Here is a 55639-nt window from a genome sequence, read left to right on the forward strand (position 1 = left end):
TCGGGGGTTGTCAGAAGAATATGCGGGGGATCGGCGCGTTGGCGGCGCTTGCGGCTTGCGGGTGTGTCGCCGGTGCGGTCCTCGACCCTGATAGGCAGGTCCATTTCGGTGATTGGCGTGGTCAGGTTGCGCCGGATATCGGCAGCCAACGCCTTGAGCGGCGAGATATAGAGCGTATGCAGCCCGTCATGCCCGCCTTGTGCAAGATCGACCAGCGTCGGCAGAAACCCCGCCAGCGTCTTGCCCCCGCCGGTCGGTGCGATGAGCAATGTGGCAGGGTCGTTCGCACGCTCGAGCATGGCGCGCTGGTGCGGGTGGATCGACCACCCGCGCAAGGCAAACCATCGGTTGAAGACATCGGGCACGGAGCGCATGCCCCAGAGGTAGGGGAAAGGCTACGCCCCGGCCAGAGATTACTTCACGATCTTTTCATCCTTCACGAACATATTGGCCCAGGCCCTGTCGATCAGTTCAGGGCTCATCTGATAGGGGATGCCCTCGAACTCGCAGATCGAGATCATCTGATCGATCAGGAAGACCGGCTGGTAATTCGCATAGACGTTGTCGATGGTGGGATATTTCGTCTTCAGCAGATGTACCAAAGCGGCTTCATCCAGCGGCATCTGGCGTTTCTTGGCCACCATGGCAAAGATCTTGAGGAAATTCTCCTGATTGGGGCCGTCGATCTTGATCTTGAAGAAGATCCGGCGCAGGGCGGCCTGGTCGAAGATCTCGTTGGGATGGAAGTTGGTCGAGAAGATGACCAGCGTGTCGAAAGGCACCTCGAATTTTTCGCCTGACTGCAGGGCGAGGATGTCCTTGGATTCCTCGAGCGGAACGATCCAGCGGTTGACGAGGGCCTGCGGCGGCTCGGTCTGTCGGCCAAGGTCGTCGACGATGAAGATGCCGCCGGTCGATTTCAATTGCAACGGGGCCTGATAGGTTCGCGCCGTCGGATTGTAGACCAGATCCAGCATGTTCAAACTCAACTCGCCGCCGGTAATGACGGTCGGTCGCTCGCATCTCACATATCGCGTATCGAAGGTCCGCTTGCGGCGCAGACTGCTGGGATCATCGGTTTCGCTTTCGGCCTTGGAATGCACGATCGGGTCATAGACGGTGATGACCTGACCGGAATATTCAATGGCGCGCGGCACATAGATCCTGTCGCCCATGGCATCGCGTATGCCGTTTGAAATACTCGATTTCCCGTTCCCCGGAGGACCATACATCAGGATTGATCGGCCGGCGGATACCGCAGGGCCCAGATGATCCAGCAGGCTGTCAGGCAAGACCAGATGCCCCATCGCATTGGTCAATTCCTGCCGTGTGATCTGAATGTTGCGGATGGATTGGCGGGCAACCTGAGCGCGGTAAACCTCGAGCGGGACCGGCATGGCGCCGTAATATTCGGATTGCGAGAGCGCATCGAGCGCCCGGGATTTGCCTGAGTCCGTCAGCTGATATCCCATTTCGCTGCCGGAATTGGCGTTGAGCGTTCCGGTCGCCTCGACCAGCTTCTGTTCGCGCGCGACGTCGATCAATTCCTGTGTCACGGTGCGGGGCAGGCAGATCGCCTCGGCCAGTTCGCTGGCGGTATCGATATTCTTGCGGAACATGGTCTTAATCAGGATATCGCGCATCATCACGAGGGGCAGTTTCATTTCCTGAAGTCCGCTCGGTGGCGGCGGTGGCTGGACACCTTGGGTGGTTTGCATGTTCATACGGATTTGCCCGACTACAGGAGTTGCATGTCATCAGTCCCTCTGCGTATCAGAAGGCCCGCGCCGCAAAGGTGCCAGAGAAATATGAGCAGATTAAGGAGAGTGTCGGGCAGGCACGGGGCATCGGGATGCCCTACTGCCCCAACGCGATCCCCATCCCGAGATAGATCACCAATGAGCTGCCAAGCGCGAAACCCATGGGAAACTTGCCTTCCCTTGACCAACTGATCCAGTCGGGCGCCAGTTGCCGCAAGGTGCTTTTCATGACCAAACGGTGCGTGACGAAACAGGCCAGAAGGTTGGCCGAGAAGATCACGAACAAGGGCACGACATCGCCCGGATCGATGAAAGGTGCAGCCGCAGCGAGGAACTTGGAATCGCCCGCCCCCATTATGCCGGCTGCATTGAGCAGTATCCCGATCAGCAGCACGATCACCAGATTGACCAGCCGCCATGGGTAATCCTGCAAGGGCAATACGAACAGACCGACCACAAGAAACACGCATGTCAACGCGATGACGGAAGCATTCGGAATGCGCATGCTGCTCAGGTCCGTCCAGATCACCCAAACGCAAATCGGCAGGACAAAAGGCAGAAACCAGGCGGCCTGCATCGCGGTGATCTGGAGCGGCATCGGCAGGTCCCGAACTAGTTTGTCACGTTACCTTCAAGCGCACGCAGACTGCGGACAGCGGCTTCGAAATGTTGAGGGTGGGTGTCTACCGCATCTCGCAGCAGGCCCTTGCCGATTTCCGTATCGCCCTGTTTCACCGCCGACAGGCCCAACGTGTACAGAAGCTGCGCACGTTCTTCCTGCGTCGTCGGAATGACCGGAAGCGCGTATTTCTTTTGCGCCCCGCGTGCCAGCACAAGGTTGTTCTTGGCGGTGAAAAGCGAGCTGTCCTGTCGGATGGCATCGGAGAACAGGCGCTCGGCTGCGGCGAAGTCGCCGCGGGTCAACTTGGAATAGCCCCAGTTGTTCATGACCCCTGCCGGCCGCGTCGTCAGCCCGATTGCCGTTTCATAGAAACTGTCGGCCTTGCTCCATTCCTGCTGGCTGTCGGCGATCATGGCTTCCAGCCGGTAGCGTTTGAAGGTCTCGAAGGTCGGAGGGATCCCGTCCAGAACGGCATCCGCGCGGTCCCAGTCGTTGTTGCGGATCAGGGCGTCCGCAAAATCGACGCGGTCATCATTGCTCGCCTCCGCGTGTTCAACCACTTTTTTCCACGCCGACACCGCCTCGGTGCTGCGCTGCGCCCGGACCAATGATTGTGCAAGGCCACGCTGCAGGTCGATGCGGTCGGGTTTTTCTGCCGTTGCCCGCTGGAAATATGACACCGCCTCATTCGGGTCCGCCACGTTCAGCATCACGTCATTGAGGTTGCTTTCGTCAATGACGTTCACGCCTTGAAAGGCGCGATCTACGTCCTGATCCTGCGGGTCTTCGCAGCCCGCCAGCATTACGGTGCTTGCCAGGCACAGTGAAAGAATAATCGGGTGGCGCATTTTTCTGCGTCCTTTTACTGCCTTCGCCTCATCCCGGTATGCGGCGGATCAGGTAATCTCCTGTACCGCGCCGAACCAGTTTATAATCTTGTTCTTGTGCTTCATCATAATAGGAATTTTCGGATTTTGCGAGTGCTAAGCGCAAATTGTCCCGAATTGAGTCCGTAGCGCCATTGTCCAGCGCAAAGGCCCGCCGGAAGACCTGCGCCGCTTCACTGGTTTCGCCTTTTTCCATGAGGACGACGCCGAGATTGTTCCATATCTCCGGTGATGTTTCGTCCTTCTCGAGCGCGTCTCTCAGCAGACGTTCCGCGGTGCCAAGACGGCCAAGCCCCAGATTGGCACTACCGAGACCAGACAACACATCCGCTGTCATGCCATGCTCCAGAGCGGCACGCGAATAGGCGTCGATCGCCAGTTCATACTCTCCCGCGTCCATCAGCCTGTGGCCGACGATCATGCCATCCACAGCGTCTCCGGTCGACGCCAAGCCCGGCGCAAATGGATTGCCGTCAGTGGATGCATCGTCGCTGCACGCAGCCAAGGTCATAACGAATGTCAGAACGGCCCCCGCCCGGATCATGCAGCCTCGCCTTTATTGGCCGGCCATCGTGAAAAGCTCCAAGATGCCGATGACCGATGGACCGACCAGAATGATAAGCAATGGCGGCACTGTAAGCATCATCGTTGCCAATGTCATCTTTGTCGGAAGCTTGTTGGCTTTTTCTTCCGCGCGCATGACGCGTTTATCACGCATTTCGCCGGCATAGACCCGCAGTGCATCCGCGATGGATGTGCCGAATGTCTGCGACTGGACAAGCACGGTGACGAAGCTCGAAATATCCTGCACGCCGCATCGCTCGGCCATTTCGTTCAGCACCGAGGGCTTGTCCCGGCCTGCTTTGATCTGGTTGGCGACGATCTGGTATTCTTCGGCCAGTGCAGGGTACGACGCGGCGATTTCGTTGGACACCCTGACGATCGATTGATCGAGAGACTGGCCCGCCTCGACGCATGTCAGCATCATGTCCAGACTGTCCGGGAACCCGTTGGTGATGTCTTCCTGGCGCTGTTGCTGACGCTTGGTCACCCAGTATTTGGGCAGCATGTATCCTATGGCACCCGGGCCGAGAATATACAGGATGGTCTGCTGCGCCGAGGTTTCACCGCCGGATTTGAAGATCAGGAAATAAAGAACGCCAAGCGTCAGGAAACCAAGCGCCAGGGTCAGTTGCGCGAAGTGGTAATAGCGCACCGCATCCCGGGTGCGGTAGCCGGCCTGCAACAGGGTTAGCCGTACCTGAGACAGGGCTTTTGCATCCTGAGGTTCGAGAAAGCTGGCATATTTGTCCAGTTTTTCGTTCTTGCGGTTGGTCCGAAGCCTGGTGGTGTCCAGACCCGGCGCGCCTGCGCGCTCGCGTTGATCCCTCTTGAGCTTTTCCAGTGGGTCCTTGGAATCCTTGATGAGGATCGGGATCACCAGCAAAACGAGAACGATGCCAAGCGTGCCAACGGCGATCACCGGTCCGAAAGGACCCAAGGCGCCGATGAGCATGTCTTGTATCTGGGTGAAAAACTGCATCGCTTGATCCTTTTCAGACCTTGATGTTCACGAGTGCGCGCATGACGAACAGGTTGGCGACGAGAAACGTGCCAACGATCAGACAGGCAGGGATGAAGTACGGGTGGAGCATGGCCTTGTCGTAGTAGTTCGGGTCGATGATCTGAATCCCGATCAGGGCGAGCACCGGAAAACCCGACAAGAACTTGCCGGACCACTTGGCTTCGGCGGTGATTGCTTTGACCCGCCGGAACAGTCGGAAACGGGCCCGGATCACCTTGGCCAGCCCGTCGAGGATCTCGGCGAGGTTGCCGCCGGATTGCTGCTGGATCGTGACGGCGACGGCCAGAAAGCGCAGATCCTGCATGTCCAGCCGCTCGGCCATATCCTTGAGAGCTTCGCCGATGTCGCGGCCATACGCGGCCTCGTCCGCTATTATCCCGAACTCGGTGGCAAGCGGGTCGGCCATTTCGCTGGCCACGATCGAGATCGCCGAGGTGAAGGGATGCCCCACCCGCAAGCTGCGCACCATCAGTTCGATCGCGTCCGGCAACTGCTCTTCGAGCATCGCCATCCGCTTGTTCGCCTTGATCGTGATCCAGGTAAAAACACCGCCGACACCCATGGCGATGGACACAACCGCCCTGACAGGAACGCTGGTGGCGGTGCCGATCGTCAGACCAAGAAAGGCCAGCACCGAAACCCCGGCCATCAGCATGATCAGTTGCTGCGGTGTAAAGGCGATGGCCGCCTTTTGGGCCTTTTCCGATAGGATTGCATAGATCGGGATGTTGCGTGCCTTGAGATGCTGCTGCATCTCCTTGCGCAATTTCTCCATCACCTGTTCGCGGTTGCCGGTCTTGTCCAGCATTTCGAGCCGGCGATTCACCCGATTGTTGAGGCTGATCGACCGGCCGAACACCGTCAGGTAAATGCCTTCAACGAGGACAAGAACCCCTATGAAAATCAGACCGTAAATAATCGGTTCTGCGCTCAATGTCATGCGAGTTACTCCGCTGCGATGGGTTCATAGATGCTGGACGGCAAATCGTATCCCCACAGACGGAAGCGTTCGGTGAAGTTCGAGCGCACACCCGTGCCGGTGAAGTGACCGATAATCTTGTTTTCCGGTGTGAGGCCAACGCGCTGGTAGCGGAAGATCTCCTGCATCGAGATCACCTCGCCTTCCATGCCGGTGACTTCGGTGATCGAGGTCATCCGCCGCGAGCCATCCTGAAGGCGCGATGCCTGTACGATGAGATGCACCGCCGAAGCGATCTGTGAGCGCACCGCCTTGAGAGGCATCTCGATCCCGGCCATGGCGACCATGTTTTCCAGTCGACTGATGGCGTCGCGCGCGTTGTTCGCGTGAATCGTCGTCATCGACCCGTCATGGCCGGTGTTCATGGCCTGAAGCATGTCGATCACTTCCTCGCCGCGGGTTTCACCGACGATGATACGATCCGGTCGCATACGCAGCGCGTTCTTGAGGCAATCACGGGCGCTGACTTCGCCCTTGCCTTCGACGTTCGGCGGGCGACTTTCCATTCGGCCCACATGGGTCTGCTGCAATTGCAGTTCCGCAGTATCCTCGATCGTGAGGATACGTTCGGAATTGTCGATGAACGAGGACAAGGCATTGAGTGTCGTGGTCTTGCCCGAGCCGGTCCCGCCTGACACGATGATGTTCAGGCGCGTGGCGACAGCGGCTTGCAGATAGGCTGCCATCTCTTCGGAAAAGGCGCCAAAGCTGACAAGGTCGTCGATCCCCAGCTTGTCCTTCTTGAACTTCCGGATCGACACGAGGCTGCCATCCACCGCGACAGGCGGAACCATCGCGTTGAAGCGCGAGCCATCCGCAAGGCGGGCGTCCACATAAGGGTTGGATTCGTCCACGCGGCGACCGACGGCCGAAACGATCTTGTCGATGATCCGCAGCAGATGCTTTTCGTCTTTGAACGTGACATCGCTCATTTCAAGCTTGCCCTCGCGTTCCACGAAAATCTGATGCGGACCGTTGACCAGGATATCGTTGATCGTGTCGTCCTTGAGCAGGGTTTCGAGCGGACCAAGGCCGCGCACCTCGTCATAGAGTTCCTGCGTCAGGGTCGCGCGATCTTCGCGGTTCAGCACGATGCTGCGTTCTTCCAGAACCTCAGCCGCGATCGAGCTGATCTCGGCGCGCAGATCCGTCTCGGTCGCTGTGTCGAGCGCGGAAAGATTGAGATTGTCCAGAAGTGCGCGGTGCAGGTCGAGCTTGATTTCGCCCAGACGTTCCTTGCGCTTGCGTTCCTTGTCGGCGGGTTGTGGCAATGCGGCCGATTGCGGTGTCGGGCGGCGCAACACGGCCTTTGCCGGATCCTCGACGGGTGCCGTTCTCGGAAGCGGGGCCTTGGCCTCGACCGGTGCGACTGCGGGCTTTGCCTGATTGGAGGAAGCCTTCTTGTATCTTGAAAACATGGTCGGGTTCCTTCGTGCTTATGCAGCCTCTGCTTCGCGCTTGCTCAATTGGTGCAGCGAGCCGGCCAATTTCGCGATTTCCTTGCGAAGCGGGTTCTTGCCTGCTGAAAGCGCAAGCGGTTGTCCGTGATCTCCGGCCTGAGTGACTGGCCTTCCGCCATCCGGCAACAGGACTTCAATCGAGATTTCAAGGCTTTCGCACAGGCGTTTGACCCGGCTCTTGCCTTGCAGATCGGTGAATTTCGGCGCCCTGTTCAGACAGAACCGCAGTCGCTCGATCGGCAGCTCCTCGGCTCTCAACGCGCGTTTCAGCCGGATGGCGTTCTGCGCCGACCGCATGTCGAGTTCGAGCGTGGTAAAATAGATCTGCGCATTGGTCAGCACGGTCTCTGTCCATTGGACAAGTGTCGAGGGCATGTCCACGACCACGTAATCGAAGCGGCGGCGGGCCTGATCGAGGATGCGCTGCACATCGTCCGGCGTCAGCATGTCGAGCGGCAGGATGTCTGGCGGGGCGGTGAGGACCGACAGCTTTTCCTCGAACTGAGTCAGGGCCTGTCGGAACACATCGTCATCCACCGCCTCTGTGTCGGACCACATCTCGAACACCGTTTCGCGGCGCGGCAAATCGAGATAGGTCGCCACGGTTCCGCTCTGCAGACCGAAATCCAGAATGCAAACGCGAGGTGGATCTTTCTTGTCGACAGTGGCCAGCTCCCAGGCAAGGTTGACCGCAAGCGTCGTCGCACCGGTTCCACCGGCGAGGCCCTGAACGGCAAGCAGTACGCCGTCGGCAGGCGCTTCAAATCCGGGCGCATGTCGTCCGGCAACGGCTGCGGCCGGGCGCTCGGCCATTCGCTTGAGCCGATCGATTGCGGCTTCGAGTTCACCTTCCGGGAGAGGGTAGGGGACGAATTCATCGGCCCCCTTGCGCAGCAACTGATGCAGCGCCGCCGGGCTTACATCTTCGGCGATCAGGATGACCTTGATGCCCTTAGCATTCGCCAGTGCGATGATTTCGCCCAACATGACGAGATCATCCTCATCGGCCTCGTCGATCGCGATGGCAACAAATTCAAGCGCTTTGGCTTCGGGCTGGTTGAAAAAGGCCAGTGCCTCCGAAAATCCGAGATCGCCCCAGTTTTCGCCAAGCGCTGTCTCCATATCTTCGATCAGAAGATCGAAGTTCTGCACATCACGACTGATGGTGCAGGCCCGGATCGGGCTGGATTCTGGCATGTGCGTAGAACTACTCGTCATTTGTCGATCCCATCTTTCAAGTCGCCTCGCGGGCTGCCCCGGGTTTGCCAGGGGTCTGTTATGTGTATTTTCCGGCATCAGCGGTCGATCCCGAACCACGGGAGATACACCTGCCACTGGGAGACAATCATTGAAAATCTAGGCAACATTTGGGCCAAAAAACCGTAATTATGCGATTTGAGATGGCTAAAATAAAACCCGCCAAAAGGGCGGGTTTCAGGTGGTCCGGCAGTTACCGGACAGGGAGATTCACTCAGACCAAGCGGATCATTCGCCGACGATCTGTTCGTCGCCTGCCACCATGGACAGGTCTGTCGGGGGTTTGGCGCTGGCCACGTAGTCACGGTAGATGACAGATGCATAGCGGCCTTCGATGATGTCGGGGTGCGAGGCGACGAAGCCCGTGACTTCGGTCACCGTCCGACGGTTCCGGGGTTCTCGTCCTTCGGTCACGACAACAGGCTGTGTTTCGCCATATGACACCACCGCTTCGAGGCGCGACCGGCTGATGCCGTGGCTGGTGAGATAATTGACCACGGCATTGGCGCGGCGTTGCCCGAGATGCCGGTTGTAGCTTTCCGATCCGACCTTGTCGGTGTGACCATAAACGCGGAACCGGACCTCGGGGAATTGCTTGATCCAGCTTGCCTGCGCATTCAGCGTATTGCGCGCGGCAGCATCTAGATGCGCCGAGTCAAAGGCGAAATTGACGGTGCTGGGCACTTCGCTGGCAAAGCGGTTTGCCAAGTCCGACACGTATCCTTTTTCGCCCGTCATGACGAGAACGTTGTTCATGTTGGCATTGCCGAACGACCCGCTGTCCACGACCGATCCTGCCTCGGAAAAGAAGGAATTCCGATAGTCGCCTTGCCCGGTGCAGGCCGCCAGCGCGACGAGACTTGCAGTTGCGAGAAGATGTTTCATGGGCCCTTACCTTTCGCTCATTCCATCACGTAGCCATATGAGCCGGTGAAATCCTGTCTTGCGACTTCGCCGGCCGTGCCACTGGGAATGTTGCTGTTCAGTACGCGCCCATTGAGGAACAGATCCATTTCGGAGGGCAGTCTCACCCGGTCCGTGGGCAGGGCAAGGGCCTCGCCGCGGGTCGGTGTTACAAGATGCGCGCTTACGATGATGACCAGTTCGGTCTGTGCGCGCGCATAGTCGGCGCTGCGGAAAAGAGCGCCAAGTATCGGCACATCACCAAGCCAAGGCACCTGGGCATTCGTATCCCGGAAATCGTCCTGCAGAAGTCCCGCGATCGCAAAGCTTTCGCCATCACGCAATTGCACTGTGGTGGACGTATCGCGGCGACGGAAGGCGTCGACGTTGAATGCACCGGTATTGATGCCGTTCGTCGGGTCGATCGAGGACACGGCAGCGGCCATTTCAAGATTGATGATGTCGCCATCCACAACCCGCGGAATGAAATTCAATTCAACGCCGAAGGGTTTGAATTCGATCGATGTCGTGTTGTTGTCCTGCGCGACGGGTACGGGATATTCGCCACCTGCGAGGAACTTGGCCTCTTGTCCCGACAGGGCTGTCAGGTTCGGTTCCGCGAGGGTGCGCACGACGCCTTTGGTTTCAAGCGCTTCGAGCAGGATGCCGATTTCGACCGACCCGATGTCAAAGCCGAAGAAGGCGACACCGGCATTGTTGTTTGCGGTGATTCCAACCCGATTGGCTCCGGCTGACGGCAGGTTGCTGCCGGCAAGCGCGGCTCCATTGCCGCTGACCCCCAGAGCGTCGACCGCAAGGGATGTGGACAGCTGCTTGGATACGCTGCGCTGCATTTCTGCGAACCGTACTTTCAGCATGACCTGTTGATTGCCCGCCACGACCATGAGGTTCGACACGCGATCCGGCGCATAGCGCTGCGCCAGAGACAGCGCACGCTCCATGCGCGCCGTGCTTGATACGCTGCCCGACAGGACAATGCCGTCATTGGCGGTGCGCACCTCGATCCGTTCGTTCGGAAGGATTTGCTGAAGCCGTTCCTTGAATTCCGAAACGTCCGTCGACACGTGGATTTCAACGTTGGTGATCAGGCGCCCGCTGTCGTCCAGCAACGTCAGCGTCGTCCGCCCAGGTGCCTTGCCAAGCACGTAAATCGTTCTGTCGGACAAGGTCGAGAAATCCGCGATGGACGGGTTCGCGATGCTCAGTTCCGCGAATGGCACATCGCTTTCGACGACAACGGCCCGGTTCATCGTGACGTTGAGATCGCGCGCCGCACCGTTGCGGACAACCTGTAGGTTTTCTGCCTGAAGCTCGGTAACGAATCCACTGAATACCACTGCCAGCCCCAAAAGGGCGGCTTTGAATAAGCCTGCGTTTTTCATGTGACCTGCCTTTCCGATCACGCCTCATTTGGTCGGGTCTTTGGTCGCCCGGTTTGAGTGTTACTCTGCGGTACTTCTTTCGAATTTTCAAGAATCAACGACTTTTTGTCGAATTTTCCCAAGAATGTGGCGCAAAAACAGCCACCCACCAAAAAGGGCGCCCGTAACCCGGGCGCCCGATGCTGTCTTGACTGTCTGGCCGTCAGTTCGTGCAGGGGATCTGGCTGACGATCACTTCTGCACCGCGGCGTGTCCGGATGGTGCACACCTCCTGGCGTTGCGGTGCCGGGGCCGCTTCGACCCGCGATAGACCCAACAGGCGGTTCTGGTCGACCTCGATCACTTCGGCCACGGATTCCTCGTCCGTGCCGACCAGCGACAGTGACAAGCGGCCGGTTGCCTGGGCCTGTGCCAGGGCGGCGACCTGCTGTGGTCTCGCCGCGACCGTGACGGTGCGGGCAATGATCGCCTGAGTGGTGTTCTCATCCGAGATCTGATCGACGGCGATCAGCTGAACGCCGGTTTCGATGAGTTTCGTGACATCGCCCATCGAATTACCCTCGGTGCGCACGTCGCTGCCGCCGCGCACCTGGCCTGTCCAATAGACATCGACCCGGTCGCCCGGGCGCAGAAAGCCGGACACGCCGCTGGCCACGTCGACCTTGATTGCGAAGGCGCGCATGCCTTGCGCCAACTGGGATGAAATGCCCGCATCCTCGCCCGGTGCGGTGACCTTGACCGCCATGATCGCCTCGTTGACTTCCATGGCGCGGCGCACAGCGCGCGGTTCCTGCTCACCCTTGGGAAACAGTGCGTCCATCGTCATGAACACGCCCTCGGGGAGTGCGTCCTTGGGGAATTTCACCAGCCGCACCGCGTCAGGCTTTAGCTTTTGCCCGTATTTCAGCGGTGTTTTCGCGACCAAAACCTCGACGGTTTCGATCTGAGGCGCGCGTTGTGCCCGTTCCAGCGCAAGCTGGTTCTGATATCCCTGGATATAGCTCTTGGCCATGTAAACGGCGAAGCCCGCCAGACCCAGACCCAGGACAAGCACCAGTCCAAATACCAATCTCATGGTCCGTCCTCTCGATAATTCCTATGTGCCGGAGCGATCCGATCGCCCGCCAATCCAGCGCAGATTGGCGGTTTATTGTGGCGAAATGAGGGAAAGCCGGTGATCGTTTCTGGATCATGCACAACGCTCGGATGTGTTGCGTTCGGGTGTCACAGGCCGTCGACAAAGAAAAGGCCGACGCAATTTTGCATCAGCCCTTTGCTTTTGCCGGGGTCTTGTCGCTTGTGATGCTGATCACTCCAGATTGAGGCTCTGGATTTCCGCGGCATTCATCGTGCTTGCGACCCTGTTGCCTATGGAATTGTTCGCGGCCAGCAAGGTGGTTACGACACCGACGCCAAGGCCCACGACAGCCGCGGTGATGACGACCCAGTCAACCGTTACCGCGCCGTCCTCGTTACAGATGAATGTCTTCAGATACTCGTTCATGGCGCATTCCTTTTTCTTGGTGCGACTGCATCGCCGCGCGGTGTGCCTGCTCGTTCTTGTGTCTGGCGGTGTAGGCAAACAGGATCGTCGCCCACAAAAATCTGGCCGCAAAGCGGTCTTGCGGCCAGATTTTGTGTTATCCGATAGTCGCTCGAGCGAATGTCTTATTCTTCGCCGCCACCGCCGCCCGCGCCGGCGGTGCCGGTCGACTGACCCAGGGTGCCGAGGCTGACCACGTTGGCGCCGCTCAGTTCGGTGCTCACGCTGCCGGCCAGGCCATCGACGCCGCCTTTGACGGTCGCCACACCTGCCACGCCAAGGCCCACAACGGCTGCGGTCAGAACGACCCAGTCAACTGTCACGGCGCCGTCTTCTTCTTTCAGGAATTGCTTGATGAACTTGTTCATTGTTGGTCCCTCCATAGGATCACTGTCTCAGGTTTAACCGTTTGAGCATGTCCGGGCCGCCTCTATCTTTGGCCCATCACTCTTGCGGTATGACGCTATAAAGCCCATCAATTCAGGCAGGAATTTGGCGCGATTAGAACGTTTTTTGAGACCATCGGAGTTTTTTGCTCTTTGGGATTTAACAACATGATTTAGAATGAAAAAATTATCCGTTTTTTGGATTTTCAGCCTAAATTCAAGAGATTTTGCACCTGTGTGTCCGGCGCGCCGTTTCCGGAAATCACACAATTATGGAAAATCACCCAGTCTTTTGCGATACTGCGCGAAACAGAACATTCAGAGCAGATCGAAATCATGAAATGTGTTGGAATCGTCGCCTTGGGCGTTGCCCTTTGGTTGCCGGGGCTGTCCCATGCCGGCGATCCACCGCCATTCCCCGACTTCACCTTCAAGATGGGCAAGCCGCCGTCGCCGGACACATCGAGACGCATCACCGTGCAGATCGAACCTCAGCCCGAAGCGCCAGCCGCCCCCCCCGATCAGACCGCACCCTTGGGTGATGGCGCTGCACCGCCTGTATCTCGATATGGCTGGTTCTGGGAAAAGGTCTCGCCCGAGATCGGCGTGGATGGCGTGGCTCGGCTGCGCGATGCCTTCGTCATGCTGTCGGACGGGCCGGGGGGGATTTCGGTTTCGGGGCCGCGCCTGCAGACGGTGCAGGATATCGCGGCAGCCCAAGGGCCGCATGTTTTGCGCGCCACGATCGGAACACAGGTGTCACCGGCACTGGTTCTGGCGGTCATCGCGGTGGAGTCGGGCGGCAAGCCGACCGCGGAAAGCCCGAAAGGCGCGCAGGGCCTGATGCAGCTGATGCCCGACACGGCCCGGCGCTTCGGTGTGACCGACAGCCTTTCTCAGGCCGAGAACATCCGTGGTGGTGTGGCCTATCTCGATTGGCTTTTGACGGAATTTCAGGGCGACGCGGTGCTGGCTCTTGCTGGCTACAATGCGGGGGAAAACGCCGTCAAGAAACACAACGGCGTTCCCCCTTTCGCCGAAACCCGGGATTACGTGCCCAAAGTCCTGGCCGCATTCGAGGTGGCCAGAGCCCTGTGCAAGACCAGCCCCGAGTTGATCAGCGATGGTTGCGCGCTGGACCTTGCGCTGAACTGATCGCGCAAGGCCAGCGCTGCCAAACTGTCAGACGATGGTCGCTTCGGTGGCGGCGCGCAGCTCGTCCTCGGTGACGCCTGGCGCGCATTCGACGATCTTCAGACCACCCTCGACCACGTCCAGAACGCCGAGATTTGTGATGATGCGGTTGACCACCCCGGTTCCGGTGAGCGGCAGGGTGCATGCTTTCAACACCTTGCTTTCGCCATGCTTGTTGGTGTGGTCCATGACCACAACCACGCGGCCGATGCCCGCAACGAGGTCCATGGCACCGCCCATGCCCTTGACCAGCTTGCCGGGGATCATCCAGTTTGCCAGATCACCGTTTTCGGCCACTTCCATCGCGCCGAGGATCGCCATGGCGATCTTGCCGCCACGGATCATGCCGAAACTGGTGGCGCTGTCAAAATAGGATGTGTGCGGCAATTCGGTGATCGTCTGCTTGCCGGCATTGATCAGGTCGGGGTCGACCTCGTCCTCGGTCGGAAAAGGGCCCATGCCCAGCATCCCGTTCTCGGACTGAAGCGTCACATGCACGCCTTCGGGAATGAAGTTCGGAACAAGCGTCGGAATGCCGATCCCAAGGTTCACATAGGTGCCGTCTTGCAGTTCCTGCGCCGCGCGGGCGGCCATTTCATTGCGGTCCCAAGCCATTGTGGTGCTCCTTTGAAGGTGAGGTGTTCCGGCTTTGCGGCGCAAGGCCCAGCCAGTGTTGCGCATAGGCGCTGAAATGCTCGAAGCCGTAATCGGCGTTCATATGGGTGAAATCCGCCGCGGTCGGCGTTTGCCCCTCGGGTAGGGCTGTCGCGCGCGCGTAAGCGGCCGGACTGCGCCCCGGGGCTGCGACCAGTGAGGCGGGTTGTGCCATCAGCCCGTATTTCAGTCGCGACATATGCCAAATCACGGCATCCAGCCAGAGTGCGGTCAGCCTCTCGGCGTCGGGATGATCCAGCCAGCCGACCTGTTCGCGCGCCCATTGCGGCATGTCCAGCGCGGGAAAAGGAGCGGGCGCCACGACGCAGCGCGGGTCTTCGCGCAGAAAACGCGCCAGCTTGCGGCAATAGCGCTCGACGCGGAAATCCGTGTATTCAGACACCAGCGGCAGCGACACACTGCGTGTGTGCCCCTGTGGGGCAAGACCTAGAACGTCGAAATCCTGTACCAGACGGTCCAGCCCCTCGCGCCCGAAGCCTTGCCCGACCATCAGGATATGGTCCATTTCGCTCAGGTCGATCCGGTCCGGCAGCCCACCTGCCGGACGCTCTTGCGCGCTGAGCACCCCATCGTCATCAAGCGAACAGGACGAAAAGCTGTGGCGCGGCAGCGCGAAAAACGACAGTTCCACCGTGGGAAAAGCCGTCTCGATCGCAGCTTGGGCCTGCAGATAGGCGCCGACATGGGAATTTCCTATGATCGCCACGCGCGTCATTTCCGGAATGCCTCGAGCAGGATCTCTTCGCAGATGGTCTCCTCGTCGCTCGCGATGCTCGAGAGGGGCGGGGAGGCCTCTTGCAGGGGTGCGCCCGCATCATCGCCCAAGGCAAGCCCGAAGGCTTTGAGCACAAGCTGCACGCCTTTCTCGGTGGGCTGGCGGCCATGTTCGTCGAAATACGGCCCGCCCGCGATTGCGGTGGCGATGATCTCATAGGCGGGGAAATAATCGAAATCCCCGTCGTTCATGCATAATTCGCCACAGGCCGCGCGCAGGACGGATTTGGAATAGCACGAGGCTGGTCCGACATGCCCACCGCTGGCCGTTGCGACCAGCGGCACCGGCGAGACCGTCAGCAGAAACCGGGCCTGCAGACCATGCGCGCGCAAGAGGTCGCGCGTTGCACGCAGGTCCTCGATCACCTCGGCATGGGTGAAATTGTGCAGAAACACGCGATCGGGATCATGGCGTCCCGCGATCGTTCCCGGCGCGGTGGGCAGGGCAAGCCCTGTTTCCCGGTCGATCCAGCACTCCGTCAGGCCAAGCGTCAGGACGATGCAGGCGGCCTGCTCGAGAACCTCGCGCAGGGCGCGCATATGCTCGGCGCGGGCCTGTCTGACCTGCTCCGGTGTTTCCAGCCCCTCGGGTTCGACTGCGGGCCGAAGGGCGTCGAAATACCGGTTGTCCCTCTCCCAGATCAGCGTCGGAGGCGGCCCGTCCGACAAGGCATGGTCGGCCAATTGGCGGAACTGGCGCGCAGTGTAGACATTGCCATAGCGCGCGGAAAACAGGTTGTATCCGTATCTTCGGCATAAACGGTTCGGCAGATGGGTCGACATGTCCTCGCCCTGCAGCACAGCCCATCCGCCACGCAGCAGCGCGCGGTGGAGATGCTGTGCAAAGCAGCTTCCGGCGGTCATCAGCGGCGTCGCACGGTCCAACGCCAGCTTGGGTGACCAAAGCTGGGCCAAAGCGGCATCGTCATCGCGCCCGACGCTGGCCCGCCAGAATGCCCGCTCCTCTAGGTTTTGATAGGGCGATGTCATCCCACGGTCCCGGCTCAGGCCGCGCGTGTCGTGCGCTTCTCGATGCGTTTCTCGTGCTTGCCTTCGATCAGGCGGTGAACATAGATGCCGGGCAGGTGGATGTGATCGGGGTCCAGCGTTCCCGGCTCGACGATCTCTTCCACTTCCATCACGCAGATCTTGCCGCACATGGCCGCCGGCGGGTTGAAATTGCGCGAAGTCTTGCGGAAAATCGCATTGCCCGTGGTGTCGGCCTTCCATGCCTTGACGATCGACAGATCCGCAAAGATGCCGCGTTCGAGAATATAGGTCTCGCCGTCGAACTCCTTGTGTTCCTTGCCTTCGGCGATCTGGGTGCCGACGCCGGTCTTGGTGTAGAAGCCCGGAATGCCCGCGCCCCCGGCGCGCATCCGCTCGGCAAGCGTGCCTTGCGGGTTGAATTCCAGCTCCAGCTCACCCGACAGGTATTGCTGCATGAAGGTGTCGTTCTCACCCACATAAGAGCTGAGCATTTTCTTGACCTGACGGGTCTGCAGCAGGATGCCGATGCCGAAATCGTCCACACCCGCATTGTTCGACGCAAAGGTCAGGTTCTTTACGCCGCTGTCCTTGATCGCCTGCAGCAGCAGTTCGGGAATGCCGCTCAGGCCGAAACCACCCGCCGCAATCAGCATGTAGTCACGCAGAATACCATCCAGTGCTTCGGCTGCGCTGCCATAGACCTTGTTCATCAGGACATCCTCCTCGAAAACCCGTGTTGGCCCCGGTATGCGGTCAGGGGCGGGTCAAAGTCAACGACCAGCCCGCCGCATCGAGGCGCTCTAGGGGTTACTACGTAGGGGACCCTATTTCTTGGCGGCGGCCTTCTTGCGGGCGGGCGCTTTCTTGCCCTTGCCGCTTTTGGCGGATTTCTCGGCGATCAGCTGCAGGGCCATGTCGAGGGTGACATCCTGCGGCTCGGTGCCCTTGGGCAGGGTGGCGTTGATCTTTTCCCATTTCACATAGGGGCCATAGCGGCCATCCATGATGTTGATGGCCCCGCCGCTTTCGGGATGTTCGCCCATTTCCTTGATCGGCTTGGCCGCGGTGCGGCCCTGTCCGCGCGAGGCGGCTTTCTTGGCCAGCTCCTCGACGGCGCGGTTCATGCCGATGGTGAACACGTCATCGGGATCCTTGAGATTGGCGTAGAGCTTGCCATGCTTCACGAAGGGTCCGTAGCGGCCGATACCCGCCTCGACCATCTCGCCGTCTTCGGGGTGCGGCCCGATCTCGCGCGGGAGGTTCAGCAGCATCAGCGCCTTTTCCAGGTCCATGTCATCCGGACTCCAGCCTTTGGGCAGGCTGGCGCGCGGCGGTTTCTTGTTTTCCTCGGTGACCTCGCCGCGTTGCACATAGGGGCCGAACCGGCCTGAGCGCAGCGAAATCTCGTCGCCCTGATCCTCGCCCAGAACCCGGTCGCCGCCTTCGGCACCCTCACCGCCGATGGGGCGCGTGAAACGGCATTCGGGATAACGCGAACAGCCGACAAAGCCGCCGGTGCGGGACGTTTTCAGATGCAGGCTGCCTTCGCCACAGAGCGGGCAGCTGCGCGGATCGCTGCCATCCTCGCGCGGCGGATAGAGTTGCGGCGCCAGCGCCTCGTCCAGCACATCCAGCACCTCGGTGATGCGCAATTCCGAAGTTTCCGAGATCGCCGCCGAGAAATCACGCCAGAACCGGTTGAGCACCTGTTTGTAGTCCAGATCCCCGGCGCTGACCTTGTCCAACTCGTCCTCGAGATTGGCGGTAAACTCGTAGCCCACGTATTTGCGGAAGAAATTGAGCAGGAAGATCGTGACAATGCGGCCCTTGTCCTCGGGGATGAGGCGGTTCTTGTCCTTGCGGACATATTCGCGCTCCTGGATCGTGGTCACGATGCTCGCATAAGTCGAGGGGCGGCCGATGCCCAGCTCTTCCATCTTCTTGACCAGCGTCGCTTCGGTATAGCGCGGCGGGGGCTGGGTGAAATGCTGCTCGGGCGTCACGCTGCGCTTTTCAGTCTTGTCGCCTTCGGTGATCTGCGGCAGGCGATTGTCGTCGTCATCGCCGGCCTGATCGTCGCGGCCTTCCTCGTAGATCTTTAGAAAACCATCGAACAGCACGACCTGTCCTGTGGCGCGCAGGCCGACCTGACCATCCCGGCTGCCGATCTCGACGGTGGTGCGTTCCAGACGGGCGCTTTCCATCTGACAGGCCAGCGTGCGTTTCCAGATCAGGTCATAGAGCTTGCGTTGATCGGCGTCGGTGGTCTTGATGGCCGACGCATCGCGCGTCATCTCGGTGGGGCGGATGCATTCGTGCGCTTCTTGCGCGTTCTTGGCCTTGTTCTTGTACATCCGGGGGCTCGAGGGCACGTATTCGGCGCCATAAAGCTCCTTGATGGCGTCACGGGCGGCATGCACCGCCTCGGGCGCCATGTCGATCCCGTCGGTTCGCATATAGGTGATGTAGCCGGCCTCATAAAGGCGCTGTGCGGCGCTCATGGTCTGGCGCGCGCCCATGCCGAACTTGCGGCTGGCTTCCTGCTGGAGGGTCGATGTCATGAAGGGTGGCGAGGGATTGCGCGAGGCGGGCTTGGCCTCGACCGAGGTGACGGTCAGATCGCGCGAGGTGATCGCTTGCACGGCCATTTCGGCCTGGGTCGCGTTCTCGATATCGTAGCGGTCGAGCTTCTTGCCCGCCAGCGAAGTAAGCCGCGCCTCGAAATCCTGACCGCGCGGCGTGGACAGCAGCGCCTTGACCGACCAGTATTCGCGGGCCTTGAAGGCCTCGATCTCCATTTCGCGCTCGACGATCAGGCGCAGGCAGACCGACTGCACGCGCCCCGCCGATCTGGCGCCGGGCAGCTTGCGCCACAGCACCGGGCTGAGGTTGAAGCCCACGAGGTAATCCAGAGCGCGGCGGGCGAGATAGGCCTCGACCAGATCGCCGTCGATCTCGCGCGGGTTCTTCATGGCCTCGGTCACGGCGGTCTTGGTGATCGCGTTGAACACCACCCGGCTGACGGCGGTGGTCTTGCCGATGGCCTTGCGCTTGCGCAGGGCTTCTTCGAGGTGCCAGCTGATCGCCTCGCCTTCGCGGTCGGGGTCGGTCGCGAGGATCAGCGTGTCGTCATCCTTGAGCGCGTCGGCGATGGCTTTGACATGCTTGCGGGAGTCGACGCCGATCTCCCATTTCATGTCGAAATCATGTTCGGGATCGACCGAACCGTCCTTGGGAGGAAGGTCGCGCACGTGACCGTAAGACGCCAGAACCGTGTAGTCGGATCCCAGATACTTGTTGATTGTCTTGGCCTTGGCCGGGGATTCGACGACAACGACTGGCATGAATACTCCTTGCGACTTGAGTCGGAACTTATGGCGGCGGACCATGTGGGCTGGCAAGAGCATTTGTCAATGCGCCCTGTCGGAGCAGGCTGACAGTGCCGGGATCGGACGGATCGAGAGGCCCGGTGCCTTGGCTGATGCGGGATGTGGGGCTGTCAGACCAGTGACAAAAGGCCGCCGGGCTGGCGCCGGATGCGGCCATCAAGCTCGAGATCGGTGAGCGCGGGCGTGACTTGACCCGCAGGCGCGCCGAGGTCGCGGATCAGCTGATCTTCGGCCAGCGGCGAGGGGCCGAGCCGCGACAGGATCCGGCTGTGCAGGGCCGCGATGTCCTGCAGGCTGCGGCGGTCCGGCGGGGGCGGTGCCGGCCGGGTTTCCCCCTGATGTTGCAGGGGTTTGTCGGGGGGCTGGACCGCGGGAAGCGCGTCGATCACGTCGTCGGCCTTGCGCACGAGGGTGGCGCCGTCGCGGATCAGCATGTTGCACCCGGCGGCGCGGGCATCGAAGGGATGGCCCGGCACGGCAAGCACCTCCCGCCCCTGATCCAGAGCGCTGCGCGCGGTGATGAGAGAGCCGGATTTGGCTGCTGCCTCGACCACGATGATGGCTTGGGCTATTCCGCTTATGATCCTGTTTCGCCTTGGAAAATGCCGCGCTTGAGGGATCAGGCCCATGGGTTGTTCGGACAGGCGTAGCCCTGATCTGGTGATGTCGTCGGCCAGTCGGGCATTTTCGGCGGGATAAGGGACATCGACGCCGCCCGCCATGATCGCGACCGTCCCCGTCTCGAGGCTGGCCAGATGCGCGGCGGTGTCGATCCCGCGGGCGAGGCCCGAGGCGATGACATGTCCGCGCGCCCCGAGATCGGCGGCAAGCGCGCGCGCCATACGCAGTCCCAAAGACGAGGCATTGCGCGCCCCCACAAGGGCCAGCATCGGCTCGGGACGGGTCAGGACAGCCGGATGGCCCACCGCCCAAAGGACCGGGGGCGCGTCGGAAATCTGTTGCAGCAAAAGGGGATAGTCGGGATCGCCGAGGCAGATCATCCGGGCGTTTGCGGCACGGGCGGCCTTGAGTTCGGCCAGCACGACGCCTTCAGGGCAGGGGCTGTAATCCGCAACTCCGGCGGCGGCGGCGACGTCGGGCAGGGCGACCAGCGCCGCCTGCGCCGAGCCGTGTTCGGTCAGAAGCCGGTAGAAGGTGGAGGGACCGACCCGTCTGGAGCGCAAGAGGCGAAGCCACGATACCCGATCATCTTCCGTGGTGGGTGGGAGTGGGGGGTGAGTGGAAGAAGGATGGGTATCCTCGGACATCGCGGCCTCGCCAACTTGCCTCACCGTTATCGGCGAGGTTGGTTAACGACGGGTAAATTCAGGAGGGGTGAGTCGCGCATTTTTCCCAAAAATCAGCCAAGACATTGATCTGAAACGTTAATTATTTTCTACACGCCGTTGGCCTGCCTGTCGGTATCGTGTCGGTATGACGTCGGTATCGCGTCGGTGCGGATGTCGGCAGGGGCAGGCAGGTGCCCAATCGTGACCAGAGCGCGCGTTGCGTGGGCCAAGATATGCCGCGAATGACTGGCGAACGACGCCCGCCAAGCGCGCAAGCCCGTTCGAACGGGCTTGCGCCCCTGCGCTGCGGGCGGAGCGAGCGGTCAGCCCGCCGCCGATCCCCCAACCGTCAGTCCGCCGATCATCACCGTGGGTTGGCCCACCCCGACGGGGACCCATTGGCCCGCCTTGCCGCAATTTCCCATGCCGGGATCGAGCGCCATGTCGTTGCCAAGGGCGCGGATATGCTGGAGCGCCGTGGCCCCGTCACCGATCAGCGTGGCCCCCTTGACCGGCGCGCCCACCTTGCCGTTTTTCACGCGATACGCCTCGGTGCAGGAGAACACGAATTTGCCATTGGTGATGTCGACCTGCCCGCCGCCGAAGCCCACGGCATAGATCCCGTCCTTCAGATCGGCCAAGATATCGGCCGGGTCCGCATCGCCGCCCAGCATGTAGGTGTTGGTCATCCGGGGCATCGGCGCATGGGCATAGCTTTCGCGGCGCCCGTTGCCGGTGGGATCGACCCCCATCAGCCGGGCATTCTGGCGGTCCTGCATGAAGCCTACGAGGATGCCATCCTCGATCAGCACGTTGCGGGCGCTGGGCGTGCCTTCGTCATCCACCGTGATCGAGCCGCGCCGGTCGGGCATGGTGCCGTCATCCAGCACCGTCACGCCGGGAGCGGCGATGCGCTGTCCCATGAGACCGGCGAAGGCCGAGCTACCCTTGCGGTTGAAATCGCCCTCGAGCCCGTGGCCGATCGCCTCGTGCAGCAGGATGCCGGGCCAGCCGGGGCCAAGCACCACGTCCATCACGCCCGCCGGGGCAGGCTCGGCACGCAGGTTGACCAATGCCACGCGCAGCGCCTCGCGGGTCTTGGCCTGCCAGTCGGCGGGGTCGATCAACCCATCGAGGCCAAGCCGCCCGCCACCGCCCGCGGTGCCGGATTCGCGGCGGCCATCCTGTTCGACGATCACCGACACGTTGAGCCGCGTCATCGGGCGCGAATCGCTGACCTCGGTGCCGCAGGGGCGCAGGATGACCACCTGCTGATGCGAGGCGGCCAGTGTGGCCGTCACTTGCACCACGCGCGGGTCGAGATCGCGGGCGAAGGCGTCGATCTCGCGCAGGGTCTCGAGCTTCACGGGAAAGCTGGCTCCGGCGATCGGATCGGTATCGGTATATAGATGCCGGTTGGTGCGCGGCGGGGGGGCGGACATCGTCCCGCCACCATCGCCCACCGCAAGCCGCGCGGTGTCCACCGCGCGGGTCAGGGCGGCTTCGGAAATATCCGAGGAATGGGCATATCCCGAGACCTCGCCGCGCACGGCGCGCAGGCCAAAGCCCTGTGCGGCATCGAAAGACGCCGTCTTGACGCGGCCATCATCGAACACCAGCGCCTCGGAGTGGCGCCGCTCGAGGAACAGCTCGCCGTCATCGGCGCCGGCGGTCGCCTCTTGCAGGCGGCGCAGGGCGGTATCGCGGTCCAGAAGCGTGTCGAAGGGGCGAAAGGCAGTGTCGGTCATGCGGATCATCCTGTATGAGGCAGCGGTCATGCGGCGGTTTTATTTGATCTGAATCAAAAAAGCGTCTGTTTGCCGCAACGGTCTTTCTTGTCGTCTGTGGCAGAATATGGTTTCTAGCGTCGACGAAACAACGGGATTCCGCGGTATGCGGTATTTCGACGGGAACAAAACAACTACCGCTTCAACCGATCTAAGGTGCAATATGCGACGATTCATCAGCCTTCTGGCAGCTTTGGCCGCCGTCTCCGCCATGCCCGCGCGCGCGCAGGAAGGGCTTGAAATTATCGGTGCTCCCAAACCGGGTGGCATCGGCTTTCAGCCAGCCGCCACGGAGCTGGCGCGCGATCTGCAGTGGCTGGACGGCATGATCCTGGTGATCATCACGATCATCACGATCTTTGTCTGTGCGCTGCTGGTGATTGTCATGGTGCGCTACAACCGTAAGGCCAACCCGAACCCGGCCACCTTCACGCACAACTCGCCGATTGAAATCGCCTGGACGGTGGTGCCGATCGTGATCCTTGTCTTCATCGGGGCGTTCTCGCTGCCGGTGCTGTTCAAGCAGCAGGAAATTCCCGAGGCGGATATCAATATCAAGGTGACCGGCTACCAGTGGTACTGGGGCTATGAATATACCGATCACGAGTTCGCCTTCGACAGCTTCATGCTGGCGCGCGAAGAGCTCGAGGAATACGGCTACAGCCAGGATGAATACCTGCTGGCCACCAACACCGCCGTGGTCGTGCCCGTGGGCAAGACCGTCGTGATGCAGGTGACCGCCGCTGACGTGATCCACAGCTGGACGATCCCCGCCTTCGGCGTGAAGCAGGATGCCGTGCCGGGCCGTCTGGCGGAACTGTGGTTCAACGCCGAGAAGGAAGGCATCTATTTCGGTCAGTGCAGCGAATTGTGCGGCAAAGACCACGCCTATATGCCGATCACCGTCAAGGTCGTGAGCGAGGAAGCCTATGAGATGTGGCTGAACGGCGCGATCGAGGAATACGCCGGCACGCCGCGCGACCTGAAGGTGGCTTCGGCCCAGTGATCCTTGGTGGCGGGCGCGTGGCCGTGCCCGCCCGCACCTGCGACGGGTGCCCGCCAGCGCACCGCAGACGGAGACTTGAATGACCGACGCGAGCCTCAATACAGCATCGACCCAGACCGGCGAAGCGGGTTTCGGCGACTACTTCGCCCTGCTCAAGCCGCGGGTGATGACGCTTGTGGTGTTCACCGCCCTGGTGGGCCTGCTGGCGGCGCCGGTGTCGGTGCATCCGGTGGTGGGCTTTGCGGCGATCCTGTTCATCGCCGTGGGCGGCGGTGCGTCGGGCGCGCTCAACATGTGGTGGGATGCCGATATCGACGCGGTGATGAAGCGCACCGCGCGCCGGCCGATCCCGTCGGGCAAGGTCACCGGGGACGAGGCCTTTGCCATCGGCATGACGCTGTCGGCGTTTTCGGTGATCTTTCTTGCGCTGGCCACCAATTGGGTGGCGGCGGGGCTGCTGGCCTTCACCATCTTCTTCTACGTCGTGATCTACTCCATGTGGCTCAAGCGGTGGACGCCGCAGAACATCGTGATCGGTGGCGCCGCGGGTGCGTTCCCTCCGATGATCGGCTGGGCCGCCGCGACCGGAACGGTCAGCATCGAATCGGTGCTGATGTTCGCGCTGATCTTCATGTGGACGCCGCCGCATTTCTGGGCGCTGGCGCTGTTCATGCGCTCGGATTACGACGAGGCGGGGGTGCCGATGCTGACCGTGACGCATGGTCGCCGGGCCACCCGCGTGCATATCCTTGTCTACACGATCCTGCTGGCGGCGCTGGCCATCGGCACAGGGTTCACTGCCGTGGGCGGGCCGATCTATCTGGCGGTCGCGGTGGTGCTGAACGTGATGTTCCTGATCGGTGCGGTGCGAATCTGGCGCCGCGACGAGGTGATGGCCGAGGCTGACAATTACGCCGTCGAAAAGAAGGTGTTCCGCCTGTCGCTCTATTACCTCTTCGCGCATTTCGGGGCGATCGCGCTCGAGGCAGGGCTGGCGCCCTTCGGCTTCGGGGGCTGGTGATGAGCTTTCGGCAGGAACACGAACTGCACAAGCGCCGCTTCGGCCGGAACCTTGGCCTTGGGGTCATTCTGGCGGGGCTGGTGGCGTTGGTGTTCGGGCTGACTGTGGTCAAGGTGAGCAATGACGATTTCTCGGTGGAAACGCAGGCGAGTGGAGGACAGAACTGATGGCGTTGAGCGGTAAATCACGGACTGTTTTGCAATTGGTCGGTGTGGTCGTCTTCATGGGCGGTCTGGGCTGGGCGTCAGTGCCGCTTTACGACTGGTTCTGCCGCGTGACCGGCTATGGCGGCTCGACCAATGTATCGGCCACCGGATCGGACGAAATCCTTGACCGGACCATCAAGGTCCGCTTCGACGCCAGCAAGGAGCGCGATTTCCCGTGGGAATTCCGCCCCATGCAGCGCGAGATGGAGGTGCGGATCGGCGAGACGGGTCTGGCCTTTTACGAGGCATACAACCCGACGGACAAGCCGATCGCGGGCCAGTCGAGCTATAACGTGACGCCGTTCGAGGCGGGGCTGTTCTTTACCAAGATCGACTGCTTCTGCTTTCAGGAGCAGGTATTGCAGCCCGGCGAACGCGTCGAGATGCCGGTCACTTTCTTCGTCGACCCCGAGCTGGTCAATGACCGCGACGCCAAGCTGACCCATACCATTACCCTGTCCTATACGTTCTACCAGATCGACATGCCCGAAGAGCATGCGGCGGTTGAAATGGACAGCGAAACCACCAACAAACAGAACTAAGCCTTCACGAGGGATTGCGACCAAGATGGCACACGAAAAGAACCACGATTACCACATTCTGAACCCCTCAATCTGGCCGTTCCTCGGCTCGTTGGCGGGGTTTGTCATGCTGTTCGGCGCCGTGCTGTGGATGTCGCCGCAGGTGTCCAACAACCAGCCTTGGGTCTTCCTGATCGGCTTTGTCGGCGTGCTTTACGTCATGTTCGGCTGGTGGTCGGACACGGTGACCGAGAACCAGGCTGGCGATCACACCCCGGTCGTGCGGATCGGCCTGCGCTATGGCTTCATCATGTTCATCATGTCCGAAGTCATGTTCTTCGCCGCATGGTTCTGGAGCTTCTTCAAACACGCCATGTATCCGATGGGCCCCGAAAGCCCGGCGGTCGACGGTCAGTGGCCCCCTGCGGGCATCGAGACCTTCGATCCCTGGCACCTGCCGCTGATCAACACGCTGATCCTGCTGTGCTCGGGTGCGGCGGCGACATGGGCGCATCACGCGCTGGTCCATGAGAACAACCGCAAGGACATCAAGCAGGGTCTGGCCATCGCCATCGCGCTTGGCTTCATCTTCACCCTGTTCCAGATCTACGAATATACCCATGCGAGCTTCGGCTTCGCGGGGAACATCTATGGCGCCAACTTCTTCATGGCGACCGGGTTCCACGGCGCGCATGTGGTGATCGGCACGATCTTCCTGTTCGTCTGCCTGATGCGGGCGATGCGCGGCCATTTCACCCCCGAAAACCATATCGGGTTCGAGGCGGCTGCGTGGTACTGGCATTTCGTGGACGTGGTGTGGCTGTTCCTGTTCGCCGCGATCTACGTCTGGGGCGCCTGACCTACGAAACGTACAAGGCTTGCGCGGGGGCGGTTGCATTTCCGTCCCCAAGGCGCAAGAAAGCAAAGCGCGCGGGCTATCGCGCGCTTTTCCTTTTGAACGGAGCCAAGGCTTGGCACGACTTCTCTTCATCCTGATCTTCGGCGGAACCGGCATCGCCATTCTGGTCAGTCTGGGCACCTGGCAGATGGAGCGCCTGGCCTGGAAGGAAGGGATTCTTGCCGAGATCGAAACCAAGATTGCCGCCGATCCCGTGGACCTGCCGGCGTCCCCCGATCCCGAGGCAGACAAGTATCTGCCGGTGCGCACCAGTGGCGAGATCGGCGACCGCGCCTTGCGTGTGCTGGTCAGCCAGAAGCAGATCGGCGCGGGCTACAGGGTGATTTCGGCGCTCGACACGGGCGAGCGGCGGCTGTTGGTCGATCGCGGCTTCGTCCGGGTGAGCGAGGATATTCCCGCCCCGCCCGAGGGCGAGGTGACGATCACCGGCAACCTGCATTGGCCCGATGACCGCAACGATTCGACGCCCGAAAACGATGTGGCGGACAACACATGGTTCGCCCGCGATCTGGATCAGATGGCGCGCGAGTTGGGCACCGAACCGCTTTTGGTGGTGGCGCGCGAGACGTCGTTTTCCGACGCTCCGGTGACGCCGCTCCCGGTGGACACGGCAACCATTCCGAACGATCACTTCGAATACGCGATGACATGGTTCTCGCTGGCCGCGATCTGGGCCGCGATGACCGCTTACTTTCTTTGGCGCACGCGCAAGACAGCGAAAGGCGACACGGCATGAAATACATCTCGACCCGGGGCGCCGCCCCTGTTCTGAGCTTCGAAGAGGCGATGCTGACCGGGCTGGCGCGTGATGGTGGGCTGTACCTGCCGCAGAGCATCCCCCACATGAGCTTTGCCGAGATCGCCGCTCTGGATGGTCAGAGCTATGAAGAGGTGGCGTTTCGCGTGATGCGTCCGTTCATCGGCGACGCCTTCACCGATCACGAATTCCGCGAGATCATCGCGCGCGCCTATGCGGGCTTTGGTCATGTGGCGCGCGCGCCGCTCAAGCAGTTGGACAGCGCGCATTTCCTGCTGGAGCTGTTCCACGGCCCGACACTGGCGTTCAAGGATTTCGCCATGCAGCTCATCGGCCAGATGTTCGAGGCCTCGCTCAAGCGCAGCGGGCGGCGGGTGTGCATCGTGGGCGCCACCAGCGGTGACACGGGATCCGCCGCGATCGAGGCGTTCCGGGGTCTGGATGCGGTGGATGTGTTCATACTCTATCCGCATGGGCGCGTGTCCGAGGTGCAGCGCCGCCAGATGACCACGCCCACCGAATCGAATGTGCACGCGCTGGCCATCGACGGGCATTTCGACGATGCGCAGGCGCGCGTGAAGGATATGTTCAACGATTTCGAGTTCCGCGATGCGGTGGGGCTTGCCGGCGTCAACTCGATCAACTGGGCGCGGGTGCTGGCGCAGGTGGTCTATTACTTCACGTCCGCCGTGAGCCTTGGTGCGCCGCATCGCGCCGTCAGTTTCACCGTGCCCACGGGCAATTTCGGCGATGTGTTCGCGGGCTATGTCGCGCGGCGCATGGGCCTGCCGATCGACCGGCTGGTGGTGGCCACCAATCAGAACGACATCCTGCATCGCTGCCTGAGCGGGGGGGCGTATGTGCCCGATGGGGTGATCCCGTCGATCAGCCCGTCGATGGACATTCAGGTGAGTTCCAATTTCGAACGCGCGCTCTTCTATGCCTATGGCGAGGATGGCGCGGCGGTGGCGCAGCTGATGGACGAGCTGAAAGCCGGGGGGTTCCACGTCAGTCAAGGCGCCTTGCAGGCGCTGCGCGAAACGTTCGCCTCGGGGCGCTGCGACGAGGAGGAAACCCGCGCCACGATCCTGCAGACATGGGCCGGCACGGGCGAGCTTTTGTGCCCGCACAGCGCCGTGGGCGTCAAGGTGGCCGAAGAGATGCGCCGGCCGGATGTGCCGATGGTCACGCTGGCCACGGCCCATCCCGCCAAGTTCCCCGCCGCCGTCGAAGAGGCGTCGGGCGTGCATCCCCCCTTGCCCGAGCGCATGTCGGACCTGTATGAGCGATCCGAACGTGTGACCCGGGTCGCCAACGACCTTGCCGCGATCGAAACACTCATCAAGGAACGGACCGCGCATTGACCGTCAATCTGACCACTCTGGACAATGGATTTCGCATCGTCACCGAGGCGATGCCGGGCCTGCAATCGGCGGCCATCGGCATCTGGGTGAATGCCGGCGCGCGCCATGAACGCGCCGAACAGAACGGCATCGCCCATTTCCTTGAGCATATGGCCTTCAAGGGCACCAGGACGCGCAGCGCGCTGGCCATCGCCGAGGCGATCGAGGATGTGGGCGGCTATATCAACGCCTATACCAGCCGCGAGGTCACGGCCTATTACGCGCGCGTGTTGAAGGACGATGTGCCGCTGGCGCTGGACGTGGTGGCCGATATCTTGCGCAACCCGCTGTTCGAGGGCCGCGAGATCGAGGTCGAGCGTGGCGTGATCCTGCAGGAGATCGGTCAGGCGCTGGACACGCCCGACGACATCATCTTCGACTGGCTGCAGGAAAAAGCCTATCCCGATCATCCGCTTGGCCGCACGATCCTTGGCCCCGAAGAGCGTGTGGGCGCGTTTTCGCGCGCCGATCTGACGCGCTTTGTGGATGAGCATTACGGGCCGGGGCAGATGGTGCTGGCCGCCGCCGGTGCGGTGGATCATGACGCGATCGTGCGCGATGCCGAAAAGCTCTTTGGCGACATGACGCCCAAGGCGCCCTATACGCCGGATGCCGCGCGCTTTGCAGGCGGTGAAAGCCGGCGGGTCAAGACGCTGGAGCAGGCGCATTTCGCGCTGGCCTTCGAGGCGCCGGATTATGCCCATCCCGATATCTTCACCGCGCAGATCTATGCCTCGGCGCTTGGCGGGTCGATGTCGTCGCGGCTGTTTCAGGAAATCCGCGAACAGCGCGGGCTGTGCTATACGATCTTCGCGCAGGCCGGCGCCTATTCGGATACCGGGATGCTGACGATCTATGCGGGCACCTCGGCTGCCGAAATGGCCAATCTGGCGGACATCACCGTGGACGAGATGAAGCGCGCCGCAGAGGATTTCACCTCGGAAGAGATCGAGCGTGCGCGCGCGCAGATGAAAGCCGGGCTTCTGATGGGGCTGGAAAGCCCCTCGAACCGGGCCGAGCGTCTGGCGCGCATGTTGCAGATCTGGGGCCGGGTGCCCGATCTGCCCGAGGTGGTCGAGCGCATCGACGCGGTCACGCTGCAGGATGTGCGCCGCCTTGCGCAAACCACGATCTCGGACGCGCCGGTGGCCATGGCGCTTTACGGTCCGGTTGAGGCGGCCCCAAGCCTTGAGGCGCTTCAGGACAGGCGCGCCGCCTGATGTTCCTGCCACGCCGGAAAGTCAGGATCGAGACCGAGCGTCTGACCCTGCGCCAGCCGGTGCTGACCGATTACCGGGACTGGTCCGAGCTGCGCGAACAAAGTGCCGACTTCCTGATCCCGTGGGAGCCGACATGGGCCGAGGATCACCTTGCGCGCAAGGCGTTTTCCAACCGCGTCTACTGGGCGCAGCGGTCCATCTCGCAAGGCACGGCGCTGCCGCTGTTTCTGATTCGGCGCGAAGACAGCACGATGGTGGGCGCGATCACGCTGGACAATATCCGGCGCGGGCCGGCACAGGCGGGCACGCTGGGATACTGGACCGGCGAGGCCCATGCGCGGCAAGGGTATATGCGCGAGGCGATCCTCGGGGTGGTGCATCACGCCTTCGACCGGCTGGACCTAAGCCGGATCGAAGCCGCGTGCCTGCCCGAAAATCAGGCGTCGCGCGGGTTGCTGGAAAAATGCGGCTTCAAATACGAAGGCGTCGCGCAAAGCTATCTGCAGATCAACGGGCGCTGGCGGACCCATGTGCTTTATGCGTCGCTGCGCCGTGACCGGCGGGGCCGCACGGAAATCGGCTGATACGGCAGGCGCGTGGCGCTCATGCAAAGCCGGGGCTGACGCGGGGCGATTCCGTGCTACCTTTCGTTGCGTAAACGGAGGGTGCTTCCATGATCCGACTTTTGTTTGCTCTTGTCCTGTCCCTTGCGGGCGCGACCACCATGACCCATGCGCAGGCGCGCCAGCCCAGCCATTGCATCGCCATCGCGCAAAACACGCCGGGCATCGAATATCTGCACAAGGCCAGTTTCCGCGCGCCGGTGCCCGAATTCTCGGCCCGGCTTCGCTATATCGCCCATGCCTCTTTCCTGATCCAGACCGAGGACGGGCTGTCGGCGGTCACCGATTTCACCGGCTTTGTCGGCAATGTGGATTTCATTCCCGACGTGGTGACGATGAACCACGCCCATTCGACCCATTGGACCCCGAACCCCGATCCGGCGATCCCGCATGTGCTGCCGGGCTGGGGCGAAGAGTTCGGCGCCGGGATCGAGCATTATCTCGATCTGGGCGGTATGGTGGTGCGCAATGTCTCGACCGATATCCGAAGCTGGGATGGCGGGGTCGAGCAGAAGGGCAATTCGATCTTCGTCTTCGAGGTGGCGGGCCTGTGCATCGGTCATCTGGGGCATTTGCATCAGGAACCGAGCGACGAGCAATATGCCGCCCTTGGCCGGATGGATGTGGTGATGGCGCCGGTGGATGGCGGCTTTACCCTGCCGCTCGAGAACATGATCAGCGTGCTCAATCGCATGAAGGCGCGGATCGTGATCCCGATGCATTGGTTCGCCGATGGCTCACTGGGGCGGTTCCTCGCCGGGATGGAGGGTGAGTTCGACATCGTGGAAACCGGCGGCAGCGAGATCACCGTGTCGCTGCGCGATCTGCCGGACCGGCCCACGATCATGGTGCTGCGCCCGTCGTATCTGCGCGAGGACGAGTAGCACGGGTGCGATGGGGGCTGGACCATTCCGACCGGCATGATAGCTAATCGGCATGGCTTTGAACCCCGTCACCCCCGACATCATAGCGCGCCTGAAGGGCGCGCTTCCTGCGTCCGCCTTTCGCGAGGCGGCGCCCCATTACCTTGAAGAGCCGCGTGGCCGTTGGGCCGGGCAGGCGGGGGTGATCGTGGCCCCCGAAACGGTCGAGCAGGTCTCGGCCGTGATTGCCGCCGCCGCCCGCGACCGCGTCCCGCTGCTGCCTTATGGCGGGGGGACCGGGCTGGTCGGCGGGCAGATCAGTGCCGAGGGCACCGCCCCGATCCTTCTGAGCCTTGAGCGGATGCGCGCGATCCGGGGGCTTTATCCCGAAGAGAACCTGATGATCGTCGAGGCGGGCGCGATCCTGTCGGATGTGCATGACGCGGCGCTTGGCGCGGACCGGCTTTACCCGCTCAGTATCGCCTCGAAGGGCAGCGCGCGGATCGGCGGGTTGCTCGCCACCAATGCGGGTGGGGTCAATGTGCTGCGCTACGGCAATGCGCGCGAGCTTTGCGTGGGGCTGGAGGCGGTGTTGCCCGATGGGCAGATCTGGCACGGTCTCAAGCGGTTGCGCAAGGACAACACCGGCTATGACCTGCGGGATCTGCTGATCGGCTCGGAAGGGACGTTGGGCGTCATCACGGCAGCCACGCTGCGGCTGGCGCCGCGCCCTGCGGGCGAGGGGACGGCGCTGATGGTGGTCGACAGCCCCGCCGCGGCACTCGCGCTTTTGTCGATGGCGCGCGATCACATGGGCGAGGGGGTCAGCGCCTTCGAGCTGATGCACCTTGCCGGGCTGGAATTTCTGGCCGAAACGCTGCCCGATATCCGCCAACCCTTTGCCGATCCGCCCGAATGGTTCGTGCTGATCGATGTGGGTCTGGCGCGCGGGCTGGATCCGGCAACGGCGCTTGAGACACTCTTTGCGCAAGCGTTCGAGGCCGGTCTGGTCAGCGACGGGATGATCGCCAGTTCCGAGGCGCAGCGCCACGACTTCTGGGAGGTGCGCGAACAGATCCCCGAGGCGAACCGCCGCATCGGCTCGGTCAGTTCGCACGACATCTCGTTGCCGCTTGGCGCGATCCCCGATTTCATCGCGCGCGCGCCGGATGTCATCGCGCGGATCGGCGCGTTCCGGATCAATTGTTTCGGCCATCTGGGCGATGGGAACCTGCATTACAACGTGTTCCCGATGCCGGGCCGCAGCCGTCACGACCATATGAATGAACGCGCGGCGATCAAGCAGGCGGTGCATGATCTGGTGGACGAGATGGGCGGTTCGGTCAGCGCCGAACACGGGATCGGCCGGCTCAAGGTGGCGGATCTCGAGCGCTATGGCGATCCTGCCAAGCTGTCGGCGATGCGCGCGATCAAGACGGCCCTTGATCCGTTGGGCATCATGAATCCCGGCGCGGTTCTGCGGGCCGAGGCGGTATAATCCCCGGAACAGCCATGGCCCGCCTAATAGGGCCGGGCTTTGCGCCGTTATCTCTCTGACAAGTGCAACTTGGAGGAAGACGACGAATGTTCGATCGGGATTTTGACTTGGACGTGCAGGCCGAGGGTGAGACCGGCGGCGATGCGACGGATCTTTCATCGGTATCCGATATCGCGCGTCGTATCGGTGATCTGGCGGTGTCCATCGCCGCAGTTTCGGGCGATGTGCAGGATGTATCAGAGCTGGCGGTGCGGCAGCGCGACGGCTTTCTGGTCATCAAGGACCGGATGCGCGACATGGCCACGCATGGCTTGCAGGTGCGCGACGCCGCCGCGTCGGCGCTGGAACAGTCCGGGGCCGCCGAGGAACGCATCGGCCTGACCAGTTCGCATCTGGCGCAGATGGTCGTGCAGGTGGCGAATCTGACCGAACAGGTCGCGGTCATCAGCGAGCGGCTGACGCGGGTGGCCGAAACGGTCAAGAGCGTCACCAAGGTGTCGCAGCACGTGGCGGGGATCGCGCGTCACACCAACCTTCTGTCGCTCAATGCGGCGGTCGAGGCGGCGCGCGCCGGGGAATATGGCCGTGGCTTTGCCGTGGTGGCGGGTGAGGTCAAGAACCTCTCCACACAGGCCAGTTCGGCCACCGCCGAGATCACCGGCACGGTCGACAAACTGGCCGAGGAGTTGAATTCCCTGATCGGTCAGGTCACGGATGCGGGCGGCCTTGCCGACAAGATCCGTGACGTGACCGGCGCGGTCGAGGACGACGTTCACGCGCTGCCCGAAACCTTCGCGACCGTCCGTCGGGCACAGGAAGACATCGTTGCGGCCTCCCGGAGCATCGAAGGCTCGATCATGGAGACCCAGCAGCAGGTCGAGACCCTGACCGACACGGTCGAGCAATCCACCATGAGCCTTTCGACGGCGTCGGACAAGCTGCAGGATATCACCAACGATTCCGAAACGATCACCGCGATTTCCGCGCGTCTTGGGGTTCACACCGTGGACACGCCCTATATCAAGGCGGTCAGCAAGGCGGCAGCCGATATCTCGCGCGTGTTCGAAGAGGCGGTGACGCGCGGCGCCATATCGGTGCATGATCTGTTCGACGAGGCGTATACCGTCATTCCCGGCTCGGACCCGCAGCAGCATATGACGCGTTTCGTCCATTTCACCGACCGTATGCTGCCCGAGATACAGGAGCCGATGCTGAATTTCTCGGAGCAGGTCGTGTTCTGTGCCGCGACCGATCGCAACGGCTATATCGCGACCCATAATCTCAAGTTCAGCCGTCCGCAGGAAGCGGGAGCCATCGAGTGGAACGCCAAAAACTCCCGCAACCGGCGCATCTTCAACGACCGTGTCGGCCTGCGTGCGGGGCAAAGCCAGCGGCCCTTCCTCGTGCAGGCCTATCGCCGTGACATGGGCGGCGGCGAATACCGCATGATGAAGGATGTCTCGGCCCCGATCACGGTCAATGGCCGCCACTGGGGCGGGTTGCGGCTGGCCTATCTGGTGGGCTGACACAGGCTATCATGGGGCGCGGGTGACGCGCCCCATGTCGGGGCTATTCGTCCAGCGATCCGTGGATCGCAAATTGCTCGATCCCGGCATCCTGCGCCTCGATCACGCGAAACGTCTCGCGCACGCCCGAGGGGGTCAGTTCCCGCGCCACGGTCAGCAGCGTGTTGGGGGTGTGATCCTCGCACAGCTCGATCATGTGGTCGATCTCGGCCTCGGCCACGGGGCGGGCTGCCTCGGGGCTTGGGGCGCCATAGACATCGACGAAATGCCGCGCCAGCGCATCGGCCAGCGCGTCGCGCTCGGCCGGCTCGATCTGGGTGACGGCGACAAAGGTCACCCGGCCAAAGGTTTCCACCCCAAGCCAGCCGTTTGAAAACGCCTGTCGCGGCTTGCCGGTCAGATCGGCCTCGGACCAGTTCGAAAACTCGAACCCGCCCGCGACGCACCATTCCCCGGTGCGTGCCGGGCTTGCATAGACACGCATGTCGCTTTCGTCGAAATGGATCGCACGGGCCAGTTTCATGAGCTTTTCTCCAGAACGCTGCTCAGCGGGATGAGATGCGTTTTCGTGTCGTCACGCAAGAGCATCCCGAAATTCTCGTCCACCCCCAGAAAGGTGCCGGTCCGCCCGCTGCAGGTGATATCCTCGCCGATCCCATGGGCCAGACCGCGCCAATCGGTATGCAGCGCGCGCGGCCCGTCCTCTTCCCAACGGGTGATCCAGGCCAGCGTGTGCCGCGCCCAGGCTTCCAGCAGCTCGGTCGCATCCACATCGGCGCACCCCTCGTCATAAAGCGCCGTTTCGTCCGGGCGCTCGCCGGGGGCATGGCCGACGCTCAACAGCGGCACCTCCAGCCCCACCACCAGCCAGTCGGGCAGGGCGGTGGCATCGGACGTGCTGGCCATCGCCCGCATCCTGCCGCAAGAGGCGCCGTTTACGCGCAGCCCCCCCGCCCATTCCAGATGCACCGCCACTTCGGGGGGGCCGAGCGCGCCAAGCGCGTTCTGGAAGCCCACACCGCACAGCGGCAGCATGGCCATCGCCTGCTCCAGCGGCACCTCGGGCGCCATGACCAGCGCCGCCGCCAACCGGTTGGCCGCGATGTTGTGCACGATCAGTCCCGCGTCACAGCCAAGCGCCGCCATGGCACAGGCCTTTTCGAACGGGTCGATCCCGGCATCGACCGGGTGGCCCGACATCAGCGGTGGAAAGGCCGGCACGTCGCTCATGCCACCCCCTGATCCACCAGATAGCGGGCGATTTCCCGGAACGCCTGCGCCTGCGGCGCATCGGGTTTCGACACCACGATCGGCGCCCCCCCGTCCGAGGCGGTGCGGATGTCGATATGCAACGGCACTTCCGCCAGAAGCGGCACGCCGATCTTCTCGCATTCCGCTTTGACGCCGCCATGCCCGAAGACATGTTCTTCATGGCCGCACTGGCTGCAGATATGGGTGGACATGTTCTCGATCATGCCCAGCACGGGGACATGCAGCTGATTGAACATGTCGATCCCCTTGCGCGCATCCAGAAGCGCCACGTCCTGCGGGGTCGAGACGACGATCGCCCCGTCCACCACGGCCTTTTGCGCCAGCGTCATCTGCACGTCGCCGGTGCCGGGCGGCAGATCGACCAGCAGCACGTCAAGCGCGCCCCACTGGACCTGCATGAGCATTTGCTGCAGCGCCCCCATCAGCATCGGACCGCGCCAGACCACGGCCTGATCCTCGTTGGTCATCAGACCGATCGACATCATGGTGACGCCGTGATTGCGCATCGGCAGGATGGTCTTGCCATCCGGGCTGGCAGGACGGCCCGACACGCCCAGCATCCTTGGCTGGCTGGGGCCATAGACATCCGCATCCAGCAGACCCACGCGCCGCCCCTCGGCGGCCAGCGCACAGGCCAGATTGGCCGAGACGGTGGATTTGCCCACGCCGCCCTTGCCGCTGGCGATGGCGATGATGTGATTGACGCCGGGCACGTGCTGCGGCCCTTGCGGTTCGGCCTTGCGCTGCGGCTTGAGGTCCGGCGGCGCCTTGGAGGAATGCCCCGTCAGCACCGCCGAGACGCTGGCCGCCCCCGCGAGCGCGTTGACCGCGGCTTCGGCCTCGGCGCGCACCGGCTCGTAGATATCGGCCTTTGCCGGGTCGATCTCCAGAACGAAGCGCACGGTGTCGCCTTCGACGTTCAGCCCACGCATCACGCCTGCCGATACGATATCCGAGCCGCTCACGGGGTCATTGACCGCCTTCAGCGCCTCGAGAACGGTTTCTCTAGTCAGAGCCACGGTCAGCCTTGCCCCTTGATGATGCCGGTCACTTCGTGCTCGATATCCAGCCCGTCGACCGTCAGAACCACGCGCGCCTTGAATTCCTTGCCGTCCAGATCGCCCGCCTTGCGCAGACCGTCCTCGATTGCCTGCTGCGAGGTGACGCCCACCTGCTTGAGGAACTTGCGCATGGACATGTTGAAATCACCGATATCGTCGCTCATTTCCGTCTCCCTCTCTCAAGATTGTTGACGCGGTGGGCCTTGGCTTTCTACCTTGGGTCCATGCGTCGGCTCGTTGTTTCATCCTGGCTTGCCCTGGCAAGCGTGCTTGGCCCCGTCACGGTCGCGGCGGCCGAGGATGTTCGGCTCGCCGTGCCTCCGGCGCTGATGGACTCGGGCCTGCTGGACTATGTGGTGCCGCGGTTCTCGTTGAAAACCGGGGTTCGGATCGACATGGTCGGTGCGCAGGACAGCGCCGATCTGGCGCTGACCAACCAAACAGCGGGAACGCCCGTGTTTCAAGGCCCGAACGCCACCTGGAGCCTGATGCGGCTGGATACCGGCAATGCGGATGCCGCGCGGTTTGCCGACTGGCTCACCGGCGAGATCGGCCGCCGCACGATCACCGCCTTCGAGATCGACGGAACCGCCCCCTTCAGCCTGCCGCAAGAGGTCCGCGTCAAGGCGGTGGCTGTCACCTTTGACGGTGACGCGGCCCTGGGCAAGACGCTGTCTGACGAAATGTGCGGGCGCTGCCATGTGGTGATGGACGAAAAGCGGATGAACGATATCGGCTCCGCCCCCTCGTTCTTCGTGCTGCGCGCCATGCGCGACTGGGACAGCCGCTTCCAGGGCTTTTTCGCGCTCAACCCGCATCCCGCCTTCACCCAGATCAAGGACGTGACCCCGCCCTTTCCGATCGACCGCCCATCGCCCATCGTGCCCGTCGAGATGGATCTCGATCAGCTCGAGGCGATCCTGGCCTATGTCTCGAATATCGAGCCGGCCGATCTGGGCGCGCCGATCGAACATCAGTGATCCCGGCGCTTGCTGAGATAGTCGTCCGTCGTGCGCACCTGCGGGCGGTCGCCCCCGGCAAAGGGGTTGTCCTTGGAATGGAACTGCGCCTTCACCCGGCAATTGTCGCACATCTGGATCATGCGCGCGGCCTGTTCATTGGCGAACATGGCGTGCTTGCCAGCCAGTTTCTCGGTGATCCGCTCGACCGTTGATTTCACCCCGAAAAGCGCACCGCATTCCACGCAGGCAAACGGCTCTTCCTCGTTGAGCACCACCTGCGTCATCGCCGCATCGGCAAGGTTCAGGCGCGGCTCATAGGTGATCGCATCCTCGGGGCAGACATTTGCGCACAGCCCGCATTGCAGACAGGCATCCTCCTGAAAGCGCAACTGCGGCTTGTCGGGATTCTCCAGCAGCGCGCCCGACGGGCACAGCGACACGCAAGACAGGCACAGCGTGCAGGCATCGGTATCCACCAGAACCGCGCCATAGGGCGCATCCTCGGGCAGGGGCAGAACCGCATCGGCCGGGTTCAGCGCCTTCGCTGCCATCCGGGCCACCTGTCGGCGGCTGCCCATCAGCAGCACGGTGTCTTCCACCGGCTGGGGCAGATCGTCCGGCGCATAGAGCGCCTCGCACATCGCATCCGGATCATTCACATCCAGCAGCTCTATTTTCCCTTCGCCCGCAATGGCTTGCGCCAAGGGCACTTCGCTGTCCAGCGCATCGCGCTCGGTCGTGGGGGCCAGCAGGATCGTGACATCCGCAAAGCCCGAGGCCAGCGCCGCCAGCATCTCGGCATGCCCGAACCCCGAGATCACGTCGATCTCCATCGGGATCACATCCGCCGGCAATCCGCGCCCATGCCGCGCCGCAAGCTGGATCATCTGCGTGCCGAACTCCCGGTCGCAGACCAGCAGGCGCGGGGCGATGCCCCCCGCCTTGCGATAGGCCGAGGCCAGCGTCTGAATGCGCCGGAACGTGGTGTCGGGCGAGGGCGCGTCATAGGTGATCGCCCCCGAGGGGCACCGCGCGGCACAGGCCCCGCAACCCGCACAGATCATCGGGTCGATGGTCACATGCTCGCCCGCCGGGATGATCGCACCCGTGGGGCAGATATCAAGGCAATTGCTGCAGCCGACCTTGCCGGCCCGGCTATGGGCGCACAAGAGCGGCTCCATCGCCACGTAAAGCGGCTTTTCGAACGTGCCGATCATCTGCGCTGCGTTCAGCACCGCATCTGCCACCGCCGTGATGCTGCCGGGATCGGCGCGCAGATAGCCTTCGCGCTTTTGCGGGGCTGGAAACAGCGCCGTGCCGCCCGTCAGATCGAGGATCACGTCGCACTCGGTCACCGCGCCATCGCGCGGCTCGGTCCATGTCAGCGGGCCACGGCCTGCCGGGTTGACCTGCCGCAGCGCGTCAATCTGCACCCGGAACTGGCCAAGGGCCCCCTGTGCGCTGCGCAAATTGCCCCGGATCACGTCAAAGTCGCGGCTTTCGGGCGGGTCGGTATCGTCGGTCACCAACACCGTCACGCCAAGGATCGGGGCCAGTTTGCGGCCCGCCTCCAGCGCCACATCCGACGCGCCGATCACAAGGCACAGCCCCTCCGAGACCACATCCAGCGTCTTTTCGGCGGGAACATTCAGCGTCGCATCGGCCATCAGCGCGGCCATTTTGGGTAGTTTGGACCGGGGGTCGTCAGACCATCCGGCCCGGTCGCGCAGGTCGGTGAAAGCGGGGTCCGGCGCCTCCGAATCGGCGGCCAGCTCTTCGAAAATGCGCTGCTCTTGGCGACAGCAAATCACCGCGTCCCCGGCGGCGATTTCCTCGGCGGCGCGGTCCAGCTGCGTTGTGCACAGCCCCGAATGCACCTGCGAGCATGTCAGCCCGGTCGCCTGTTCCAATCCCTCTCGGTCGATCTCTTGGGTGCCGGAACAATTACATAAAATCAATCGCTTAGCCATGTCGCTCGCTTTGACTGCCTCCCCATGCCAGACGCCTTCAGAGCGTTCGGCGAGCCACAGATTACACATGATTCGCAGCCGTGGTAAACATCATTTACCAAAGCGGACCGACCGCGCATCGCGCCGCGAATCAGCCAAGTGATTCCCCAAGATGGTCCAGCCGGGCGCGCTTCGCCGACATGCGTAAGGGCCGCGTGGGGACTTTTTGTCCAATGCGGCAGTTTGCCTCTTTCACCGCTGCCCATTCTGTCCATAGCCCTCCATTGTGGACAATGGAATGCAGATTTCGCTTTGAGTGGTCCGGAAACTGTACCAGTCTATGGGCTACCGAAACTGGGGAGGATCGGTGTGGTTCACAATCCGTCGAGATACGCCAGCATGCCGCTTGGCGTCGTCATCCGGAAAACGCCGGGCGCGACCCGTTGGGCGGCTTGGGCCTGGAAAGCCGTGGCCGTGCTGCCCGGTGCCGGCCCGGCCGATTGGCGTGTCTTGCGCTCGGAAGGGGATGTGACCGAATACCATGCCGCGACACCGACGCTCGAGTTGCACGGCGCCGACACCGATGCCTATGTGCACGGCCTCGCGGCACAAGTGCCTTGCATCTACGTCGTGCTGCGCGCCACCGCGTCGACCCAAGGGGCGCCCTTCGAGGTGCTTCTGGTCACCGCCTCGCCCTATGAGGCGCAGGATTATTGCGACAGCGGCGAAGAGATCGTCGAAAAGGTCGCCATGCCCGAAGGCTTGCTGGCCTGGGTCAGCGAGTTCGTCGATACCCACCATGTCGAAGAGGAATTCAAGAAGCGCCGCCGCGACCGCGTCGATATCGACGTCGTCGAGGATGGTGTGGGCGATCCGCGCATTCACCAGATGCGCGATGTCTTCCGCTCGCCGGCGCTGCAGCGCAAGGGACGGATGCAATGAGCCGGGGTGATTTCTGGTCGCGCCGCAAGGCCAAGGTTCAGGCCGAGCAGGAGGCCGAGGCCCGCGCCGCCCTGGCCGCCGAAGAGGCTGCCCGCGAAGAGGAGCTTGCAGAAAAGCCCGATGCCGAGATCCTCGAGGAACTGGGCCTGCCCGATCCCGACACGCTCGAGCCGGGCGCCGATTTCCGCGCCTTCATGCAAAAGGCCGTGCCCGACCGGATCCGCCGCCGCGCCTTGCGGCGGCTTTGGCTGTCCAACCCGGCGCTGGCCAATCTGGATGGCCTGATCGACTATGGCGAGGATTTCACCGACAGCGCCACCGTGCTCGAAAACCTGCAGACCGCCTATCAGGTGGGCAAGGGCATGATGGCCCATGTCGAGGAACTGGCCCGCCAAGCGGAAGAAAAATCCGCCGCCGAGTCTGACGCCGCCAACATGGCCGATGCGACCGATGCCGCCGAAGAGCCCGCCGACAGCGTCGTGCAAACATGTACCGACACCGCGCAGGCCGACACCGATCAAGACGACGACCCCGATCAACACGGCGAGGCCTATGTCTGGCAAGACAACGACCCCGAGCCTTCCGCCCCGCCGCGCCGCCGGTTGCGGTTTTCCTTCGATGACCGGGCGCCGCCCGGTCAGGGCTTTGACATGACGGGAGCATCACAGTGACGGAGCAAGCAGCAGTGAGCCACGCCATCCTCGAAGAAGACCGGCTGCGCGCCGATCTGTACGACTATCTCGGTGTGCTGCTGGCCGGTCCGCCCAATCAGGGCCTGCTCGACCAGACCGCGCGCCTGTCGGGTGACGACACCGACCTCGGCACCGCCATCGCCGCGCTGTCGCGCATCGCGCGCCACACGCAGGAACCCGCCGTTGAACGCGAGTTCAACGCGCTGTTCATCGGTCTGGGCCGGGGCGAGCTTCTGCCCTATGCCAGCTATTACCTGACCGGGTTCCTGAACGAAAAACCGCTGGCCGCCCTGCGCCGCGACATGGCCGCGCGCGGCATGACCCGCGCGCCCAATGTCTATGAGCCCGAGGACAACATCGCCTCCCTGATGGAGATGATGGCGGGCCTGATTACCGGACGGTTCGGCAAGCCCGCGTCGCTGGCCGATCAAAAGACCTTCTACAACAAGCATATCGGCCCTTGGGCCGGGCACTTTTTCACGGATTTGGAGGCTGCAAAGAACTCGGTTCTCTATGCCTCGGTCGGCGCTGTCGGCCGGGTCTTCATGGAGATCGAGACCCAAGGCTTCCGAATGAGCGCGGAGGGATCCGCATGACCCGGCGGGCAACCGCCACCACCAACGAGAGGAGGACTCTCATGTCGAAGAAAACCGAGGATGGCGCCAGCCGTCGCGATTTTCTCAAACTGGCCGCCTCCGGCGCGCCCGCTGTTGCGGTCGTGACGGCAGTGACCGGTGGGCAGGCCGAAGCGGCCGAGCCCGATCTTGCATCCAGCCGGATTCAGGACACCGCGCATACGCGCGCCTATCTCGACTCTGCCCGGTTCTGAACCGGACAAGGTCACCCATCCATGCCGGCGACAGGTTGCGTGACGCCCGACTGTCCGGTGATCAACCTTAGTACCCAGCAAGCCCCTTGGGGTGCGCCCGGGAGGAGATGAAAACATGCTTAGGAAAAAGACCAACGGGGTTGCGAGACGCCCCCAGCGGACAAGTATCCTGTCTGAGGTCGCCGGGAAATCCGTCGACCGCCGCGCGTTTCTGCGCGGCAGCGGTCTGGCCATCGGTGGCCTTGCCGCGATCGGTGCCATGGGTGGCACCGTCACGAAAGCCAGCGCCGCCACCGCGGCGCAAGGCGCGGTCCAGACCCTGAAATCGGTCTGCACCCATTGCTCGGTCGGCTGCACGGTCATCGCCGAAGTGCAGAACGGCGTCTGGACGGGTCAGGAACCCGGCTGGGACAGCCCGTTCAACCTCGGTGCCCATTGCGCCAAGGGTGCGTCGGTGCGTGAACACGCGCATGGCGAGCGTCGTCTCAAATATCCGATGAAAAAAGAGAACGGCGAGTGGAAGCGCATCAGCTGGGAACAGGCGATCAACGAGATCGGCGACGGCATGATGCAGATCCGCGAAGAAAGCGGCCCCGACAGCGTCTATTGGCTGGGCTCCGCCAAGCACAACAACGAACAGGCCTACCTGTTCCGCAAGTTCGCGGCCTATTGGGGCACGAACAACGTGGATCACCAGGCCCGGATCTGTCACTCGACCACCGTTGCGGGTGTTGCGAACACATGGGGCTACGGCGCCATGACCAACTCCTACAACGACATCCACAATTCTCAGGCGATCTTCATCATCGGCGGCAACCCTGCCGAGGCGCACCCCGTCTCGCTGCTGCACGTGCTGAAGGCCAAGGAACAGAACAACGCGCCCCTCATCGTCTGCGACCCGCGCTTCACGCGCACGGCCGCGCATGCCGATGAATATGTCCGGTTCCGTCCGGGCTCGGACGTGGCCCTGGTCTGGGGCATCCTGTGGCACATCTTCGAGAACGGCTGGGAAGACAAGGAATTCATCCGCACCCGCGTGTGGGGGATGGACCAGATCAAGGAAGAAGTCGCCAAGTGGACCCCCGAAGAGGTCGAGCGCGTCACCGGCGCCCCCGGCAGCCAGCTCGAGCGCGTCGCGCGCACTCTGGCCAACAACCGTCCCGGCACCGTGATCTGGTGCATGGGCGGCACGCAGCACACCAACGGCAACAACAACACCCGCGCCTACTGCATCCTGCAGCTTGCTCTTGGCAACATGGGTGTGTCGGGTGGCGGCACCAACATCTTCCGCGGCCATGACAACGTGCAGGGCGCCACGGACCTTGGTGTTCTGTCGCACACGCTGCCGGGCTATTACGGTCTGGCCGCAGGCTCGTGGGCACATTGGGCTCGCGTCTGGGGCGAAGATCCAGAATGGCTGGCGGCACGCTTCGACAAGATCACCGGCAAGGATGGCAAGGAAAAATCCCTGCAGAACCTGTCGGGTATCCCTGTCAGCCGCTGGATCGACGGCGTCCTCGAGGACACCGCGAACATGGACCAGCCCAACAAGGTCCGTGCGATGGTGCTCTGGGGCCACGCGCCCAACTCGCAGACCCGTATGACCGAGATGAAGACGGCGATGGAAAAGCTCGACATGCTTGTCGTGGTCGATCCGTTCCCGACGGTCTCGGCGGTGCTGCATGACCGGACCGATGGCTGCTACCTGCTGCCGGCCACCACGCAGTTCGAAACCTACGGCTCGGTGACGGCGTCCAACCGCTCGATCCAGTGGCGCGAAAAGGTCATTGATCCGCTGTTCGAATCGAAGACCGACCACGAGATCATCGGCCTCTTCTCCAAGAAGTTCGGCTTCCATGACCGGATGTTCCGCAACATCCAGCTCGAAGCGGATGGCATCACGCCGAATATCGAGGACACAACCCGCGAGTTCAACCGCGGCATGTGGACCGTCGGCTATACCGGCCAGTCGCCCGAGCGTCTCAAGCTGCACATGGCCAACCAGCACACGTTCGACCGGACGACGCTGAAGGCTCTGGGTGGCCCCGCCGATGGCGATTATTACGGGATGCCCTGGCCCTGCTGGGGAACACCGGAAATGCGTCACCCGGGCACGCCGAACCTCTATGACATGTCCAAGTCGGTGGCCGATGGCGGCCTGACCTTCCGCGCCCGTTTCGGCGTGGAGCGGGATGGCGAAAACCTGCTGGCCGAAGGCGTCTACTCGAAGGATTCGGAAATCCAGGACGGATATCCCGAATTCACCATGCAGATGCTGATGGATCTTGGCTGGGACGGTGACCTGACGGCGGATGAACGCGCCGCGATCGAAAAGGTCGCGGGCAGCGCCGACAAGGTGCCCGGCGTCAACTGGAAGACCGACCTTTCGGGCGGTATCCAGCGGGTTGCCATCGCACATGGCTGTGCGCCCTTCGGCAACGCCAAGGCCCGGACCGTGGTCTGGACCTTCCCCGATCCGGTGCCGCTGCACCGCGAGCCGCTCTATACGAACCGGCGCGATCTGGTGGCGGATTACCCGACCTACGAAGACCGGCATGCTTACCGCCTGCCCACCCTCTATGCGTCGATCCAGAAGAACGACTTCTCCAAGGATTACCCGATCATCCTGACATCGGGTCGCCTTGTGGAATACGAGGGCGGTGGCGACGAAACACGGTCGAACCCGTGGCTTGCCGAACTTCAGCAGGACATGTTCATCGAAGTGAACCCCAGGGATGCGAACAACCTTGGTGTGCGCGACGGCGAGCAGGTCTGGGTGGAAGGCCCCGAAGGCGGCAAGGTCAAGGTCATGGCCATGGTCACCGAACGGGTCGGCGAAGGCGTCGCCTTCATGCCCTTCCACTTCGGCGGTCATTTCCAGGGCGAGGACCAGCGGTCGAAATATCCGGACGGGGCAGACCCCTATGTCTTGGGTGAATCGACCAACACGGCCCAGACCTATGGCTATGACTCTGTGACCCAGATGCAGGAGACCAAAGCGACTCTCTGCAAGATCATGCCAGCGTAAGGAGACAAGAGAATGGCAAGAGCAAAATTTCTCTGCGACGCCGAGCGCTGCATCGAATGCAACGCTTGCGTCACCGCCTGTAAGAACGAGCACGAGGTGCCTTGGGGTATCAACCGGCGCCGGGTCGTGACCATCGAGGATGGCAAGCCCGGTGAACGGTCGATCTCGGTCGCCTGTATGCATTGTTCGGATGCACCCTGTATGGCGGTCTGCCCTGTGGACTGCTTCTACCAGACGTCCGACGGGGTGGTTCTGCACTCCAAGGATCTGTGCATCGGGTGTGGGTACTGCTTCTACGCGTGCCCGTTCGGTGCGCCGCAGTTCCCGCAGGCAGGCAACTTCGGAAGCCGTGGCAAGATGGACAAATGTACCTTCTGCGCCGGTGGCCCCGAGGAAAACCACAGCCAGGCCGAGTTCCAGAAATACGGCCGCAACCGGATCGCCGAGGGCAAACTGCCCATCTGCGCCGAGATGTGCTCGACAAAGGCCCTGCTGGCGGGGGATGGCGACGTCGTCGCCAATATCTACCGCGAGCGCGTGGTCGCACGGGGCTTCGGCTCCGGCGCCTGGGGCTGGGGCACCGCCTACGAGCAAAAGGGCGGCTGATCCCTTCGGGACCACGGGATGCGCGAATTCCGCGCATCCCTTTGCCTGACCGCACAGGTCGGGCGGCCCATCCCGGCTGCCCGACCTGACCATGATGGTTTCATTTGATACAGGACAGATCGCATGACCCGGCTTCTGTACACGTTCTTCTTGTCTTTGCTGCTGGCCGCGCCGGTGTCTTCCGTGACCGCGCAACAGGCCACCGAGACACCCCAGATCGACCGCTCCGCCACCGGCGGGGCGCCCACTCTCGAGGATATTCTGGCCCGCCAGCGCGGCGAGGCCGTGGACAACAGCTGGCGCCGCGGCACCGATGACGGCAGCGCCGAAGCCGCCCCGGGGACCGGCCCTCTGGGCACGCTCGGTGGCATGTCCAATTCCGATGTCTGGCGCGATCTGCGCTTCAACGATGCCGATGTGAAAGTCTCCGCAGGCGGCCCCGTCGCCAAGGTGCTGGTGCAGGACAGCGGCATGGCCTGGCTGCAATTCCGCGAAGGCCCGCTGATCACCTATGGCGGTCTGTCACTGGTGGGCACGCTCGGACTTCTGGTGATCTTCTACCTGATCCGCGGCAAGATCCGCATCGACGGCAAGAAATCCGGCCGCACCGTGACCCGCTTCGCCTTCATCGAACGCTTCGCGCATTGGCTGATGGCTGGCTCGTTCATAGTGCTGGGGATCACCGGGCTGATCACGCTGATGGGCCGCAAGTTCATCATTCCCGCGTTCGGCCACGAGGCGTTCTCGACCGTCGCGATCGCGTCGAAATGGATCCACAACAACATTTCCTGGGCCTTCATGCTGGGGCTGGCCATGGCCTTCGTGCTGTGGGTCGTGCACAACATCCCCAACAAGACCGACCTGAAATGGCTGGCCGTGGGCGGCGGGATCTTCACCAAGGGCGTTCACCCGCCCGCGCGCAAGTTCAATGCGGGCCAGAAGATGATCTTCTGGTCGGTCATTATCTTGGGCGCGTCGATTTCGGCCTCGGGTCTGTCGCTGCTCTTCCCGTTCGAGATGCCGATGTTCGCCAAGACCTTCGCGATCCTCAACGATACCGGCCTGCCGCAGATTGTGGGTCTGGGCGTGCTGCCCACCGACCTGCCGCCGCATCAGGAGATGCAGCTGGCCCAGGCCTGGCATGCCATCGTCAGCTTCGTGCTGATGGCGATCATCCTAGCGCATATCTATATCGGCTCGGTCGGCATGGAAGGCGCGTTCGATGCCATGGGCTCGGGCGAGGTCGAAGAGCAATGGGCGCGGGAACACCATGGCCTGTGGCTCGAAGAGCTGCAGCAGAAAGGCCAGGCGCCCGCACCCGGCAAGGCGCCCACTCCCGCGGAATAAGGGATGCGCGCGCTGGTCTCAGGCCTGCTCATGTCTGTGCTGGCGGCCCTCCCGGCCGCCAGTCAGGACTTTACCACGCTCAAGGGCCATGGCGGCCCGATCATGGGTGTGCAGGTCGATCCTGCGACGGGCCGGGTGATCTCGGGCAGCTTCGACAATTCCGTGGGGCTTTGGCAGGGACGCGATCCGCGCTGGCTCGAAGGGCATGACGCCGCCGTGAACACGGTGCTTTTCCTCGCCCCTGACCGGGCGGCATCGGGGGGCGACGATTTCAATGTGATCCTGTGGGACCTTGATGCCGGGACATCAAGCCGTCTGACCGGGCATCAGGGCAAGGTCGCGGGGCTGTCGGTCTCGCCGGATGGCGCCCTTCTGGCCTCGGCCAGTTGGGACGGTTCCATCGGGCTCTGGCCGCTTGTCGCGCCTGACGGTGCGCCGCGCTTCTTGCGCGGCCATGGATCGGGGGTGAATGCCGTGACCTTCGCCTCGGACGGCGCGCGGCTCTTTTCGGCCTCCGCCGATGGTACGATCCGCGTCTGGGATGTGGCCTCGGGCGCGGACCGAGTTCTGACCGATCAGGGCTTCGGCGTGAACCGGCTGGTGCTGGGTCCGAATGATGCCTGGCTGGCTTACGGCGCAGTCGATGGCGTCACGCGGGTGATCGACCCGGTCAGCGGGGAGCAACTCTACGATTTCTCGCTCGAGCGGCGCCCGGTGCTGGCAATGGCGCATCACGCGGCGACCAGCCAAATGGCGGTGGGCGACGGGCACGGCTATATCATGATGATCGACACCGACGCGTGGCGCATCACCCGCGATTTCCGCGCCATGCAGCGCGGCCCGGTCTGGGCGCTGGATTTCTCCGCCGACGGGGCCTCGATCCTCGCGGGCGGGCTTGATGACGTGGTCTATTCCTGGCCCGTTGCCCTGCTGGACGCGTTCGACCCCGCCGGAAGCTCTCAGCGGCAAAGCTTCCTGCGCGATCCCGAAACCATGCCCAATGGCGAGCGGCAGTTCATGCGCAAATGCTCGATCTGCCACGCGCTGACCCCGCCGCCCTCGCGCAAGGCGGGACCGACGCTCCATGATCTTTTCGGCCGCAAGGCCGGGGCGATCGCGGATTACCCCTATTCCGACATCCTCGCCACATCGGACATCATCTGGTCCGATGACACCATCGACGCCCTGTTCGACATGGGCCCCGACCACTACATACCAGGGTCCAGGATGCCGATGCAGGTCATCCGGGCCGAAACAGACCGCCAGGACCTGATCGCCTTCCTGCGAACGGCGACGGCTCCGGATACGGCCCCAGACAAGGAGAACTGACATGAAAGCGATGTATGCGGCCTTTGCGGCCACGGTGGTGATCTCGATCGCCGGTTACTACATTCTCGGCGAGATGGGGTTCTCAAGCGGGCAGATCTTCGCCAGTGACTCTGTCCGGCTCGATGACGCGTCGGAATGACCGTCGCCGGCGTTCAGACAAGCGGCGCCACCCGGCCCGATGACGATTACGGCGAAAACCTCGAGGTGGCGTCGATCCTCGTGATCGATGACGAGCCGGGGATGCGCAACTTCCTGACCAAGGTTCTGACGCCGCGCTGCAAGCGCGTCGAACAGGCGCGCTCGGCCCGCGAGGCGTCGGACCTGCTGGATCAGGCGCATTTCGATCTCATCATCCTCGACAACATCATGCCCGAAACGGCCGGTCTCGACTGGCTCGATGAGCAACGCCGCGTGGGGCTTTTCGCCGATGCGATCCTGATCACCGCCTATGCCGATCTCGACACCGCCATCCGCGCGCTGCGCGCCGGGGTGGCGGATTTCGTGCTCAAACCGTTCCGCGCCAACCAGATCCTCAATGCCGTGGCGCGCGCGCTCGACCGCAAATATCTGCGGCGCGAAAATTACCTTCTCAAGCACGAACTGTCTGAGGGCGGTATCAGCGCGCGGGGGCGTCTTCTGGGTCAGTCCCCCGCTGTGCAGGACGTGCGCGACATGCTGGCCAAGGTGGCGCCGCAGCGCACCACGGTGCTCTTCACCGGCGCCAGCGGCACCGGCAAGGAAGTGGCCGCGCGCACCCTGCACGGCCTGTCGGACCGGGCCGAGGCGCCCTTCGTCGCCGTCAATTGCGCCGCCATCTCGCCTGACAAGATCTCCGAAGAGCTGTTCGGGGTCCTGCAGGACGGCCAGCCGCTCAAGGAAGGGTTGTTCCTGCATGCCGATGGCGGCACGCTCTTTCTGGACGAGGTGGCGCAACTGCCCGCCCAAGCGCAGGCCACGCTGTTGCGCGTGCTCGAAGATCAGCGCATCCGCCCCGCCGGCGCCGAGCGCGAGATCCCGCTCAACCTGCGGTTTTTGTTCGCAACCAATGCCGATCTCGATGCGGCGGTGGCCGAAGGCCGGTTCCGCGCCGATCTCTATCACCGGATCAACGTGTTCCGCATCGAGATGCCGCTGCTGCGCGACCGCACCGAGGATATCGTCGAGCTTGCGGCCTATTTCATGAGCGAGTTTTCCCGCGCGCTCGGCCTGCCGGCGCTGGAGCTGAACGAAGAGGTGTTCCTGAAGCTCAGCCGCTACGACTGGCCCGGCAATGTGCGCGAGCTGCGCAACCTGATCGAACGCTCGGTTATTCTCGGCGCTTTCCCGGCAGAGTTTTCGGGCGAGGGGCGCATCACCGGCCCCGAGGCCATCGAGACGCTGGAGCTGGTCGAGCAGCGCCATATCCTCAACGTGCTCGACGCTTGCGGCGGCAACCGCGCCGAGGCTGCCCGCCGCCTTGGCGTGTCGCGCAAGACCATCGACCGCAAATGCGCGAGCTGGGGGGTCTAGACCCGAGGTCAGGCGCTCCGATGGACGCGCCTGTGGCGCGGCAGGGTTTGCGCGCCATGGGCGCGCGGGTGGGGGCCAGCCCCCGCCGTTGAAATCCTGAAGGGATTTCAACGTGCCCCCGGGATATTTCTGGCCAGAAGAAACCCGGTGCATTAGGCTTTGCGGCGACAGTCCATCTGCAAGGAGCCGACCCGATGTCCGACCGCCCGCAGGCGCAGCCCACGACCCTGGCCGATGATGACAGCCACCGCATCACAAGGTTCGATTTCGAACCGGGCGCCGAGACCGGCTGGCATGTGCATGGCTTCGATTACGTCATCGTGGCACTGAGCGCCTGTGAGATGCATCTCGAGATGCCCGATGGCAGCGTCAATGAGGTGAGCTTGCCGCCCGGTCGGACCTATCACCGGCCCGTCGGCGTGGAGCATAACGTCATCAATGGCGGCACGGCGCCCATGGCCTTTGTCGAGCTGGAGTTCAAGCAGGGGCTTGATCTCGCCGCACTCGACAAAGGTTGATAATTGCGGCTGAGACCTGCGGCTAAAGGGCTGCAGGCTCAGGCGCGAGACAGCACGCTCGAGGGGCGCGCCTTGTACAGTGCCGCGGTCAGCGCTGCCGCCAGACCTGCCTTGATGAGATCGCCGGGGATGAACGGCGCCATCGACAGCGTGGCCTGGGTCACGGTGAGATCGAGCATCGCCACCATCCCGAGGATGCCGGGGATATAGAGCACCAGGATCCCGCCGATCACCGCCGCGCAGATCGCGGCGGGAAAGACCGGCGCGCCGCGCATCCGTTCCATGATCCACCCGGTGACGAAGGCCGCGATCGGAAAGCCGATCAGAAAGCCCACCGTCGGCCCGGCAAAGACGCCCAGACCGCCGCGCCCGCCCGCCAGAAGCGGCAGGCCAAGCGCCACCAGCCCCAGAAACAGCAGCACCGCCAGCGCGCCGCGCCGCGCACCCAGGATCGTGCCGCAGAGCATGATCCCCATGCCCTGCGCGGTGATCGGGATCCCCGAGGCCAGCGTGAATTTCGGCACCAGCCCCAGCACCGCGATCAGCGCGGCGAAAAGGGCGATGAGTGTGACCTGTCGTTCCATGCGTCCTGTTCCCTTTCTTGTGTGTCCTGTTCAATCCATATCGAATCCGCCGCGCGCGCGCAGCGCCTCGGCGACATGTTCGGCGTCATCCACCGCCACCAGCGTGATCGGCAGCGCCACCTGCCAGCCGGGGCGCCGCGGGCTGCGCGCGCGCCAAGCGTCGATCAGCAGCCGGGCCTTGTCCAGCATCACGGGGATGAAGCGCACCACCAGCACGATGGCAAAGCCGATGGGCGCCGTTCTGACCCCCAGCCGTTTGAGCGGCGACAGCCCCCACATCACCACCTCGACCAGATCGTCGAAGCGGCTGGTCATGGTCACCAGATTGGCCAGCGCCACCGCCGCGATCAGCCGCAGCGCAATCACCGTGCCGGCCCGCAGATCGCCGGTCAGCCCATGCCACGCGAGCACCAGCGCCACGAAAAACCACACCGGCGTCAGAAGGCCCAGCCCCGCGCGCAGGAACCGCCATCCCGGCACAAGGTAAAGCCCCGCCACCGCCGCATTGGCCAGCAGCATCGCGGCGACGCTGTCGAGCACGAAGAGCGCAACCGTCGCCGCGCAAAGCGCGGCCAGCTTGGCCCCGGCGCGCAGCCGGTGATAAGGCGTGCGGATCTCAGAGGTCAGCGTCAGCATCGCCAAGCGCCTCCATCGCCTGCAGATAGGCCGCAAGCGTCGCCTCCGCCGGGCCATCGGCGGCCACGCCGCCTTCCTCCAGCCAGATGATCCGAGCATAGCCCGAAAGCGCGGAAATGTCGTGCGAGACATGGATCACCTGTGCCGGCACCGCATCCAGATAGCGCCGCAGCGCCCGCGTCGTCGGCAGGTCCAGCCCCGCAAACGGCTCGTCCAGCACGATGACGCGCGGCGCCATCGCCAGCACCGACATCAGGCAGACCAGATGCCGCTGGCCTTGCGACAGGGTCGCAACCGGGCGCTCGGACCAATCGGCGCGCCCGAACCGCGCCAGCATCGAATGCGCCTCGGCGCGTGCGGCGGTCTTGTCATGGCCCAGCTGGCGCAGGCCAAAGGCCAGCTCTTCCTCGACGGTGGGAAAGATGATCTGGTGATCGGGGTTCTGGAACAGGATGCCCACCGTGCGGATCGCGGCCTTGCGGTCGCGGGCGACATCGACGCCCGCCACCCTGACCTGTCCCGCATCGGGCGCGATCAGCCCCGCGATCAGCCGCGACAGCGTCGTCTTGCCCGAGCCGTTGCGCCCCACGATGCCGATCCGCCGTTCCGACAGCGTCAGGCTTAGGTCGCGCAGCACATTGCGGGCGCCGAAGCCGTGGCTTACCCCCGTCAGGCGCACCGGTCCCATCGCTGTGCTGTCTGGCGTCATCCTGTTGTCCCGCGTCCCGAACGCTGCTGAACCGGTGCAATATCGCGCCGGCCACCGACTTGCCAGTGCAAACACCGGATCGCGGCCTTGACTGACGTCAATTCCCGGCGGCTTGCCCTGCGTTAAGCTCGTTGCGCACACCGCTTTACCGGCATTCCAGCAACAGGAGGCTGCGACCCGCATCATGAGCGATACCTCAGATCCCGCCGATGGTCCCGGACTCCCGCAGCCGCTTGCGCCCGAGCTACTTTGCGTCCCGGTCAGTGCGGCGGATTTCGATTTCGCCACCACCGCCGATCTCGCGCCCGATATCGGCTGGCTGGGTCAGGAGCGCGCGGTGGATGCGATCCGCATGGCCGCCGAGATACCGCATGGCGATTTCAACGCCTTCGTGCTGGGGACGCCCGGAAGCGGTCGGCACCGGATCGTGCGCGCCATTCTGGCACAGGCTGCCGCGGCCCGCGAGCGGCCAAGCGATTGGGTCTACGTGAATAATTTCGACGCACCCGACAAGCCGCGCGCGATCGAACTGCCCCCCGGTCAGGCCAGCCGCTTCTGCAAGGCGATGGAGCATCTGATCGACGAATTGGCCAATGACATCCCGGCGATCTTCGAATCCGAGGATTACCAGACCCGCCGCAACGCCATCGAACAGGACTTCGCCGATCTGCACGAGGCCGAGATGTCGCAGCTCTTCGAGCGCGCCCGTGGCCGGGGCGTGGCCATCCTGCGCACGCCGATGGGCTTCACCGTGGCCGGGCTGCATGGCGGCGAGGTGCTCACCCCCGACAAATACGAGGCGCTCTCCGAAGACGAGCAGGCCCGCGTCGATGCCGCCGTCGATCAGACCCAAGGTGAGCTGGCCGAGGTGCTCAAGGCCGCGCCTGCGCTCGAGAAACAGCACCGCGCCCGCGTCGAGACCCTCAATGTCGAGATGGCCACCGCCGGGGTGGATGCCGCCATCGCCGAAGTGGCCGAGGCGTTTCGCGATCATGCCCCGGTGCGCGCGCATCTCGACCGGGTGCGCGCCGATCTGATCGAGAACGCCCAGCTTTTTCTGATCCGCGACGAGCAGATGCAGGGCGGCCCCTTTCCCGGCCCCACCAGCAAGCATTACGCGCGGCCCCAGTTTCAGCGCTACGCCGTCAACGTGATGGTCGCGCATGACGGGGCAGGGCAGGGGGGTGCCGCCCCCGACACCCAAGGCGCCCCGGTGATCGAGGAATCGCTGCCCACCTTGGGCAACCTGATCGGGCGCATCGAATACGCCTCCGAAATGGGCGCTCTGGTGACCAATTTCACCATGATAAAACCCGGTGCGCTGCATCGCGCCAATGGCGGGTTTCTGGTGCTGGATGCGCTGCATGTGCTGCAGGAACCCTTCGCTTGGGACGCGCTCAAGCGCTGCCTGCGCACCGGTGAGATCTCGATCTATTCGCCCGGCGAGCGGCTCAGCCTGATTTCCACCGTGTCGCTCGATCCCGATCCGATCCCCCTCAAGACCCGTGTGGTGCTGGTGGGCGAGCGGCTGCATTACTACCTTCTGGCGGCCTATGATCCGGATTTCGCGCATCTGTTCAAGCTGCAGGCCGATCTCAACGATCACATGCCGGCGGGCGAAGACCACCGGCAGGGCTATGCGCGGATGCTGGGCAGTCTGGCGCATGACGCGGGCATTCGTCCCCTCGAGCCGGGCGCCGTGGCCGCCACCTTGCGCGAAAGCACCCGGCTTGCGGGCGATGCGGAACGCTTCACGCTCGACACCGACACCCTGTCGGACATCCTGCGCGAGGCGGATCACTGGGCCGATGGCAACGATCACAGCGCGATCACCGCCGCCGATATCGACCGCGCCATTGCCGAACGCGACCACCGCGCCAGCCGCCTGCGCGATCTTTCCCACGAGGCGATCACCCGGCAGACCATGCTGATCGACACCGACGGGGCGCGCATCGGCCAGATCAACGCGCTGTCGGTGCTGCAGATCGGCGCCGCCACCTTCGGGCGGCCCTCCCGGCTGACCGCGCGCACCCGGATGGGCAGCGGCAAACTGGTGGATATCGAACGCGAGACCGAGCTGGGCGGCCCGATCCACTCCAAGGGCGTGCTGATCCTTCAGGGCTATCTTGCCAGCAGCTTCGCCACCGACGCGCCGATGTCGCTCTGGGCCAGTCTGGTGTTCGAACAAAGCTATGGTGGCGTGGATGGCGACAGCGCCTCGGCGGCCGAATTGCTGGCGCTGATCTCCTCGCTGGCCGAGGTGCCCATCGACCAGTCCTTCGCGATCACCGGATCGGTCAACCAGTTCGGCGACATTCAGGCCATCGGCGGGGTCAATGAAAAGATAGAAGGCTTCTTCGACATCTGCGCCGCCCGTGGCCTGACGGGGCGGCAAGGCGTGCTGATCCCCGCCGCCAATATCAAGCATCTCGCCCTGCGCGCCCGGGTGATCGACGCGGTCCGCGACCGCCGTTTCCGCATCCTCCCGATGCGCAGCGTCTCGGATGCCATCGCCGTGCTGATGGGGGCCGAGGCAGGCCAGCGCGGCCCCGACGGCGCCTATCCCGAAGGCAGCATCAACGCCCGGGTCGACGCCCGGCTGCGCGCCTTCGCCGAAGCCCGCCGCGCCTATGTCAAACAGGCGGCCGAGCCGCCGGGAGGCGCGCCATGAGGCCCGCTGACCGCCGCGCGCGGGTGATCCTTGGGGCGACCTGCTCGGTGGATGCGATCGGCACCTTGCAGATCGCCGTCCAGATCGCCCGCCGCCGGGGCGCTGACCTTTATGGCCTTCTGGTCACCGACGAGGCGATCCTCGCCGCGGCCTCGGGGCCGCGCGCCCGTGCCGTGGGCTTCTTCGGCGGGCAGATCGCGCCGATCACCGCCGAAAGGATGCTCGATGCGTTCCGCGCCGATGCGCGCCGCTTTGAAGAGGGGCTGTTGCGCGCGGCTCAGGCGGCCTCTGTCCATGCCGCGTTCCGACAGGCGCAAGGCCGGCTCGCAACCGCGCTCGACGAAGGCGCAGGGGCCGGCGATCTGCTGGTCTATGGGTTTGCCCGCCCCGAGCGTGGCGCCGATTGCGTGGTGCTGCTCTCCGATGGTGCGGCGCCTGCCGCCGATCTGGTCGCGCTTGCGGCACAGCTTGCCGCCTATCCGGACAGGCCGCTGGTGGTGCTGGCCCCGCCCGGCGGGGATGCCGCGCTGAAGGCCGCTCTTGCCGCCC

56 protein-coding genes (2 of these 56 cut by a window edge) are annotated in these 55639 nt (G+C 63.3%); 27 read left to right on the top strand and 29 right to left on the bottom strand.

Going from position 1 to position 55639, the window contains the following annotated elements; translation table 11 throughout:
- The 14 genes from RAZWK3B_RS15480 to RAZWK3B_RS15545 form a co-directional block, all read right to left on the bottom strand.
- Window positions 1–374, bottom strand: the 5' portion of a protein-coding gene (locus RAZWK3B_RS15480) for a ligase-associated DNA damage response DEXH box helicase (protein WP_007816778.1). 2056 nt of this gene lie to the left of the window's left edge; 374 of the gene's 2430 nt are visible here — the first part of the coding sequence; the start codon lies at window positions 372–374; its stop codon lies beyond the left edge, outside the window.
- A gap of 39 nt (window positions 375–413) precedes the next feature.
- A complete protein-coding gene (locus tag RAZWK3B_RS15485; protein WP_037296032.1) occupies window positions 414–1724 on the bottom strand; it encodes a DUF8689 domain-containing protein in 1311 nt (436 codons plus the stop codon).
- Between the two features lie 133 nt (window positions 1725–1857).
- Window positions 1858–2358 (bottom strand): A24 family peptidase, encoded by a 501-nt coding sequence (locus RAZWK3B_RS15490; RefSeq protein WP_007816780.1) that lies wholly within the window; start codon window positions 2356–2358, stop codon window positions 1858–1860.
- Between the two features lie 14 nt (window positions 2359–2372).
- The gene (locus tag RAZWK3B_RS15495) at window positions 2373–3230 is read right to left on the bottom strand and encodes a tetratricopeptide repeat protein (RefSeq protein WP_037296033.1); all 858 of its coding nucleotides are present in this window, start codon (window positions 3228–3230) and stop codon (window positions 2373–2375) included.
- Window positions 3231–3258: 28 nt separating this feature from the next.
- On the bottom strand, window positions 3259–3813 hold the full coding sequence (locus RAZWK3B_RS15500) for a tetratricopeptide repeat protein (protein WP_007816782.1): 555 nt from the start codon (window positions 3811–3813) through the stop codon (window positions 3259–3261).
- A gap of 12 nt (window positions 3814–3825) precedes the next feature.
- Window positions 3826–4812 (bottom strand): type II secretion system F family protein, encoded by a 987-nt coding sequence (locus RAZWK3B_RS15505; protein ID WP_007816783.1) that lies wholly within the window; start codon window positions 4810–4812, stop codon window positions 3826–3828.
- 13 nt (window positions 4813–4825) lie between these two features.
- Window positions 4826–5794 carry a type II secretion system F family protein gene (locus RAZWK3B_RS15510; protein ID WP_007816784.1) on the bottom strand — a complete coding sequence of 323 codons (969 nt, stop codon included), beginning with the start codon at window positions 5792–5794 and terminating at the stop codon, window positions 4826–4828.
- A 5-nt stretch (window positions 5795–5799) separates the two neighbouring features.
- Window positions 5800–7251, bottom strand: a complete 1452-nt coding sequence (locus RAZWK3B_RS15515; RefSeq protein ID WP_007816786.1) for a TadA family conjugal transfer-associated ATPase — start codon at window positions 7249–7251, stop codon at window positions 5800–5802.
- A gap of 18 nt (window positions 7252–7269) precedes the next feature.
- Complete coding sequence (locus RAZWK3B_RS15520) at window positions 7270–8511, bottom strand: CpaE/TadZ family protein (protein WP_037296034.1); 1242 nt, start codon at window positions 8509–8511, stop codon at window positions 7270–7272.
- Window positions 8512–8778: 267 nt separating this feature from the next.
- Window positions 8779–9435 (bottom strand): OmpA family protein, encoded by a 657-nt coding sequence (locus RAZWK3B_RS15525; protein WP_007816789.1) that lies wholly within the window; start codon window positions 9433–9435, stop codon window positions 8779–8781.
- A gap of 17 nt (window positions 9436–9452) precedes the next feature.
- A complete protein-coding gene (locus tag RAZWK3B_RS15530) occupies window positions 9453–10856 on the bottom strand; it encodes a type II and III secretion system protein family protein (protein WP_007816792.1) in 1404 nt (467 codons plus the stop codon).
- Window positions 10857–11058: 202 nt separating this feature from the next.
- Window positions 11059–11931, bottom strand: coding sequence for a Flp pilus assembly protein CpaB (gene cpaB / locus RAZWK3B_RS15535; RefSeq protein WP_007816794.1), 873 nt, complete (start codon window positions 11929–11931; stop codon window positions 11059–11061).
- Between the two features lie 234 nt (window positions 11932–12165).
- Window positions 12166–12360 carry a hypothetical protein gene (locus RAZWK3B_RS15540; protein WP_007816795.1) on the bottom strand — a complete coding sequence of 65 codons (195 nt, stop codon included), beginning with the start codon at window positions 12358–12360 and terminating at the stop codon, window positions 12166–12168.
- A 164-nt stretch (window positions 12361–12524) separates the two neighbouring features.
- On the bottom strand, window positions 12525–12767 hold the full coding sequence (locus tag RAZWK3B_RS15545) for a Flp family type IVb pilin (RefSeq protein ID WP_007816797.1): 243 nt from the start codon (window positions 12765–12767) through the stop codon (window positions 12525–12527).
- Window positions 12768–13121: 354 nt separating this feature from the next.
- Between RAZWK3B_RS15545 and RAZWK3B_RS15550 the strand changes: the two genes are divergently transcribed.
- Window positions 13122–13940, top strand: coding sequence for a lytic transglycosylase domain-containing protein (locus tag RAZWK3B_RS15550; protein ID WP_037296075.1), 819 nt, complete (start codon window positions 13122–13124; stop codon window positions 13938–13940).
- A gap of 27 nt (window positions 13941–13967) precedes the next feature.
- Here the strand turns inward: RAZWK3B_RS15550 and RAZWK3B_RS15555 are convergent, their stop codons facing one another.
- The 7 genes from RAZWK3B_RS15555 to tldD form a co-directional block, all read right to left on the bottom strand.
- The gene (locus tag RAZWK3B_RS15555; RefSeq protein ID WP_007816801.1) at window positions 13968–14594 is read right to left on the bottom strand and encodes a CoA transferase subunit B; all 627 of its coding nucleotides are present in this window, start codon (window positions 14592–14594) and stop codon (window positions 13968–13970) included.
- On the bottom strand, window positions 14575–15360 hold the full coding sequence (locus tag RAZWK3B_RS15560) for a hypothetical protein (RefSeq protein ID WP_198133299.1): 786 nt from the start codon (window positions 15358–15360) through the stop codon (window positions 14575–14577). The genes RAZWK3B_RS15555 and RAZWK3B_RS15560 overlap by 20 nt, the downstream gene beginning before the upstream one ends.
- 5 nt (window positions 15361–15365) lie before the next feature.
- A complete protein-coding gene (locus RAZWK3B_RS15565) occupies window positions 15366–16418 on the bottom strand; it encodes a GSCFA domain-containing protein (protein ID WP_007816805.1) in 1053 nt (350 codons plus the stop codon).
- Window positions 16419–16432: 14 nt separating this feature from the next.
- Window positions 16433–17128, bottom strand: a complete 696-nt coding sequence (locus RAZWK3B_RS15570) for a CoA transferase subunit A (RefSeq protein WP_007816806.1) — start codon at window positions 17126–17128, stop codon at window positions 16433–16435.
- Window positions 17129–17242: 114 nt separating this feature from the next.
- A complete protein-coding gene (gene topA / locus RAZWK3B_RS15575) occupies window positions 17243–19762 on the bottom strand; it encodes a type I DNA topoisomerase (RefSeq protein WP_007816808.1) in 2520 nt (839 codons plus the stop codon).
- Window positions 19763–19917: 155 nt separating this feature from the next.
- Complete coding sequence (gene dprA / locus RAZWK3B_RS15580) at window positions 19918–21075, bottom strand: DNA-processing protein DprA (RefSeq protein WP_083799202.1); 1158 nt, start codon at window positions 21073–21075, stop codon at window positions 19918–19920.
- A 344-nt stretch (window positions 21076–21419) separates the two neighbouring features.
- Window positions 21420–22844 carry a metalloprotease TldD gene (gene tldD, locus RAZWK3B_RS15585; RefSeq protein ID WP_007816812.1) on the bottom strand — a complete coding sequence of 475 codons (1425 nt, stop codon included), beginning with the start codon at window positions 22842–22844 and terminating at the stop codon, window positions 21420–21422.
- A 202-nt stretch (window positions 22845–23046) separates the two neighbouring features.
- On the opposite strand from tldD, the gene coxB reads away from it, so the two are divergent.
- The 12 genes from coxB (at window position 23047) to RAZWK3B_RS15645 (ending at window position 34446) form a co-directional block, all read left to right on the top strand.
- Entirely contained in the window at window positions 23047–23889 is an 843-nt protein-coding gene (coxB, locus tag RAZWK3B_RS15590) for a cytochrome c oxidase subunit II (RefSeq protein ID WP_007816816.1), read from the top strand.
- 79 nt (window positions 23890–23968) lie between these two features.
- A complete protein-coding gene (cyoE, locus tag RAZWK3B_RS15595) occupies window positions 23969–24910 on the top strand; it encodes a heme o synthase (RefSeq protein WP_007816817.1) in 942 nt (313 codons plus the stop codon).
- Window positions 24910–25077, top strand: a complete 168-nt coding sequence (locus RAZWK3B_RS21480) for a cytochrome c oxidase system small membrane protein (protein ID WP_007816819.1) — start codon at window positions 24910–24912, stop codon at window positions 25075–25077. Before cyoE ends, RAZWK3B_RS21480 begins: the two co-directional genes overlap by 1 nt.
- Window positions 25077–25658, top strand: a complete 582-nt coding sequence (locus RAZWK3B_RS15605; protein WP_007816820.1) for a cytochrome c oxidase assembly protein — start codon at window positions 25077–25079, stop codon at window positions 25656–25658. Before RAZWK3B_RS21480 ends, RAZWK3B_RS15605 begins: the two co-directional genes overlap by 1 nt.
- Window positions 25659–25683: 25 nt before the next feature.
- Window positions 25684–26496, top strand: coding sequence for a cytochrome c oxidase subunit 3 (locus tag RAZWK3B_RS15610; RefSeq protein WP_007816821.1), 813 nt, complete (start codon window positions 25684–25686; stop codon window positions 26494–26496).
- A gap of 112 nt (window positions 26497–26608) precedes the next feature.
- Window positions 26609–27292: an SURF1 family protein gene (locus tag RAZWK3B_RS15615; RefSeq protein WP_007816822.1), complete on the top strand. Its 684-nt coding sequence runs from the start codon at window positions 26609–26611 to the stop codon at window positions 27290–27292.
- The gene (gene thrC, locus RAZWK3B_RS15620; RefSeq protein WP_007816823.1) at window positions 27289–28677 is read left to right on the top strand and encodes a threonine synthase; all 1389 of its coding nucleotides are present in this window, start codon (window positions 27289–27291) and stop codon (window positions 28675–28677) included. Before RAZWK3B_RS15615 ends, thrC begins: the two co-directional genes overlap by 4 nt.
- Window positions 28674–29936, top strand: a complete 1263-nt coding sequence (locus RAZWK3B_RS15625) for a M16 family metallopeptidase (RefSeq protein ID WP_007816824.1) — start codon at window positions 28674–28676, stop codon at window positions 29934–29936. Before thrC ends, RAZWK3B_RS15625 begins: the two co-directional genes overlap by 4 nt.
- Window positions 29936–30520, top strand: coding sequence for a GNAT family N-acetyltransferase (locus RAZWK3B_RS15630; RefSeq protein WP_007816826.1), 585 nt, complete (start codon window positions 29936–29938; stop codon window positions 30518–30520). Before RAZWK3B_RS15625 ends, RAZWK3B_RS15630 begins: the two co-directional genes overlap by 1 nt.
- An 89-nt stretch (window positions 30521–30609) precedes the next feature.
- Entirely contained in the window at window positions 30610–31443 is an 834-nt protein-coding gene (locus RAZWK3B_RS15635) for an MBL fold metallo-hydrolase (RefSeq protein WP_007816828.1), read from the top strand.
- A gap of 52 nt (window positions 31444–31495) precedes the next feature.
- Window positions 31496–32920, top strand: a complete 1425-nt coding sequence (locus RAZWK3B_RS15640; RefSeq protein WP_007816830.1) for an FAD-binding oxidoreductase — start codon at window positions 31496–31498, stop codon at window positions 32918–32920.
- Window positions 32921–33006: 86 nt separating this feature from the next.
- Window positions 33007–34446: a methyl-accepting chemotaxis protein gene (locus RAZWK3B_RS15645; protein ID WP_007816831.1), complete on the top strand. Its 1440-nt coding sequence runs from the start codon at window positions 33007–33009 to the stop codon at window positions 34444–34446.
- Window positions 34447–34489: 43 nt separating this feature from the next.
- Here RAZWK3B_RS15645 and RAZWK3B_RS15650 read toward each other — a convergent pair whose 3' ends face one another.
- Genes RAZWK3B_RS15650 through RAZWK3B_RS15665 form a run of 4 tightly spaced genes read right to left on the bottom strand, consistent with a single transcriptional unit; the run spans window position 34490 to window position 36943 of the window.
- Entirely contained in the window at window positions 34490–34969 is a 480-nt protein-coding gene (locus RAZWK3B_RS15650; RefSeq protein WP_007816833.1) for a DUF6505 family protein, read from the bottom strand.
- Entirely contained in the window at window positions 34966–35676 is a 711-nt protein-coding gene (locus RAZWK3B_RS15655; protein WP_007816835.1) for a biotin/lipoate--protein ligase family protein, read from the bottom strand. Before RAZWK3B_RS15655 ends, RAZWK3B_RS15650 begins: the two co-directional genes overlap by 4 nt.
- On the bottom strand, window positions 35673–36737 hold the full coding sequence (apbC, locus tag RAZWK3B_RS15660) for an iron-sulfur cluster carrier protein ApbC (RefSeq protein ID WP_007816836.1): 1065 nt from the start codon (window positions 36735–36737) through the stop codon (window positions 35673–35675). Before apbC ends, RAZWK3B_RS15655 begins: the two co-directional genes overlap by 4 nt.
- Window positions 36738–36739: 2 nt before the next feature.
- Entirely contained in the window at window positions 36740–36943 is a 204-nt protein-coding gene (locus RAZWK3B_RS15665; RefSeq protein WP_007816838.1) for a DUF6494 family protein, read from the bottom strand.
- Between the two features lie 60 nt (window positions 36944–37003).
- On the opposite strand from RAZWK3B_RS15665, the gene RAZWK3B_RS15670 reads away from it, so the two are divergent.
- A complete protein-coding gene (locus tag RAZWK3B_RS15670; RefSeq protein WP_037296037.1) occupies window positions 37004–37759 on the top strand; it encodes a hypothetical protein in 756 nt (251 codons plus the stop codon).
- Here the strand turns inward: RAZWK3B_RS15670 and RAZWK3B_RS15675 are convergent.
- Window positions 37753–39711 carry a 4Fe-4S binding protein gene (locus RAZWK3B_RS15675; RefSeq protein ID WP_037296077.1) on the bottom strand — a complete coding sequence of 653 codons (1959 nt, stop codon included), beginning with the start codon at window positions 39709–39711 and terminating at the stop codon, window positions 37753–37755. The genes RAZWK3B_RS15670 and RAZWK3B_RS15675 overlap by 7 nt on opposite strands.
- 378 nt (window positions 39712–40089) lie before the next feature.
- Here RAZWK3B_RS15675 and RAZWK3B_RS15680 point away from each other — a divergent pair, with 378 nt between their 5' ends.
- The 11 genes from RAZWK3B_RS15680 to RAZWK3B_RS15725 all read left to right on the top strand — a co-directional run bounded on the left by RAZWK3B_RS15680 (window position 40090) and on the right by RAZWK3B_RS15725 (window position 50490).
- The gene (locus RAZWK3B_RS15680; protein ID WP_007816844.1) at window positions 40090–40632 is read left to right on the top strand and encodes a DUF3305 domain-containing protein; all 543 of its coding nucleotides are present in this window, start codon (window positions 40090–40092) and stop codon (window positions 40630–40632) included.
- Entirely contained in the window at window positions 40629–41303 is a 675-nt protein-coding gene (locus RAZWK3B_RS15685; protein ID WP_007816846.1) for a DUF3306 domain-containing protein, read from the top strand. The genes RAZWK3B_RS15680 and RAZWK3B_RS15685 overlap by 4 nt, the downstream gene beginning before the upstream one ends.
- Window positions 41300–41920, top strand: a complete 621-nt coding sequence (locus RAZWK3B_RS15690) for a TorD/DmsD family molecular chaperone (protein WP_037296038.1) — start codon at window positions 41300–41302, stop codon at window positions 41918–41920. The genes RAZWK3B_RS15685 and RAZWK3B_RS15690 overlap by 4 nt, the downstream gene beginning before the upstream one ends.
- A 41-nt stretch (window positions 41921–41961) precedes the next feature.
- Window positions 41962–42153, top strand: a complete 192-nt coding sequence (locus tag RAZWK3B_RS15695; protein WP_007816850.1) for a ubiquinol-cytochrome c reductase iron-sulfur subunit N-terminal domain-containing protein — start codon at window positions 41962–41964, stop codon at window positions 42151–42153.
- Between the two features lie 115 nt (window positions 42154–42268).
- The gene (locus tag RAZWK3B_RS15700; RefSeq protein WP_007816852.1) at window positions 42269–45181 is read left to right on the top strand and encodes a formate dehydrogenase subunit alpha; all 2913 of its coding nucleotides are present in this window, start codon (window positions 42269–42271) and stop codon (window positions 45179–45181) included.
- A 12-nt stretch (window positions 45182–45193) separates the two neighbouring features.
- A complete protein-coding gene (gene fdh3B / locus RAZWK3B_RS15705) occupies window positions 45194–45787 on the top strand; it encodes a formate dehydrogenase FDH3 subunit beta (protein WP_007816854.1) in 594 nt (197 codons plus the stop codon).
- A gap of 123 nt (window positions 45788–45910) precedes the next feature.
- Window positions 45911–47134: a formate dehydrogenase subunit gamma gene (locus RAZWK3B_RS15710; RefSeq protein WP_007816855.1), complete on the top strand. Its 1224-nt coding sequence runs from the start codon at window positions 45911–45913 to the stop codon at window positions 47132–47134.
- A gap of 3 nt (window positions 47135–47137) precedes the next feature.
- Window positions 47138–48463, top strand: coding sequence for a c-type cytochrome (locus tag RAZWK3B_RS15715; RefSeq protein ID WP_007816856.1), 1326 nt, complete (start codon window positions 47138–47140; stop codon window positions 48461–48463).
- Window position 48464: 1 nt separating this feature from the next.
- Complete coding sequence (locus tag RAZWK3B_RS21485; protein ID WP_007816857.1) at window positions 48465–48602, top strand: hypothetical protein; 138 nt, start codon at window positions 48465–48467, stop codon at window positions 48600–48602.
- Window positions 48599–49972, top strand: coding sequence for a sigma-54-dependent transcriptional regulator (locus tag RAZWK3B_RS15720; RefSeq protein WP_007816858.1), 1374 nt, complete (start codon window positions 48599–48601; stop codon window positions 49970–49972). Before RAZWK3B_RS21485 ends, RAZWK3B_RS15720 begins: the two co-directional genes overlap by 4 nt.
- A gap of 194 nt (window positions 49973–50166) precedes the next feature.
- Window positions 50167–50490, top strand: a complete 324-nt coding sequence (locus tag RAZWK3B_RS15725) for a cupin domain-containing protein (protein WP_007816860.1) — start codon at window positions 50167–50169, stop codon at window positions 50488–50490.
- Between the two features lie 38 nt (window positions 50491–50528).
- Here RAZWK3B_RS15725 and RAZWK3B_RS15730 read toward each other — a convergent pair whose 3' ends face one another.
- Genes RAZWK3B_RS15730 through RAZWK3B_RS15740 form a run of 3 tightly spaced genes read right to left on the bottom strand, consistent with a single transcriptional unit; the run spans window position 50529 to window position 52419 of the window.
- Window positions 50529–51074 (bottom strand): biotin transporter BioY, encoded by a 546-nt coding sequence (locus RAZWK3B_RS15730; protein ID WP_007816862.1) that lies wholly within the window; start codon window positions 51072–51074, stop codon window positions 50529–50531.
- A 30-nt stretch (window positions 51075–51104) separates the two neighbouring features.
- Window positions 51105–51710: an energy-coupling factor transporter transmembrane component T family protein gene (locus tag RAZWK3B_RS15735; protein ID WP_007816864.1), complete on the bottom strand. Its 606-nt coding sequence runs from the start codon at window positions 51708–51710 to the stop codon at window positions 51105–51107.
- On the bottom strand, window positions 51691–52419 hold the full coding sequence (locus RAZWK3B_RS15740; protein ID WP_232279549.1) for an energy-coupling factor ABC transporter ATP-binding protein: 729 nt from the start codon (window positions 52417–52419) through the stop codon (window positions 51691–51693). Before RAZWK3B_RS15740 ends, RAZWK3B_RS15735 begins: the two co-directional genes overlap by 20 nt.
- Before the next feature lie 184 nt (window positions 52420–52603).
- On the opposite strand from RAZWK3B_RS15740, the gene RAZWK3B_RS15745 reads away from it, so the two are divergent.
- Entirely contained in the window at window positions 52604–55090 is a 2487-nt protein-coding gene (locus tag RAZWK3B_RS15745) for a Lon protease family protein (protein WP_007816868.1), read from the top strand.
- A protein-coding gene (locus RAZWK3B_RS15750; RefSeq protein ID WP_007816871.1) for a hypothetical protein crosses the window boundary here: on the top strand, window positions 55087–55639 show its 5' portion. Its footprint extends 248 nt past the window's final position; 553 of the gene's 801 nt are visible here — the first part of the coding sequence; the start codon lies at window positions 55087–55089; its stop codon lies off the right edge, out of view. Before RAZWK3B_RS15745 ends, RAZWK3B_RS15750 begins: the two co-directional genes overlap by 4 nt.

The sequence above is a fragment of the Roseobacter sp. AzwK-3b genome (assembly GCF_000170875.1).
GTDB classification, from domain to species: Bacteria; Pseudomonadota; Alphaproteobacteria; order Rhodobacterales; family Rhodobacteraceae; genus Roseovarius; species Roseovarius litoreus.

Bases quoted from the DNA above. Each gene is read 5' to 3' on its own strand.
- RAZWK3B_RS15485 (WP_037296032.1), bottom strand. From the start codon at position 1,724: ATGAACATGCAAACCACCCAAGGTGTCCAGCCACCGCCGCCACCGAGC.
- RAZWK3B_RS15490 (WP_007816780.1), bottom strand. From the start codon at position 2,358: ATGCCGCTCCAGATCACCGCGATGCAGGCCGCCTGGTTTCTGCCTTTT.
- RAZWK3B_RS15495 (WP_037296033.1), bottom strand. From the start codon at position 3,230: ATGCGCCACCCGATTATTCTTTCACTGTGCCTGGCAAGCACCGTAATG.
- RAZWK3B_RS15500 (WP_007816782.1), bottom strand. From the start codon at position 3,813: ATGATCCGGGCGGGGGCCGTTCTGACATTCGTTATGACCTTGGCTGCG.
- RAZWK3B_RS15505 (WP_007816783.1), bottom strand. From the start codon at position 4,812: ATGCAGTTTTTCACCCAGATACAAGACATGCTCATCGGCGCCTTGGGT.
- RAZWK3B_RS15510 (WP_007816784.1), bottom strand. From the start codon at position 5,794: ATGACATTGAGCGCAGAACCGATTATTTACGGTCTGATTTTCATAGGG.
- RAZWK3B_RS15515 (WP_007816786.1), bottom strand. From the start codon at position 7,251: ATGTTTTCAAGATACAAGAAGGCTTCCTCCAATCAGGCAAAGCCCGCA.
- RAZWK3B_RS15520 (WP_037296034.1), bottom strand. From the start codon at position 8,511: ATGACGAGTAGTTCTACGCACATGCCAGAATCCAGCCCGATCCGGGCC.
- RAZWK3B_RS15525 (WP_007816789.1), bottom strand. From the start codon at position 9,435: ATGAAACATCTTCTCGCAACTGCAAGTCTCGTCGCGCTGGCGGCCTGC.
- RAZWK3B_RS15530 (WP_007816792.1), bottom strand. From the start codon at position 10,856: ATGAAAAACGCAGGCTTATTCAAAGCCGCCCTTTTGGGGCTGGCAGTG.
- cpaB (WP_007816794.1), bottom strand. From the start codon at position 11,931: ATGAGATTGGTATTTGGACTGGTGCTTGTCCTGGGTCTGGGTCTGGCG.
- RAZWK3B_RS15540 (WP_007816795.1), bottom strand. From the start codon at position 12,360: ATGAACGAGTATCTGAAGACATTCATCTGTAACGAGGACGGCGCGGTA.
- RAZWK3B_RS15545 (WP_007816797.1), bottom strand. From the start codon at position 12,767: ATGAACAAGTTCATCAAGCAATTCCTGAAAGAAGAAGACGGCGCCGTG.
- RAZWK3B_RS15550 (WP_037296075.1), top strand. From the start codon at position 13,122: ATGAAATGTGTTGGAATCGTCGCCTTGGGCGTTGCCCTTTGGTTGCCG.
- RAZWK3B_RS15555 (WP_007816801.1), bottom strand. From the start codon at position 14,594: ATGGCTTGGGACCGCAATGAAATGGCCGCCCGCGCGGCGCAGGAACTG.
- RAZWK3B_RS15565 (WP_007816805.1), bottom strand. From the start codon at position 16,418: ATGACATCGCCCTATCAAAACCTAGAGGAGCGGGCATTCTGGCGGGCC.
- RAZWK3B_RS15570 (WP_007816806.1), bottom strand. From the start codon at position 17,128: ATGAACAAGGTCTATGGCAGCGCAGCCGAAGCACTGGATGGTATTCTG.
- topA (WP_007816808.1), bottom strand. From the start codon at position 19,762: ATGCCAGTCGTTGTCGTCGAATCCCCGGCCAAGGCCAAGACAATCAAC.
- dprA (WP_083799202.1), bottom strand. From the start codon at position 21,075: ATGTCCGAGGATACCCATCCTTCTTCCACTCACCCCCCACTCCCACCC.
- tldD (WP_007816812.1), bottom strand. From the start codon at position 22,844: ATGACCGACACTGCCTTTCGCCCCTTCGACACGCTTCTGGACCGCGAT.
- coxB (WP_007816816.1), top strand. From the start codon at position 23,047: ATGCGACGATTCATCAGCCTTCTGGCAGCTTTGGCCGCCGTCTCCGCC.
- cyoE (WP_007816817.1), top strand. From the start codon at position 23,969: ATGACCGACGCGAGCCTCAATACAGCATCGACCCAGACCGGCGAAGCG.
- RAZWK3B_RS21480 (WP_007816819.1), top strand. From the start codon at position 24,910: ATGAGCTTTCGGCAGGAACACGAACTGCACAAGCGCCGCTTCGGCCGG.
- RAZWK3B_RS15605 (WP_007816820.1), top strand. From the start codon at position 25,077: ATGGCGTTGAGCGGTAAATCACGGACTGTTTTGCAATTGGTCGGTGTG.
- RAZWK3B_RS15610 (WP_007816821.1), top strand. From the start codon at position 25,684: ATGGCACACGAAAAGAACCACGATTACCACATTCTGAACCCCTCAATC.
- thrC (WP_007816823.1), top strand. From the start codon at position 27,289: ATGAAATACATCTCGACCCGGGGCGCCGCCCCTGTTCTGAGCTTCGAA.
- RAZWK3B_RS15630 (WP_007816826.1), top strand. From the start codon at position 29,936: ATGTTCCTGCCACGCCGGAAAGTCAGGATCGAGACCGAGCGTCTGACC.
- RAZWK3B_RS15635 (WP_007816828.1), top strand. From the start codon at position 30,610: ATGATCCGACTTTTGTTTGCTCTTGTCCTGTCCCTTGCGGGCGCGACC.
- RAZWK3B_RS15640 (WP_007816830.1), top strand. From the start codon at position 31,496: ATGGCTTTGAACCCCGTCACCCCCGACATCATAGCGCGCCTGAAGGGC.
- RAZWK3B_RS15645 (WP_007816831.1), top strand. From the start codon at position 33,007: ATGTTCGATCGGGATTTTGACTTGGACGTGCAGGCCGAGGGTGAGACC.
- RAZWK3B_RS15650 (WP_007816833.1), bottom strand. From the start codon at position 34,969: ATGAAACTGGCCCGTGCGATCCATTTCGACGAAAGCGACATGCGTGTC.
- RAZWK3B_RS15655 (WP_007816835.1), bottom strand. From the start codon at position 35,676: ATGAGCGACGTGCCGGCCTTTCCACCGCTGATGTCGGGCCACCCGGTC.
- RAZWK3B_RS15665 (WP_007816838.1), bottom strand. From the start codon at position 36,943: ATGAGCGACGATATCGGTGATTTCAACATGTCCATGCGCAAGTTCCTC.
- RAZWK3B_RS15670 (WP_037296037.1), top strand. From the start codon at position 37,004: ATGCGTCGGCTCGTTGTTTCATCCTGGCTTGCCCTGGCAAGCGTGCTT.
- RAZWK3B_RS15675 (WP_037296077.1), bottom strand. From the start codon at position 39,711: ATGGCTAAGCGATTGATTTTATGTAATTGTTCCGGCACCCAAGAGATC.
- RAZWK3B_RS15680 (WP_007816844.1), top strand. From the start codon at position 40,090: ATGCCGCTTGGCGTCGTCATCCGGAAAACGCCGGGCGCGACCCGTTGG.
- RAZWK3B_RS15685 (WP_007816846.1), top strand. From the start codon at position 40,629: ATGAGCCGGGGTGATTTCTGGTCGCGCCGCAAGGCCAAGGTTCAGGCC.
- RAZWK3B_RS15695 (WP_007816850.1), top strand. From the start codon at position 41,962: ATGTCGAAGAAAACCGAGGATGGCGCCAGCCGTCGCGATTTTCTCAAA.
- RAZWK3B_RS15700 (WP_007816852.1), top strand. From the start codon at position 42,269: ATGCTTAGGAAAAAGACCAACGGGGTTGCGAGACGCCCCCAGCGGACA.
- fdh3B (WP_007816854.1), top strand. From the start codon at position 45,194: ATGGCAAGAGCAAAATTTCTCTGCGACGCCGAGCGCTGCATCGAATGC.
- RAZWK3B_RS15710 (WP_007816855.1), top strand. From the start codon at position 45,911: ATGACCCGGCTTCTGTACACGTTCTTCTTGTCTTTGCTGCTGGCCGCG.
- RAZWK3B_RS15715 (WP_007816856.1), top strand. From the start codon at position 47,138: ATGCGCGCGCTGGTCTCAGGCCTGCTCATGTCTGTGCTGGCGGCCCTC.
- RAZWK3B_RS21485 (WP_007816857.1), top strand. From the start codon at position 48,465: ATGAAAGCGATGTATGCGGCCTTTGCGGCCACGGTGGTGATCTCGATC.
- RAZWK3B_RS15720 (WP_007816858.1), top strand. From the start codon at position 48,599: ATGACCGTCGCCGGCGTTCAGACAAGCGGCGCCACCCGGCCCGATGAC.
- RAZWK3B_RS15725 (WP_007816860.1), top strand. From the start codon at position 50,167: ATGTCCGACCGCCCGCAGGCGCAGCCCACGACCCTGGCCGATGATGAC.
- RAZWK3B_RS15730 (WP_007816862.1), bottom strand. From the start codon at position 51,074: ATGGAACGACAGGTCACACTCATCGCCCTTTTCGCCGCGCTGATCGCG.
- RAZWK3B_RS15735 (WP_007816864.1), bottom strand. From the start codon at position 51,710: ATGCTGACGCTGACCTCTGAGATCCGCACGCCTTATCACCGGCTGCGC.
- RAZWK3B_RS15740 (WP_232279549.1), bottom strand. From the start codon at position 52,419: ATGACGCCAGACAGCACAGCGATGGGACCGGTGCGCCTGACGGGGGTA.
- RAZWK3B_RS15745 (WP_007816868.1), top strand. From the start codon at position 52,604: ATGAGCGATACCTCAGATCCCGCCGATGGTCCCGGACTCCCGCAGCCG.